The sequence below is a fragment of the Solimonas soli DSM 21787 genome (assembly GCF_000474945.1).
Lineage (GTDB): Bacteria > Pseudomonadota > Gammaproteobacteria > Nevskiales > Nevskiaceae > Solimonas > Solimonas soli.
The window spans coordinates 1-55,581 of record NZ_KI440836.1 but is presented as its reverse complement, the minus strand read 5'-3'; the positions used below and the strand labels follow the sequence as shown (position 1 = coordinate 55,581).

The following is a 55,581-nucleotide window of genomic DNA, read 5'->3' as shown; positions in this document are numbered from 1 at the left end:
GTTGCGCGTCTTGCGCGTCCGCCCGCGCCGGAGCTGCGCGGCTTGAAAGCCCCGCCGCGCGCCCCCACCATCGGGCCATTGCGCACCCCCTTTCCCCGGATCCCACATGCAACAGTTCGATGGCACCACCATCCTCAGCGTCCGTCGCAACGGGCAGGTCGCGCTCGGCGGCGACGGCCAGGTGTCGATGGGCAACACGCGCGTCAAGGGCAATGCCCGCAAGGTGCGCCGTCTCTACAACGGCGGCGTGCTCGCCGGTTTCGCCGGCGGCACCGCCGACGCGTTCACGCTGTTCGAGCGTTTCGAAGGCAAGCTCGAAAAGCACGGCGGCCAGCTGGTGCGCGCCGCCGTCGACATGGCCAAGGACTGGCGCACCGATCGCTATCTGCGCCGTCTCGAGGCGCTGCTGATCGTCGCTGACCGGGAGGCGACGCTGATGATCTCCGGCAACGGCGACGTCATGGAGCCCGAGCCGCACGGCGTGCTGGCGATCGGCTCCGGCGGCAGCTTCGCGACCGCCGCGGCGCGCGCGCTGGTCGAGAACACCGAGCTTCCGGCACGCGAGATCGTCGAGAAGGGTCTGCACATCGCCGCCGACATCTGCATCTACACCAATCACAATCTGACGATCGAAACGCTCGACGCCTGAGCGCGATCGTCGGCACGAGTACGACATGAACGACATTTCCGCTTCCCCGCAGGCGCCGGCCTCGATGCCGATGACGCCGCGCGAGATCGTCCAGGAGCTGGACCGCCACATCGTCGGCCAGGGCAAGGCCAAGCGCGCCGTCGCCATCGCCCTGCGCAACCGCTGGCGCCGCGGGCAGATCCAGGGCCCGATGCGCGCCGAGATCCATCCGAAGAACATCCTGATGATCGGCCCGACCGGCGTCGGCAAGACCGAGATCGCGCGCCGCCTCGCCAAGCTCGCCAACGCGCCGTTCGTCAAGGTCGAGGCGACCAAGTTCACCGAAGTCGGCTACGTCGGCAAGGACGTCGAGACCATCGTCCGCGATCTCGTCGACACCGCCGTCAAGATGACGCGCGAGCAGGCGATGAAGAAGCAGCGCGATCGCGCCGAAGCCGCCGCCGAGGAGCGCATCCTCGACGTGCTGCTGCCGCCGCCGAAGGATTTCGGCGAAGCGAGCAGCACGCGCCAGAGCGAGAACACGGCGGCGCGCCAGGTGTTCCGCAAGCAGCTGCGCGAGGGCAAGCTGGACGACAAGGAGATCGAGCTGAAGCTCGCGGCGCCGCTGCCGAACGTGCAGCTGATGGGCCCGCCGGGCATGGAAGAGATGACGCAGCAGCTGCAGGGCATGTTCGCCAATCTCGGCCAGAACCCGGGCAAGGCGCGCAAGCTGAAGATCAAGGAAGCATTCAAGCTGCTGATCGACGAGGAAGCGGCCAAGCTGGTCGACGAGGAAGCGATCAAGACCGAGGCGATCCGCAACGCCGAGGAGAACGGCATCGTCTTCATCGACGAGATCGACAAGATCTGCAAGCGCGGCGAGTACTCCGGCGGCAGCGATGTTTCGCGCGAAGGCGTGCAGCGCGACCTGCTGCCCCTGATCGAAGGCTGCACGGTCAACACCAAGTACGGCTCGGTGAAGACCGATCATGTGCTGTTCATCGCCTCGGGCGCCTTCCATCTCGCCAAGCCTTCCGATCTGGTGCCGGAGCTGCAGGGCCGCCTGCCGATCCGCGTCGAGCTCGATGCGCTGAAGTCGGACGATTTCCTGCGCATCCTCACCGAGCCGAACTACGCGCTCACCGAGCAGTACAAGGCGCTGATGAAGACCGAGGGTGTCAGCGTGCAGTTCGACGACGCCGGCCTGAAGCGCATCGCCGAGATCGCCTGGCAGGTCAACGAGAGTACCGAGAACATTGGCGCGCGTCGCCTGCACACGGTGATGGAGCGCCTGATGGAGGACATCGCCTATGACGCGCCGGACAAGGCCGGCACCGAGCTGACGATCGACGCGGCGTTCGTCGACGAGAAGCTCGGCAAGCTGGCCAGCAACGAAGACCTCAGCCGCTACATCCTCTGAAGCGCCGCTCGTGCAGACGCCGGCGCCGACGCTGATCAGGCTGCACCGCAAGACGCGCGTGCTCGAACTCGGCTGGGCGGACGGCCGCGCCGCCCGGCTGTCCTGCGAATATCTGCGCGTGTTCTCGCCGAGCGCGGAACTGCGCGGGCACGGCCTGCCGGAGCCGATGCTGGTCGGCGGCAAGCGCGAGGTGAACATCAGCCGCATCGAGCCGGTCGGTGCGTATGCCGTGCGCCTGGTCTTCGACGACGGGCACGACAGCGGGCTGTATTCCTGGGACGTGCTCGACGAGCTGGTGCGCGATCAGGAGAAGAACTGGGCGCGCTATCTGCAGCGGCTCGCCGAAGTCGGCATGTCGCGCGATCGCGACGTGATGAAGCTGGCGGCCCTGGTCGGGCAGTACACGCCGGCGAAGAAGGGCTGAGCCGCGGGTTTGCGGCCGGCTTTCCTGTGAAGCGGGCGCAGGCGGCGGAGTCAAGGAGGCGGACCGCCACGGCGCGCCGGGCGCCGCGCGGCCTCAGCGCAGCAGCTCGTCGAGCGCCGTGGTCGTGTGGTACAGGTGCCCCTGCGCGAAGTCGACGCCGAGCCGGCGCAGCGCGGCGAGCGTCGCTTCATCCTCGACGCCCTCGGCGACGACTTCCAGATCGAGCACGTCGCTGATGCGGCAGATCGACTCGACGATGGTCTGGTTGACGCGATCCTCGGTCAGGCGCTGCGTGTACATCTGATCGATCTTCAGGCCGTCGACCGTCATCTGCCGCAGGTAGTCGAACGACGTGAAGCCGCTGCCGAAGTCGTCGAGCATCACGCGGCAGCCGGCTTCACGCAGGCGCGCGACGAGTCGCCGGGCGGCCGCGAAGCCGCGCAGCGCGGTGCCTTCGGTGATCTCGAAGCGCAGGGCGCGCGGCGGCACCGCGTGGCGGTCCAGCGCGCCCAGGAGGAATTCGCCGAAGGCGGTGTCCGACACGCTGGAGCCGCTCAGATTGATCGACACCGTGTCGAACGGCAGGCGGCCATGCCTCTCGAGGCCGGCCGTCAGGCGGCGCAGCGTCTGCTCCACCACCCAGCGATCGACGCGGCCGGCCAGGCCGTAGCGTTCGGCGGCCTGCAGGAAGGCGCTCGGCCGCTGCAGCTCGCCGTCGTCGCCGCGCACGCGCAGGAGCACCTCGTAGTTCGTCAGCGCCGGATCGTGAAGCGAGACGATGCGCTGGCCGTGCAGCTCGACGCCGCCGTTCTCGAGCGCCTGCTCGATGCGCGACGCCCAGTCGATGTCGAGGAAGGCCTGACGCACCAGATCCTCGCCGTGGTTATAGAGCTGGATGCGGTGGCCGCCCTGGCGCTTGGCGATATAGCAGGCGGTGTCGGCTTCGGCGAGTGCGGTATTGGCGTCGCGCGTGCCGGCGTCGAGCGCGCAGATGCCGATGCTCGCGGCGATCTTGTAGGCGCGGCCTTCGTGCTCGAAGCGGAAGGCCTCGATCGCGTGCAGCAGGTCCTCGGCGATGCGTCGCGCGCCGGCCGGCGTCGAGCGCGGCAGCAGCACGGCGAATTCGTCGCCGCCGGTGCGCGCCAGCACCGCCTCGTGCGGCAGCACGCCGCGCAGGCGCGGCGCCAGCTCGCAGACCAGGCGGTCGCCGGCCGTATGGCCGGCGGTTTCGTTGATCAGCTTGAAGTGGTCGAGATCGAGATACAGCAGCGTGTGCGTGTCGCTGCCCAGCTTCGAGATGCTGATCCAGTGCGCCAGCTCGGCCTCGAACTCGCGGCGGTTCGGCAGATCGGTGAGCGCATCGTGGCTGGCCTGATAGATCAGCTGCTCGGACAGCCGCCGCGTGTGCGACACGTCGTGCAGCACGCAGATGCCGCTGAGCGCGGCGCCGTCGTGACCGCGCAGCGGCGCGAGCGAGACCTCGACCGGAAAGATCTCGCCGCGCCGGTTGTGCAACTGCACGAGCGGCGGCCAGCTGGCGCCTTCCTGCAGCGGCTTGCCGAGCGGCGCGCCACGGTCGCCGGTGAGCGTCACGACGTCGGCGAAGGCGGCGCCGATCAGCATGTCGCCCTGTTCGTAGCCGAGCAGCTGCGCGGCGGCGTCGTTGCAGAAGCGGATGCGTTCGTCGCAATCGATGCGCAGCACGCCGTCGGTGATGGCGCCGAGCATGCACCGCGCCAGTTCCTGCTCGTCGCGCAGGGCGTGCTCGTAGTGCAGTCGTTCGCGCGTGTCCTGCGCCTGCGCGATCAGGTATTGCGGCTCGCCGCCGGCGTCGCGGACCACCGAGACGTCAACCTGCGCCGGAATCACGCTGCCATCCTTGGCGATGTAGCGCTTGTGGCGGCGGACCTGGCGCACGCGGCCTTCGAGCAGCGCCTGCAGGATAAGGCGATCGTCGTCGACATCGTCAGGATGCGTCAGCTCGAGGAAGCGCCGCTGCAGCAGCTCCGCCTCGCTGTAGCCGAGCAGATCGCACAGCGCGCGATTGACGTCGAGCCAGCGGCCCTGCGGCGACTGCAGGGACATGCCGATCGGCGCGTCCTCGAAGATGCGGCGGAACACCGTGTCGCCGTCGCGCAGGGCGAGCTCGGCGGTTTTCTGATGATCGATGTCGATCTGCGTGCCGAGCATGCGCAGCGGCCGGCCGCTCTCGTCGCGCGCCACGACGCGGCCGCGCGTCGACACCCAGCGGTAGGGGCCTTCGGCGCCGCGCACGCGGTATTCGCTGTAGTAGTGATCGCGCTCGCCGCGCAGATGCGCATCGAGCTCGGCCTGCACGCGCGCGCGGTCGTCCGGATGCAGCCGGGCGGCCCAGTCGTCGAGCTCGATGACGTGCGGCTCGCGCTCGCCGTAGCCGAGCGCGGCGAGGAACCCGCGCGAGCGCCAGATGCGGTTGCGGCGCAGATCCCAGTCCCACAAGCCCTGCCCGTGGCTGTCGAGCGCTTCGCTCCAAGGGGAGGCTGGCGTGGGCGCGTCGGCGACCGATGTGGGGCTCGGATTCAAGGGATTGGCTCGATACCGGCGGAACTTAGCGTGAATTGGCAGCGCCTGTGTAGTGGGGGCGACGGGCGGCGCGACACCGGCGACCGGCGTTGCGGCAATGCAGCATGCGGCCCGCGCCGCGCGACAACGGTCGCTACAATGTCGCTCCGACTCCGCGCATCCGACATGGCCAGCGACGACAAACGCGATCCCGCCACCGGCGGCACGTCCCGTACGACAGATTTCGGTTACGAACAGGTGCCGCTCGGCGAGAAGCGCCGCCGCGTCGCCGGCGTGTTCACCTCCGTCGCACACAAGTACGACCTGATGAACGACCTGATGTCGATGGGTATCCATCGCGTCTGGAAACGCTTCACCATCGATCTGGCCGGCGTGCGTCCCGGCGAAAAAGTGCTCGACGTCGCCGGCGGCACCGGCGACCTGACGCGAGAATTCGCCAAGGCCGCCGGCCCCAGGGGCCTCGTCATCCTCTCCGACATCAACGCGGCGATGCTCGGCGAGGGCGTGAAGCGTCTCGTCGATCACGGCCTCGTCAACGTGCCGGCGGTGCAGGCCAATGCCGAGTGCCTGCCGTTCGAGGACGGCACGTTCGATTGCATCACGATCGGCTTTGGCCTGCGCAACGTCACCGACAAGGACGCCGCCCTGCGCTCGATGACGCGCTGTCTGAAGCCGGGCGGCCGCCTGCTGGTGATGGAATTCTCCAAGCCGCTGAACCCGCTGCTCGGCAAGGCCTACGACCAGTACTCGTTCAAGCTGCTGCCGCTGATGGGCCGCGTGGTCGCGCGCGACGCGGATTCCTACCGCTATCTCGCCGAATCGATCCGCATGCATCCCGACCAGCAGACGCTGAAGGGCATGATGGAGAACGCCGGCCTGGCGCGCGTGCAGGTCTACAACCTGTCCGGCGGCATCGTTGCCGTGCATCGCGGCTTCCGTCTCGAATGAGCGCAAGGCGAGGCGGCCTGCGGCTCGCAGGGATGCGCGCATGAGTGCGCCGGCGATGCTCAATGCGGCGCTCGAGGTCGCGCTGAACCGCTATCTCGCGCTCGAGCCCGAGGTCTTGCGCGAATGCGCGGCGCTGAGCGGTCGCTGCGTGGCGCTCGCCGTCGAGGCGCCGGCCTGGACCTTCGCGCTCGAATTCCACGCCGGCGGAGTGCGCGTGCTCGAGCCCGGCACGCTGCAGCCGGACGTGACGGTGCGCGGCGGACTGACCACGCTGATGCGCCTGGCCTGGACCGTCAGCCGCAAGGACGGCGCCGCGGCCGGCGCCATCCCGCAGGGCCTGAGCGTCGACGGCGACGTCGAGCTGCTGCGCCGCTTCAACGGCCTGCTCGCGCGTGTCGGCTTCGATCCCGAGGAATTCGCCGCGCGCTTCGTCGGCGACGCCGCCGCGCATCGCCTCAACCAGGGCCTGCAGACGCTGTTCGGCTGGGGCCGGCGCAGCGTCGACACGCTGGCCCTCGATACCGCCGAATTCCTGCGCGAGGAAACCAGGGACCTGGCGCGCGCCGACGACGTCGCCGCCTGGGGCGAGGCCGTCGAGACCCTGCGCGACGGCGTGGAGCGCCTCGAAGCGCGCCTGCGTCGCCTCGAAGCGCAGGCAGAGCCGGGCGCATGATCGAGCTGCTGTCGTTCAGCCGCGTGCGTCGCATCTGGCAGATCCGCCGCGTCGCCAGCCGCTACGGTCTGTACGAGTTCGCCGGGCGTAAACCGAACAAGGACCCGCGTCCGCGCGGCGAGCGCCTGCGTCTGGCGCTCGAGGAACTCGGTCCGGTCTTCATCAAGTTCGGCCAGGCCCTCTCGACGCGCCCCGACATCGTGCCGGCCGACATCGCCGCCGACCTCGCCCGGCTGCAGGACCGCGTGCCGCCGTTCCCCGGCCGCGAGGCGCGCGCGATCATCGAATCGGAACTGGGCAAGCCGCTCGATGCGGTGTTCGCCGAATTCGACGAGGTGCCGATGGCCTCGGCCTCGGTCGCGCAGGTGCACGCGGCGAAGCTGCGCGTCGAGGGCAGCGACGATACCTTCGACGTGGTCGTCAAGGTCCTGCGCCCCGGCATCGACGCCATCATGCGCAGCGACATCGAGCTGCTCCACACGCTGGCCGGGCTCGCCGAGAAATTCTCGCCGGAGCTGCGCCGGTTGCGGCCGCGCGAGGTCGTCGCCGAATACGAGAAGGTCCTGCTCGACGAGCTCGACCTGATGCGCGAAGGCGCCAACTGCGCGCAGCTGCGCCGCAACTGGCTCGGCTCGAATCTCATCTACCATCCGCTGGTGTTCTGGGATCACACGCGCACGCGCGTGCTGGTGATGGAGCGCATCTACGGCGTGTCGATCCGCGAGCTCGACCGGCTGCGCGAGATGAACGTCGATTTCCGCGTGCTGTCGGAGCGCGGCGTCGAGATCTTCTTCAAGCAGACCTTCGTCCACAACTTCTTCCACGCCGACATGCATCCGGGCAACATCTTCGTCGATGTGTCCGATCCGGCGCGGCCGAGCTATCTGGCCGTCGACTTCGGCATCGTCGGCACGCTGACGGCGTCCGACCAGCGCTATCTCGCCGAGAACTTCTACGCGTTCTTCAACCGCGACTATCGCCGGGTCGCCGAGCTGCACCTCGAATCCGAGTGGATTCCGAAAGGCACGCGGCTCGAGGATTTCGAAGGCGCGATCCGCACGATCTGCGAGCCGATCTTCCAGCGCCCGCTCAAGGACATTTCGTTCGGCTTCTTCCTGCTGCGCCTGTTCCAGGTCGCGCGGCGCTTCAACTACCAGGTGCAGCCGCAGCTGGTGCTGCTGCAGAAGACCTTGCTGCAGATCGAGGGCCTCGGCCGCCAGCTCAATCCCGAGCTCGATCTGTGGAAGACGGCGAAGCCGATCATGGAAGAGTGGATGCGCGCGCGCCTCGGCCCGGCGGCGACCTTCGAGAAGATGCGCGCGCAGGGCCCGTCGCTCGCCGAATCGCTGCCGGAACTCGCGCAGCACGCGCTGCGCCAGCTGCGCCGCGGCGAAAGCTTCGGCACCAGCCGCGCCGAGCTGGCGGCGCTGCGCGAGGAAATCCGCGCCGCCAACCGGCGCACCGTGCAGATGATCGCCGCGGTGGGCCTTGCCGCCGGCGCGGTCGCCGCGCATCAGTCCGGCACGGCGTCCTCCTCCGGCTGGCTGGCGGCGGCGCTCGCCGCGGCGGCGCTGTGGCTGGGCTGGCGGGCGCTGCGGCGCGCCTGAGGCGCCAACGCCGCGCGCCGCGCCGCTAGTGCTCGAGCGCCGTGTGCGGCGCGACGCTCAGTCGCGTCGACAGCTGCAGGCGCACCGGCATCAGGCCGGACCGCGGCTCGTAGCGCGCGATCAGCTGCGACGGCGGCAGCAGCACGATGCCGGCGGCAGCGAGCTGCGGCAGGCGTTCGTGCAGGACCTGCAGCGTCGACAGGTGGGGATGGCCGATCGCCAGCGCCGCGCCGTGCAGGCGGGCCTGGTGGAGCAGCTCGTCGAACGCCGCGTTGATCGCCGCCGGCGACGCGTCGTTGTCGAGGAACACGCGGCGCCGCGTCGACGGCACGCCATAGGCGCGCGCCAGCGGATAGGCCACGCTCTGCGCGGTCGTCATGCTGTCGACGAAATAGCCGATGCGCCGCAGCGCGAGCTCGCGCATCAGCCAGCGCATCGCGCCGCGATCGGCGGTCGCCAGGCTGCCCTGGTGATTGTTGACGCCGTCGACATAGGGCACCGCGTTGAGCAGGCGGTCGAGCGCGGCGTCACGGTCGCCGTCCGGCGCGCCGGTGGCCAGCGCCAGCGGATGCGCGCGGCCGGCGATCGGTTGCAGCGGCAGGTGCAGCAGCACTTCCTTGCCGGCGCGATGCGCCCGCGTGGCAAGGCTGCGCGTGTATGGCGAATCCGGCAGGAAGGCGCAGGCGACCGGCCCCGGCAGGGCCACCGCCGCCGCGCTTTCCGCGTAACGGTCGCCGAGATCGTCGATGACGATGCTGATCGCCGGTGGCGCTGCCTTCGCGGGCAGCGCCACCAGGATGACGAGGATGGCGAGCAGTCCCCCCCGACTGCGCATCGGCGATGCGCCCTAGCGCTTGACCAGGGTCAGGCTGCGCAGGATGTTGGTCGCTTCGTAGAGGCCGTAGTCGCTCTCGGCGAGGGCCTGGGCATCCTTGGCCTTCTGCGCGCGTTCGGCTTCGAGCTTGGCGCGCTCGTCCTTGCTGACCTTGTCGTCCTTGTTCTCGAGGCTGCCCTTGAGATCGGCTTCCTTGATCGGATCGAAGTCGGCGTCCTCGTCCTTCTCGTCCTTGGCGATCTTCAGCGGACGGATGGCGACGTCGGGCTCGATGCCCTCGGCCTGGATCGAGCGGCCGGACGGCGTGTAGTAGCGCGCCGTGGTGAGCTTGATCGCGCCTTCGTTCGACAGCGGCAGGATGGTCTGCACCGAGCCCTTGCCGAACGAGCGGCTACCGACCACGACCGCGCGGTGCGAGTCCTGCAGCGCGCCGGCGACGATCTCCGAGGCCGAGGCCGAGCCGCCATTGATCATGACGACGATCGGCGCGCCGTCGAGCAGGTCGCCCGGCGTGGCGTCGAACTCGCGCTGCGCGCCGGCCTCGCGACCCTTGATGGTGACGATCGGGCCCTGCGCCATGAAGGCATCGCTGATCTTCACCGCCGCGTCGAGCACGCCGCCGGGGTTGTTGCGCAGGTCGATGACCAGGCCCTTGATCGGACCCTTCGCGTCCTTCTTCAGCTTGGCGAATTCCTTGTCGAGCGAAGCCCCCGTGTCGGTCGTGAAGCTGGAGATGCGCAGATAGGCGAGGCCGTCGTCGAGCATCTTGCCGCGCACGCTGGCGACCGAGATCGTCTCGCGCTTGAGGTCGAAGACCTTCGGCGCCGCTTCGCCTTCACGGACGATGGTGAGCTTGACCTTGGTGCCCGGCTCGCCGCGCATCTTGTCGACGGCGTCGGACAGCGACAGGCCCTTCACCGGCGTCTCGTCGATCTTGACGATGAGGTCGCCCGGCTGGATGCCGGCCTTGGCGGCCGGCGTGTCGTCGATCGGCGAGACCACGCGCACGAAGCCGTTCTGCATCTGCACTTCGATGCCCAGGCCACCGAACTTGCCGGTGGTGATGACATTCATGTCCTTGTACTCGTCCTTGTCGAGATAGGCCGAGTGCGGATCGAGGCCGGCGAGCATGCCGCGCACGGCGTTCTCGATCAGCGTCTTGTCGTCGACCGGCTCGACGTAGTCCGACTTCACGCGGTTGAGGATCTCGACGAAGGTCTGCAGATCCTTGAAGCCGAGCGCGTCGGCGGCCGGCTTGCTCTTGTCGGCGAGCACGCCCTGCGTCAGCGTGACGGAGGCGCCAATGACGACACCGGCGGCCAGCGCCAGCGGAACACGGTAGAAACGGGGCATGGATTTACGTTGGACGCGGTCTGGAATGGGGTGCTGCGGGAGCCACGATAGCAACTGTCTGACTGCGCATCAAAGCGTCAGTTCCGCGTCAGACCGCCGGAAGCGGCCGCCGGGCGGGCCGTTCATCGCGCCAGCCAGCCTTGCGGATTGATCGCCTCGGCGCCCTTGCGGATCTCGAAATAGACGCCGGATTCGTCGTAGCCGCCGGTGCTGCCGGCGGTGGCGATGGTCTGCCCGGCGCGCACCGGCTCGCCGACCTGCACGGTTGCCGTCTGGCAGTGTCCGTACAGGGTGAAGTAGCCGTCGTCGTGCTCGACCAGCACGATCAGCCCGTAGCGGTGCATCCAGCCGACGTAGACGGCGCGGCCGCGCGCCACGGCACGCACGGCGCCGCCTTCCTCGGCGGCGATCCAGTGGCCGTTCCAGCTCAGGCGGCCGCCGGCCTTGTTCTCGCCATAGCGCGCGATCAGCGCGCCGCGCGCCGGCCAAGGCAGCTTGCCCTTCTGCGCGGCGAAGGGCTTGTCGCTCGGCGACACGTCCGGCGGCAGCTCGGCGAGCGTCTTCTTCAGCGACTCGATCAGCTTGCGGATGCTGCGCTCGTCCTCCTTGAGCTGCGCGAGATTGTCTTCCTCGCTTGACAGCCGCGTCTTCAGTTGCTCGAGCATCGCGGCGCGCTCGGCACGCGTGCCTTTCAGCTCTTCCAGCGTATCGGCCTGCTCCTTGCGCAACTGCTCGATCTGCGCGCGCTCCTGCTGCAGGCGGTCGGCCAGCTGCTCGAGCTCGTCGGCGCGCGCGCGGATCGTTGCGATGGCCTTGAGCTGGGCGCGCTGCAGGTAGTCGTAGTAGCTCAGCATGCGGCCGACTTTCTGCACGTCGTCGATGTTCAGCAGCAGCTGCGTCTGGCCGGAGCGGCCCATCACGTAGGCGGCGCGGATCTGCCGCGCCAGCTCGTCGCGCCGCGATTCCAGGGCGCGCGCGGCTTCCTGCTGCTCGGCCTGCGTCTCGCGGGCCTTGCGCTGCTGCTCGTCGAGGCGGCGGCGCAGCTCGCGCATGGCCTGGTTGGCCGCCGCGATCTTGCGCTCCACCTTCTGCATCTCGCGCGCCAGCGCGTCGCGTTCGCCCTGGTCGTCCTCGACCTTCTTCTGCAGCGCGGCGATGCGCTCGCGGACCTCGCCGAGCGCCTGCTGGTTCTGGCTGATGCGCTCGTCGGACCGCGCGCCGACGGGCACGGCGACGGCTGCCAGGAGCAGGGCGGGCAGGGCGAGGCGACGGAACATGCGATAATGCTAGCCGGTTTCGCGCTTCCGCTAGCTGCCCCGTCCCTTCCCTACACAAGCGCTTCGCGCAGGTTCGTCGCCCGATGGCCCAGTCTCTCGAATTCTTCCAGGCCCATGTTTGGCTGTTCGTGGCCCTGGGCGTGGTGCTCGCGGCGCTGGTCGCCAACGAAGTGCACGGCAACCTGACCGGCGGCAAGCGCCTGTCGGCCGCCGAGGCGGTGCGCCTGATCAACGACCGCGACCCGCTGATCGTCGATATCCGGCCGCTGTCCGACTACAAGCGCGGGCACCTGCTCAATGCCTTTCACGCGCCGGCGAGCAAGTTCGACGACTATCTCGGCCAGATCGCCAAGGACAAGGCACGGCCTGTGCTGGTCTATTGCGCGCTCGGCGCGAACAGCGGCACGGTCGTCGACAAGCTGCGCAAGAACGGCTTCGCCGAAGTCTATCCTTTGCGCGGCGGCATCAATGCCTGGTCGATGGCGAACCTGCCGCTGACCACGAAGTGAGGTGATGCGGTGAAGAAGGTGTTGATGTACAGCACGCGGTTCTGTCCGTACTGCGTGATGGCCAAGCGCCTGCTGCAGACCAAGGGCGTGGCCATCGAGGAAATCCGCGTCGACGAGGACGGCTCGCGGCGCGACGAGATGATGCGCATCACCGGCCGGCGCACCGTGCCGCAGATTTTCATCGGCGAGGTCCATGTGGGCGGAAGCGACGACTTGCACGCGCTCGACCGGGCCGGCAAGCTCGACGCCCTGTTGCACGACTAGAACCGGTTCCCCGATAAAATCCTCAAGCCATGACTGACATCGCCACCCCTGAAGCGCCGGCCGCCGGCACCGACAACGCCGCCGCGCAGCGCCAGGTCCTGCTGCAGAAGATCTACGTGAAGGATGCCTCGCTGGAGGTGCCGCTGGCGCCGCAGATCTTCACCCGGCAGTGGCAGCCGACGCTGGACGTGCAGGTCAACACCGACGCCAAGCCGCTCGAAGGCGACGCGCTGCAGGTGGTGCTCGCCGTGACCGTCACCGCCAAGCTCGGCGAAGACGTGGCTTTCCTGGTCGAGGCGCAGCAGGCCGGCATCTTCACGGTGCGGGGCTTCACGCTAGCCGAAGAGAAAGCCGCGGTCGCCGCCGCCTACTGCCCGAACCTGCTGTTCCCGTTCGCCCGCGAGACGATCGCCGATCTCGTGCAGCGCGCCGGCTTCCCGCAGCTGCTGCTGCAGCCGATCAACTTCGACGCGCTGTATCTCGAGCATCTGCAGCGCGCCCGTGCACAGGCCGCCGCCGGCGACCTGGCGCCGGCGAGCAATACGGTCAACTGATCCCGCGACGCCGGCGGCAGCGCGCCGCCATGCGCGCCTGCGCGGGGCCGGCGTGATCGGAACGGGGGCGAGCCGATGACGAACGCCGTCGCAGTCCTCGGTGCCGGCTCGTTCGGCACGGCGAAGGCGAGCCGAGGCCGCAGCCGCCGCGCAGCGGCAGCGCGTAGCCGAGTGCGAAGCGCCAGCGCGATCGGAAAGAGGGCGATCCGGTGACGAACGCCGTCGCCGTCCTCGGTGCCGGCTCGTTCGGCACGGCGAAGGCGAGCCGAGGCCGCAGCCGCCGCGTAGCGGCAGCGCGTAGCCGAGTGCGAAGCGCCAGCGCGATCGGAAAGAGGGCGATCCGGTGACGAACGCCGTCGCCGTCCTCGGTGCCGGCTCGTTCGGCACGGCGCTGGCCATCCAGCTGGCGCGGCGCGGCACGCGCACGCTGCTCTGGGGCCGCGACGCCGACAAGATGGCGGCGATGCAGGCGGCGCGCGAGAACGCGCAGTATCTGCCCGGCTGTCCGTTCCCGGCCAAGCTGCAGGCCGGTGCCGATCTCGAAGCGGCGGTGCGCGAGGCGCACGCCATCCTGCTCGCCACGCCTTCGCACGTGCTGCGCGGCATGCTCGAGCAGATCAAGCCCCTGCTGCGCGAAGGCCAGGGGCTGGTCGCCGCCTGCAAGGGCCTCGAGCCGCAGAGCGGCAAGCTCGTGCATGAAGTCATCGAGGACGTCTGCGCCCGCAGCCGGCCGTACGCCGTGCTGTCCGGCCCGACCTTCGCCAAGGAACTCGGCATCGGCCTGCCGACGGCGGTGACCATCGCCTCGCACGACGAGGCGTTCGCGGAGCATTTCGCGCGGCTCCTGCACGGCGACGGCTTCCGCGCCTACTGGAGCGCCGATCTGGTCGGCGTCGAAATCGGCGGCGCGGCGAAGAACGTGATGGCGATCGGCGTCGGCATCGCCGACGGCATGCATCTCGGCGCCAACACGCGCGCCGCGCTGATCACGCGCGGGCTCGCCGAGATCATGCGGCTGGCGATCGCCATGGGCGGCCGGGCCGAAACACTGATGGGCCTCGCCGGCATGGGCGATCTGGTGCTGACCTGCACCGACAACCAGTCGCGCAACCGGCGCATGGGCCTGCTGCTCGCGCAGGGCAAGAGCGTGAAGGAGGCGATCGCCGAAATCCGCCAGGTCGTCGAAGGCGTCAAGGCCGCGCCGGAGGTGCTGCGCCTTGCGCACCGGCACCACGTCGACATGCCGATCACCGACGCCGTCAGCGGTGTGCTCGAGGGCCGCCTTTCGGCCGTGGAAGCGGTGCGCATCCTGGCGACGCGCCCGGCGAAGGCGGAAACGCGGCCGCAGTCGCAGCCGCTGCCGTGAAACGGCGCGGAGCCGGATGAACCCGGCTCCGCGCCGCTGCCATCAGCACGGCTGATCGTCGAACGCCGCCTGCAGTTCGTCGGCGTTGAGGCTCGCGCTGCTGCCGTTGCCGAACTCGATCGAGGCCGAGCCGTCGGCTTCGAAGGTGATCGTCGCCGAGTCCTTGCCGGACGTCAGCTTCAGCTTGCCCTGCGTGACATTGTCCGAGGAGGTGAGCGGCGTGAGCGTTGCGTAGCTCAAGGTGCCGCCCGCGCATTCGGAGGTTTCGTAGCTCACGGTACCTGCGAGCGCCGTCCCGGATTCGTCGATGCCGATGCGGATCGGATCGCCGTCGCCGATGACCACATGCGCCGAATAGCCGCTGTGCTCGCTGTAGCGGAAGTCGAAGTCCTTGGCGCGGCTGTCGTAGCCGGCATTGGTCAGGCGGGCCTGGACGGTGCCCCGATACTCGGATTTGTAGGGAGAACCGCTGTCGTCGGTCCAGTTCTCCGTATAGACATACGCATGACTGTCGTCGCCGTAGCGAATGTACCGGTAGCCAGTCTCTTGCGCATCCTCGTCCGTGTATCCGTGCTCGTACTTGCCGTCGTAGGTATCGGCGTAACCATCATGCTCGCTCTTGCAGCCGGCGTAGCTGGCCCGATAGACGTGTGTCGCACGTGCCACGCTGTCAAAGTAGGAATACGTGTAGTTCTCGTCGACGTCTTCATGGCTGTAGCTGCCGCTGTCGCATTCCTCGACGGTCGCCGCCTTGGGCTGCGTGCCGCCTTTGGCGCGGGACAAGGACGTCATTTTCAATGCGGCGCCGCGTGTAGCGGCCGCTTCCGAAGGCCCGGTGATGCCATTGACGATGCCGAGGAAGACGTCGATGTTGCCGAGCTCGCGGCTAACGTCCGCCTTGGTCTTGAGCTCGACGCTGTCACTTCCCCCTCCGCCACCGCCGCCGCAGGCGCCGAGCGCGCCGCCCAGGACGATGATGGCAGCCACGTGCAAAGGCGCACGCACGAAGCGAGCGCGCTGCTTCTGATGTTGCATAGCGATTTCCCCTGAATGCGCGAATCGCGCCCATCGAATGTGTCGCGCCGTCGTGCGTAGTGGCAAGAGACGCCGGTCGTGCAACTGCGCCGTAGCGCACAGTTCAGCCGTAGTCGCGCTGCCGCCAGGCCTCGTAGACAGCGACGGCGACCGCGTTCGAGAGGTTCAGGCTGCGGTTGCCGGGGCGCATCGGCAGGCGCAGCCATTGCTCGGGCGGGATGCCGGCGAGCACGTTGGGCGGCAGGCCGCGCGACTCGGGGCCGAACAGGAGGATGTCGCCGTCCTGGTAAGACCAATGATCGTGACGGCGCTGGCCGCGCGTGGTGAAGGCCAGCCAGCGCGCCCGCGGGCGCGCCGCGCGCAGCGCCTCGAGCGAGGCGTGCTGCTCGACGGATGCGTACTCGTGATAGTCGAGCCCGGCGCGGCGCAGCGAGGCGTCGTCCATGCGAAAGCCGAGGGGGTGGATCAGATGCAGGCGCGCGCCGGTATTGGCGCAGAGGCGGATGACGTTGCCGGTGTTCGGCGGGATTTCCGGCTGGTACAGCGCGACGTCGATCATCGGGTTCGTTTCAGGCGGGGCGCTCGCGGCTGCACGACCAGCAGATCTCGAAATGCACCGGCGAGCGCTCGCCGCAGTCGCAGAGCCAGGAGGCCTGCGCATGGCGGCGATGCTCGTAACGGCGCAGCAGTTCGCGGGCCGTCTCGAGCTGGCGAGGATCGTCGAGCACGAGGCGCGGCCAGGCGTCGGCCGGCAACTCGCCGCGCGCGCTCCACAGACCGGCGCCGAAAATCTGCACGCGGATGCCATTGGCGGCGAGATAGCTGCGCAGGATCTCGGCTTCCAGCGGATCGGCGGCGGCGTAGAGCGTATTCATGTGTGGGCGATTGTATGGACTTCGCCGCTTTTGTTCGCAGCGGTATGCGTTTGACACGTTTGGTAGGCGCGCCTACGCTCGGCCCCCGGGTAGCTCATGCAGGGGAATTCCATGTCGCGCATCCATTCGTTCGTCGCCGCTGCCGTGCTCGCGCTGGGCGTTGGCGCGGCGCAGGCGCAAGTCACCGAAGACGTGGATACCGCGCCGTCGGCGGTGGCGATGGCTGCCGATCTGCTGGTCGTGCGCCCGGTGAGTCTCGTCGCCACGGTGCTGGGCGCCGGCCTGTTCGTGCTGCAGCTGCCGCTGTCGCTGATCCAGGGTGAGCCGCCGAGCGAGCCGGCGCGCAAGCTCGTCGTCGAGCCGGCGAAGTTCACCTTCAGCCGTCCGCTCGGCGACATGGAGTAGGTCCGTCGCGGCGGCGGCCGTCGCCATGGACGGCCGCGACGCGGAAACGAAAACGCCGGCGCATGCGCCGGCGTTTTGCGTTGCGCGCGATGTCAGCGCAGCGGCGTGCCGTCGCCGTCGAGCACGCGAATGTCGCTGATGCCGAGGCGCGCGGCCTGTTTGCGCACCGGCGCCTCGATCTTGCCGAGATCGCCGATGACGATCCAGGTCAGCGCGTCCGGCCGCACCAGGCGGCGCGCGGCGGCGTTGACGGCGTCCGGCTGCAATGCCGCCAGCTTGCCGACGGCTTCGTTCCAGTAGCTGTCGGGCAGGCCGTAGGTCAGCGTCATGGTGTAGGAGCCGGCGACTTCCGCGGCGGTCTCGTTGTCGCCGGGCAGCGCCAGCGCCACGCTGTCGCGCGCGAAGTCGAGTTCCTGCGCCGTCAATGGCGTCTTGCCGACCACGGCGCCGAGTTCCTTGTGCATCTCGGCGATCGACTCGGCGGTCTTGTCGGCCTGCACCGGCGCGTAGGCGAAGAAGGGTCGCTGCGCCTTGGCGCTGCTGAGGGTTGCGAAGGCGCCATAGCTCCAGTGCTTGTCCTCGCGCAGGTTCATGTTGAGGCGCGAGACGAAGTTGCCGCCGAGCGCGGTCGTTGCCATCTGCAGGGCGAGATCGTCCGGATCGGATTTCGGCGGCGCCAGCTCGGCGGCCATGATCAGCGTCTGGTCGGCGCCGGTCTTGTTGACCAGCACGAGACGCGGCGCGGCCGGCGCCGCCACCGTCGCCAGATTCTTCCGCGGCAGCGGCGCGGCCGGTGCCTTCCAGGCGCCGAACTGCGCGTCGAGCAGCGGCTTGATCTCGGCCAGCGTGGTGTCGCCGACGATCAGCAGCGTGGCGTTGTCGGGGCGCAGCCAGCGCCGGTAGAAGGCGCGCAGATCGTCGACCTGCATCGATGCGACGCTGGCCTCGGTGCCGGAGCCGGAAGCCGGATTGGCATAGGCATGGTCGGCGCCGTAGAGCAGCTTGGTGTAGAGGCGTCGCGCGATGCCGAAGGCCTGGGCCTTCTCCTGCTGGATGCCGGCGAGCTGCAGCTTCTTCAGGCGTTCGAGCTCCGGCGCCGGGAAGGTCGGCCGCAGCACTACATCGGCGTACAGCGCGAGGCTCGGCTGCAGCTTGGCCTTGAGGGCGTTGAGCTTGATGAACGAGGTGTCGAGCGTCGAGCCGGTACCGATCAGCGCGCCCAGCGCGTCGGCGGCGGCGGCCAGCGACAGCGCATCGTATCGGCCGGCGCCTTCGTCGAGCATGTCGAAGGTCAGCTTGGCGGTACCGGCCTTGGCACCGGCATCGGCGGCGTAGCCGGCGTCGGCGAGCAGGCTGAACTGCACGACCGGCACGTCGTGGCGTTCGGCGAGCGCGATCTGCAGGCCGTTCGCCAGGGTCGCGTGCTGCAGCGGCGGCAGCTTCAGCGCCGGCGGCTCGCCGAGTTCGGGCAGCTTGCTGCGATCGGCGCCGCTGGCGGCGGTGCTGTACTCGGGGAAGGGCTGCACGTCGAGCTTGAACACGCCGTCCGACAGCCAGCGCTGCGCGACGGCGCGCAGGGCGGCCGGCGTCGCCTTCTTCACTTCCTGCAGCTCGGCGGTGTAGCGATCCGGCGTGCCGCAGTAGACCTGGTACTGCGCGAGCTGCGCCGATTTGCCGCCGAAGCCGTCGATGCGCTCGACGTCGCGGATCGCCGCGGCGAACACCGATGTTTTGACCCGCGCCAGTTCCTCGGCCGTGGGACCGTCGCGCAGGAAGCGCTGCACTTCCTCGTCGATCGCGCGCTCGACCGCCGCCGTGTCGCCGCCCGGCCTGACCATCGCGTCGATGGTGAACTGCGAGCCGATCTCGAACGGGCCGATGCCGACGCTGACGCGCGTCGCGATCTGATCCTGGTAGACGAGCCGCTTGTAGAGGCGGCTGTTCTTGCCGTCGCCGAGCACCGAGCTGACCATCGAGAGCAGATTGGCGTCCGGATCGCAGAAGCCCGGGATGTTCCAGACTTCGTAGAGACGCGCCTGCGGCACGCGGTCCTGCATCGTCGCGCGCTTCTCGCCGCTCATCTTGGCGACCCAGGGGCCCTGGTGCTTCAGCGGCGGCCCGGGCGGGATGTCGCCGAAATAGTATTCGACCTTCTTCATCACCTCGGCGGGATTGACGTCGCCGGCGATCACCAGCGTGGCGTTGGCGGCGCCGTAGTGCTCCTGAAACCAGTTTTTCACGTCGTCGAGCTTGGCGGCGTTGAGGTCCGTCTCGGAGCCGATCGTCGTCCAGGAATACGGATGGCCGACCGGATAGGTCGCGGCGGCGAGGAAATCATCGACCTTGCCGTAGGGCTCGTTCTCGCCCTGGCGCTTCTCGTTGAGCACGACACCGCGCTGCTCGTCGAGGCGCGCCTGGTCGATCGCGCCGACCAGGTGGCCCATGCGGTCGGATTCGAGCCACAGCGTGCGGTCGAGCGCCGAGACCGGCACGTTCTCGAAGTAATTGGTACGGTCGTACCAGGTCGTGCCGTTCATCTTCGTCGCGCCGGCCGGTTCGAGCGCGCGGAAGAATTCGTCGTCGTAGTGCTCCGAACCGTTGAACATCAGGTGTTCGAACAGGTGCGCGAAGCCGGTGCGACCCGACCGCTCGTCCTTGCTGCCGACGTGGTACCAGACGTTGACCGCGACGATCGGCGCCTTGTGATCCTCGTGGATGATCAGCGTCAGGCCGTTCGGCAGAATATGGCGCTCGTAGGCGATGCGGATGTCGGGGAAGTCGTTCGTGGCGGCGGGCTTGGCGGCGCCGGCGGCGGCCAGCGACACGGCCGCGAGACACGCGGCGACGGCGAGACGTTTCATGTGGGGCCCGGAGAGGTTGGGGAAGGACGGATGATCGAACAGACGCGCAAGGCGCGCAAAGGTTCCCCGCGGCCGGAGGTGTCCGCCGACGGCTGGCTGGCCGGCGCCCGCGTCTGCCGCTCGCCGAACCGCGACGCGCGACCGGACGCCGACGACATCTCGCTGCTGGTGATCCACAACATCTCGCTGCCGCCGGGGCGCTTCGGCGGGCCGTACATCGACCAGCTGTTCAGCAACACGCTCGATCCGGCCGCGCACCCGTACTTCGCGACGATCCATGCGCTGCGCGTGTCCTCGCATCTGCTGATCGCGCGCGACGGCCGCGTCACGCAGTACGTGCCTTTCGGCGAGCGTGCCTGGCATGCCGGCGTGTCGGTCTACGAGGGCCGCGAGCGCTGCAACGATTTCTCGATCGGCATCGAACTCGAAGGCACCGACGACAAGCCCTTCACCGCCAAGCAGTACGCGCAGCTGGCCCGGGTGACGCGAAGCCTGCTGCGCGCCTATCCGCGACTCAGCGCCGCGCGCATCGCCGGCCATTCCGACATCGCGCCCGGCCGCAAGACCGATCCCGGCCCGCATTTCGACTGGCGGCGCTACCGGAGTTCTCTCTGAGTGTCCGCTCGTTTTGAGAGCCGGCGCCAGCGATGGCGCCGGCTTGTATAGGATGTACAGCTCATGACCCTTATCGGTATCCTCATCGCGCTCGGCCTGGAACGTGTGCTCGGCCGCATCCCCGGCTGGGGCCGGCCGGTGATTTTCCTGTGGCTGATGCGCGCGGCGCACGCCGTGCTGCCGGCGGCGCTGTGGGCCTCGCCCTTGCTGCCGGTCGCCGCCGTCGCCCTGCCGGTGACGCTGGTCTGGTGGGCCTACGGGCAGATCTGGAGTCCGGTGATCGCGCTGTGCGCATCGGCGGCCGTGCTGCTGCTGTGCCTAGGCCCGCGCGATCTGGCCGAGGACGTGCACGACCTGCTCGCCGCGCGCGACGCCGGCGACATCGCCCGCGTGCAGCAGATCGCGCGCAACCTGCAGCGCGGCCCGCAGCCGGACGAGAGCCATCGCTCGCTGATGGGCACGCTGTTCATCCAGTCGCACGAGAAGCTGTTCGGCGTGCTGCTGTGGTTCTTCGTGTTCGGCCCGGCCGGCGCGGTCGCCTATCGTCTCGCCTCGCGCCTGCCGCGACTGATGCACGAAACGGCGCCGGGTTCCTGGGCCGAGCGCACCGCCGACTGGCTGCACAACCTGCTCGCCTGGGTGCCGGTGCGCATCACGACCCTGCTGTTCGGCCTTGCCGGCAGTCTCGACGACGCCCTCTCCGCCTGGCGCGCGCTGATGCGTCAGCCGCTGCACGGCTGGCGCTCGCACACCTGGGCGCTGCTCGCGGAAATCGCCGTCGCGTCGCTGCGCACCGAGACGGCCGACGGCGCCGCCGAGCCGGTCAATCTCGGTTCCGCACTGCGCGAGGTGCTGCGCATGCAGTGGCGCGCGCTGCTGATCCTGCTCGCCTTCTTCGCGATCTTCGCGACCGGCAGCATCTTCTGATGCGGGCCCCGGTGCGTGGCGTGGCCGCGCTGCTGATCCTGCTGTCGAGCGCCGGCGCGGCGGCGGCCGAGCGCGTCGTCACACTGGCGCCGCATCTGGCCGAACTGGTGTGCGCGGTCGGCGCCTGCGACGAACTGGTCGGCGTCGCCGCGTACACCGATTTCCCGGCGCAGGCGGCGAAACGGCCACAGGTCGGCAGCGCCATGGCGGTGAGCCTCGAAACCGTGCTCGCGCTGCGGCCGACACGCGTGCTGGCCTGGCGCGGCGGCACGCCGGAGGCGACGATCGCGCAGCTGCAGGGCCTCGGCCTGCGCGTCGAGCCGCTGGCGATCGGCGATCTCGATGCGATCGCCAGCGCCCTCGAGCGGCTCGGCACCGAGCTCGGGCACGCCGCGCAGGGCCGCGCAAGCGCGGCGGCGTACCGCCAGCGACTCGCGGCCTTGCGCGCGCAATATCGCGGCCGGCCGCGGCTGCGTGCGTTCTACCAGCTCGAGAGCGGGCCGGTGTACACGGTGAATGGCCGCAGTCCGATCAGCGCCGCGCTCGATCTGTGCGGCGCCGACAACGTGTTCTCGGCGTTGCCGACCTTGTCGGCGGTGGTCAGCGACGAAGCGGTGCTCGCCGCCGATCCGCAGGTGGTGGTGTATGCCGCCGACGAGGATGCGCGCGGCATGGCGGCGTACTGGCGCCGGCTCGGCAGCGCGGCGGCGGCCGATCCGCGCCGGCGTGTGGCGATCGACGCCAATCTGCTGACACGGCAATCGCCGCGCGTGCTCGACGGCATCGCCGGCCTGTGCGCGGGGCTCGACCGTGTGCGTGCCTGCATGGCGACGCCGTCGCCCGCGGCATGCCGCGCGCCCTGAGCGCGATCCGCCGGCGCCGCGCTCAGGCGTGCTTCCAGATCACTTCGCTGCCGCCGTCGGCGCGTGCGAGCAGGCGGCCGATCACGAACATCAGATCGGACAGGCGGTTGAGATAGCGCAGCGCCGCCGGATTGAGCGGCGTTTCGCCGTGCACGGTCCACAGCCCGCGCTCGGCGCGCCGCGCGACGGCGCGCGCGAGGTGCGCCTGCGCGGCGCCGGGGTTGCCGCCCGGCAGCACGAAGTCCTTGAGCGGCGGCAGATCGGCGTTGAAGGCTTCGACCCAGTCCTCGAGCTGTGCGACGTGTTCCTCGCGGATCGCCGTGTGGCCGGGCAGCGCGAGCTCGCCGCCAATGTCGAACAGCCGATGCTGCACGAGCGACAGCGCGTCGTGGAAACGTTTCGGCAGCGCGGCCTGCGCGAGCAGCACGCCGAGCTGCGAGTTGAGCTCGTCGAGCTCGCCCATGGCGGCGATGCGCGGATGTGTCTTGGCCACGCGGTCGCCGGTGGCGAGGCCGGTGGTGCCGGCGTCGCCGGTGCGGGTGACGATCTTGCTCAGTCGGTTGCCCATCGTGTCGTGTCTCCTGCGGGGGCGAGGACTACAGCGGAGCGGCCGCACAAACGCAAGCGCGGTGCCGCGCCACGGCGCCGCCGCGCCGCTATCATGCGCACCCCGAACCAGAGCACCGTCATGGCCAGCCCGCATATCAGCGCCGCGCTCGAAGCCGCGCGCGCCGCCACCGACATCATCCGCAAGGCCTACCGCGGCAACTTCAGCGTCGAGTACAAGGCCGATGCGAGCCCGGTGACCGAGGTCGACGTCGCCGCCGAGCGCGCCATCAAGGCGGCGCTGCGCGCGCGCTTTCCCGATTATGGTTTTTATGGAGAGGAGACGGGCCGCGACATCGCCGCCGGCTCCGAGTATCTCTGGCTCGTCGATCCGATCGACGGCACCAAGGCCTTCGTGCGCGGCTATCCGATCTTCTCGGTGCAGATCGCGCTGATGCGCGGCAGCGAGCTGATCATGGGCGTGTCCTGCGCGCCGTGCTGGAACGAAGGTCTCGGCGAAGTCGCCTGGGCCGAACGCGGTGCCGGCGCCTGGCGCGGCCTGCTCGAAACGCCGCTCGCGGATTACGAGCGCCTGCGGGTATCGACGATCGATCAGCTCGGCAAGGCGACGCTGTCGACCGGCAATCTGGCGACGCTGGCGCGCGCGCCGCAGTGGCTCGAACTCGGCCGCCTGATTCCGCAGCTGCACCGCATCCGCGGCTACGGCGACTTCGTGCACTACCACTATCTGGCCGCCGGCAAGCTCGACGCGGTGGTGGAGTCCGATGTCAACATTCTCGACATCGCCGCGCTGGCGGTCATCGTCGAGGAGGCCGGCGGCCGCTTCACCGATCTCAATGGCCGTCCGCCGAGCCTCGAGACGCGCACGGTGCTCGCCACCAACGGCAAGCTGCACGAGGCCTTCGCCGGCCTCGCGCTCTGAGCTTCAGCGCAGGCTGATGATCGCCCAGCCGCGGCGTTCCGCCGTGGCGCGTAGCACATTGTCCGGATCGACCGCGACCGCGGACTGCGCCTCCTCGAGCAGCGGGATGTCGTTGCGCGAATCGCTGTAGGCGGTCAGATGCGCGTATGGCTCCGGTTGTGCGGCGAGCCAGCGGCGCAGACGCTCGACCTTGCCGCCCTGGAAGTTCGGAATGCCGGCGATGCGCCCGGTGTAGCGGCCGTCGACGATCTCCGCGTCGGTGGCGATCAGGTTCGACACGCCGAGCAGGGCGGCGATCGGCTCGGTGATGAAGCGGCTGGTCGCCGTGGTGATCAGCAGCTCGTCGCCCTGCGCGCGATGCTTCTCGAGCAGGCCCGGCGCGCCGGGCGCGACGATCGGCGCGACCCATTCGGCGACGAAGCGCTCGCGCAAGGCCAGCATCCGCTCCAGCGGCTGCTCGACGAGCGGACGCAGGCTGAACGCCGCGTACTCGTGGATGTCGAGCGTGCCGGCGGTGTACAGGGCGTAGAAGCGTTCGTTCTCGCGCGCGTAACGCTCGGCGTCGACGATGCCGTTCTCGATCATCCAGCGGCCCCAGAGATGGTCGCTGTCGCTGGCCAGCAGGGTATGGTCGAGATCGAAGACGGCGAGGCGGCGCATGGGATGGATGACGCTCCGGGCGGATGGCGACGGCGGGGCCGCGCAGGATAGCAGCCGCGCATTGCTGGGCGATCGGCGCTTGTGGAACAATCCTTTCAAACTTCGCCCGTTCTCGTGCCCAAGTGATTGATGCAGACGGATTTAGGCCGAATGTCGGCATTGTCCTGAGCAATGCCGAGGGCAAGCTGCTGTGGGCCAAGCGCATCGGCCAGGACGCCTGGCAGTTCCCGCAGGGCGGCATCCAGCGCGGCGAAAGGCCGGAACAGGCGCTGTTCCGCGAACTGGGCGAGGAGCTCGGCCTGTCGCGCGACGATGTGCAGATCCTCGGCGTCACGACCGGCTGGCTGCGCTACCGCCTGCCGAACCGCTACCTGCGCCGCTCCCGCGGCCGCGTCTGCATCGGCCAGAAACAGAAGTGGTTCGCGCTGCGTCTGGTCGCCGCCGACACCGCCGTGCGGCTCGATACCAGCGACAAGCCGGAATTCGACGGCTGGCGCTGGGTGGACTACTGGCTGCCGCTCGACGAGGTGGTCGATTTCAAGCGCGAGGTCTATCACTCCGCCTTGCGCGAGCTCGCCGGGGTACTGAGCGGACCGCCCCCGCAGGCCGTCGTCGTTCCCGTTCAGGGATTCTGAACCGCGCGCTGCACCGCATGCCTGCAAACGAGATTCCAAGTCTGTTGACATGGATTCTCATTTACGGGACGATGGCGCCATGTACGTTTGCGTCTGCAAAGCTGTCTCCGATCGCACGATCCGCCGCGCCGTCCACGAGGACGGCGTGTCGAGCCTGCGCGAGCTGGCGCGCGGGCACGGTCTCGGGACCTGTTGCGGCAAGTGCGTGCCGCAGGCGCGCGAGCTGCTCGGCGCCGCGTTGCGCGAGCGCAGCCAGGACGCGATGCCGCTGTCCGCGCTGACGGCGGCTTTCGCGCCGGCATAGCGCCTTGGGGCGCCTGCGCCGCGCGCCCTGCGCGCGACGCGCCTTGACGCAAATCGGAACGGTTCTTCAAGACGTTTCGTCACCGCTCCGTCGCGCTCCCTATACTGCCCGCCATCCCTCGACACGGAGCAATGGACATGCGCGGCGATCCCAAGGTACTCGAATATCTGAACCTCGGCCTGAAGAACGAGTTGACCGCGATCAACCAGTACTTCCTGCACGCACGCATGCTCGGCAACTGGGGGCTCAAGAAGCTCGAGAAGCACGAGTACCACGAGTCGATCGACGAGATGAAGCACGCGGACAAGCTGATCGCGCGCATCCTTTTCCTCGAAGGCCTGCCGAACCTGCAGGACCTCGGCAAGCTGTACATCGGCGAGGACATCAAGGAATTGCTCGAGTGCGATCTGCGGCTCGAGAAGGAAGCGCATCCGCTCTACAAGGATGCGATCGCGCATTGCGAGAAAGTCGGCGACTACGTGACGCGCGAGCTGTTCGTCGAGATCCAGAAGAGCGAAGAAGAACACATCGACTGGATCGAGGAGCAGCTCGGCCTGATCGAGAAGATCGGCGTGCAGAACTACATGCAGCTCGGCGTCGGCGAGATCGGCGGCTCCTGACTCGCGCAGCGCAGGAAAAAAGCCCCGCATGGCGGGGCTTTTTCGTTGGCGAGCGGCGCGCTTCAGAACGGTTTCACGACCACCAGGATCAGGATGATCAGCAGCAGTACCGTCGGCAGCTCGTTCATCAGCCGGTAGAACTTCGCGGTCCTGGTGTTGCGCCGCTCGGCGAAGGCGCGGATGCGTGTCTTCAGCCAGCCGTGATAGCCCGACAGCGCCAGAACCAGCGTCAGCTTGGCGTGCAGCCAGCCGGACTTGAGATAGATCTCCGGGCCGGCGAGCAAGAGGCCGATGCCGAGCAGCCAGGTGCCGACCATGCCGATCGTCGTCATCGCGTAGAGACGCCGCTCCATGGCGCAGAAGCGCGCGTGGCCGGCCTCGTCGCTGACCTCGGTGTGGTAGACGAACAGCCGCGGCAGATAGAACAGGCCGACGAACCAGGCGATGACGAAAAAGAGGTGAAAGGCTTTGAGCCAGAGCGGCAGCATGGCGAAGAGTCCGTGGCGGCGAGGCGGGATCGCCGGATGGCGATCGACTATTATGGCCGCCCCCAGCGTCCCCTGAGCAAATCCCGTGTCGCAAGTTGGCAAGATCAAGGTCGGTATCGTCGGCGGGACCGGATACACCGGCGCCGAACTGCTGCGCTTGTTCGCGCAGCATCCGCAGGTGCACGTCGCGATGCTGACGTCGCGCAAGGAGAGCGGGCTGCGCGCCGACGCGCTGTTCCCGCATCTGCGTGGCTACACCGATCTGGCCTTCCGTGCGCCGGACGTGGGCGAGCTGGCCCGGTGCGACGCCGTGTTCTTCGCCACGCCGCACGGCACGGCGATGCAGATGGCGCCGGAACTGGTGGCGCGCGGCGTCAAGGTGATCGACCTGTCGGCCGACTTCCGCCTGCGCGACACCGCGGTGTTCAAGGACTGGTACAAGCTCGATCACACGTGCCCGGATCTTCTGGCCGAAGCGGTCTACGGCCTGCCGGAAGTGAACCGCGAGGCAATCCGCAAGGCGCGTGTCGTCGGCAATCCGGGCTGCTATCCGACGGCGGTGCAGCTCGGCCTGCTGCCGCTGCTCGAGGCACACGCCATCGAGTTCGACGGGCTGATCGCCGACTGCAAGTCGGGCGTCAGCGGCGCCGGCCGCGAGGCGAAGACCGGCTCCTTGTTCTGCGAAGCCGCGGATTCGTTCAAGGCCTATGGCGTGCCCGGCCACCGCCACAGCCCGGAAATCCTGCAGGGCGTGGCGGACATCGCCGGGCAGCCGGTGGGCCTGACCTTCGTGCCGCATCTGCTGCCGCTGATCCGTGGCATTCACGCGACGATCTACGCGCGCCTGACGCGGCCGGAGCTGGACCTGCAGAAACTCTTCGAGCAGCGCTACGCCAGCGAGCCGTTCGTCGACGTCGCGCCGGCCGGCGACCATCCGGAAACGCGCGGCGTGCGCGGCGGCAATCTCTGCCGCATCGCCGTGCATCTCGCCGCCGATCGCAAGACCGTGATCGTGCTGTCGGTGATCGACAACCTGGTCAAGGGCGCCTCGGGCCAGGCGGTGCAGAACTTCAACCTGATGTTCGGCCTCGACGAGCGTCTGGGCCTGCAGGCTGCGCCGCTGGCGCCATGAACCGCTGACGGTCGGGCGTGCAGCACAAGATCGTCATCCATCGGCACCGGCCCTGGCGCAAGCCGGCGATCGTTGCCGGTTCGACGGTGCTGCTCGCGCTCGCCGCCTGGGCGCTGTACAGCTACACGCGCGCCACCACGGTCAGCGATTTCGAAAGGGCGCAGACGGAAGCCGAGCAGCTGCGCGCCGAGCGTCGCCGGCTGGCGCACGAGCTGCGCGCGGCGCGCTCGGAAGCCGAGGACCTGCGCCAGCAGCTCGCCTACGTGAAGCGCTCGACGCAAATCGATACGCAGGCCTGCGACAGCGTGCGCAAGTCGCTCACCGATCTGCAAGCCGAGACTTCGGAGCTGCGCGAGCAGGTCGCGTTCTACCGCGGCATCGCCGCGCCGGACCAGGCGCGCGCCGGCGTGCGCGTGCAGGAATTGCGGCTCGGGGCGATCAAGGGCCGCCGCAACGCCTATCGCTTCTTCCTGACCCTGATCCAGTCGGTTCGCCACGAAAAGCGCATCGGCGGCCATGTCGAGCTGACGATCGTGGGCCGCAGCGCAGGTGCCGAACGGCGCATTTCCCTACGCGAGCTGGCGCCTGCGGTGGCGCAGAATCTGCTATTTTCGCTGAAGTATTTCGAAGAGTTCAGTGGCGAGTTCCAGCTTCCGGACGGTTTCGCACCGGGCCGTGTCCTGGTCGCGCTGGTGCCATCGACCGACGGTGCGCCGCAGACTGAAGAGGGCTTCGACTGGCAACGCGTGCTCGACGACGAGGAAGGGCTCCATGAAATTCGGGAATAGCACTGTGAAGAGCGGCGGCAGCACGACGACCGGTGTCGATACGCTCATCGGCCGGCAGACCGAGATTCTCGGCGACATCCGCTTCGCCGGCGGCCTGCATATCGACGGCAAGGTCAAGGGCAAGGTGATCGCCAACGGCGACAAGGCCGCGCTGTCGGTCAGCGACAGCGGCGCCATTGAAGGCGACGTGCGCGTCCCCAATATCATGTTGAACGGCTCGGTGACGGGCGACGTCTACGCCTCGGACAAGATCACGCTGGCGGCCAAGGCGCGCGTCACTGGCAATGTGTATTACAAGATCATCGAGATGGAAGGCGGCGCGCAGGTCAACGGCCAGCTGGTCCACCAGACGGCCATGGCGCAGCAAGCGGCCGACGTCGAGATCACGGTGGACGGCATGTACGACGAGCTCGGCGAAGCGCGCCGCGCCAAAGGTCTCGTCTGAGGTGAGGTCATGAGCGAAACGGCAGAGGTCGCCGACGAGGCGACGGTGATTTTTACCGAGGCTGCGGCGAACAAGGTTCGCGAGCTGCTCGACGAGGAAGACGACCGTGAGCAGATGCTGCGCGTGTTCGTCACCGGCGGCGGCTGCTCCGGCTTCCAGTACGGCTTCAAGTTCGACAAGAGCCGCGAAGACGACGATACCGTGGTGGTCAGGAACGGCGTCACGCTACTGGTCGATCCGATGAGCGTGCAGTATCTCGCCGGCGCCGAGATCGACTACAAGGAAAGCGTCGAAGGCGCGCAGTTCGTCATCCGCAATCCGAACGCCTCGACGACCTGCGGCTGCGGCAACTCGTTCTCGGTGTAGCGTGCAGACTCGGGCGGATCCGGCGGCCCGGCCGGCGCGGAAAAGACGTCAGGGCGCGTAGATTCCGCCGAGCACCACTTCGCGCCCGGCGCCGGTGACCGACGGCAGATTGCCGGGCCGTCCGCGCGCCGTTCGCCACGCCAGCCAGGCGAAGCCGGCGGCTTCCACCCAATCCGGATCCAGTCCGCGTGCCGAGGTATCGGCCACGCGCAGGCGCGGCAGTCGCTGCGCCAGCCGCTCCATCAGAAAACCATTGCGCGCACCGCCGCCGCAGACGAATAGCTCGCGGGCTTTCGGGGCTTCGGCGTCGATGGCCCGCGACAGGCTCTCGACGGTCAATTCCAGCAGGGTTCTCTGAATGACCGCCGCGTCCGCCGGCAGGGCATCTGTGCGACGCGCCAGCCAGTCGAGATTGAAGTAGTCGCGGCCGGTGCTCTTGGGCGGCGGCAGGGCCAGATAGGGATCGCGCAGGCAGGCGGCCAGAAGTGCGCGATCCGCCTCGGCGCTGCGGGCCCATTCGCCGCCGCGATCGTACGCCAGACCTTTTTCGCGCTGGATCCAGTCGTCGAGCAGGGCGTTGCCCGGCCCGGTATCGAAACCGAACACCGGCGCGTCCGCCGCACCCAGTACCGTGATGTTGGAAATGCCGCCGATATTGGCGACCACGCAGGGACTGCCGCCGAAGACGGCTTGATGGAAGGCCGGCATCAGCGGCGCGCCCTGGCCGCCGTGCGTCATATCGGCGCGACGAAAGTCGGCGATGGTGCGGACGCCGGTCCGCGCGGCAATGCGGTTCGGATCGCCGAGCTGCAGGCTGCTGCGGATGGTGAGCGGATCGTGGAAGACCGTCTGACCATGCGAGCCGATGGCGTCGACGTCCGGCGGGCGCAGGCTCAGCTGTTCGAGCAAACGCGCCGCCGCCTGTGCGAAGCAGTCGCCGATCGCCGCGTCGAGCCGCGTGACGTCGCGCAGGGTGATCGCCGTATCCGGCCGGCGCTGCAGATCGAGCAGCTCCTGGCGCAAGGCGGACGGATAGGACTCGCTGTGCGTGCCCAGCAATCGCCGCCAGCGGCCTTCGGCATCGAACTCGCAGGCGGCCGCGTCGACGGCGTCGAGGCTGGTGCCGGAGATCAGCCCGACGCAGATCCCGCCGGACACCGGCTCAGTCGTGCAGGGCCGGCGGCGGCGCGGCTAGCGTCGCCAGCGCGGTCTGCTGCGAGTGCGACATCGCGTCGAGCTGCGCCAGTGCCGTGGCGTTGTCCATGCGCCACTGGGCGACGACGCTGCGCGGCAGGGGATTGGCGCGTGGCAGGGCGACGGTCAGCGGATTCTGGTGTACGCCGTTGACGCGGAATTCGTAGTGCAGGTGCGGGCCGGTGGCGAGGCCGGTCATGCCGACATAGGCGATCAGCTGGCCCTGGCGGACGCGCTGGCCGGCCTTGAGTCCGGCCCGGAAGCGCGAGAGGTGCCCGTACAGCGTCGAATACTTCGCGCCGTGGCGGATCGTCACCACGTTGCCGTAGCCGCTCTTCACGCCGACGAAGTCGACGATGCCATCACCCGTCGCGCGGACCGGCGTGCCGATCGCCGCCGCATAGTCAACGCCCTTGTGGGCGCGGATGGTATTGAGAATCGGATGTCGGCGGCCGAGGCTGAAACCGGAGCTGATGCGGATGAAGTCGACCGGCGTACGGATGAAGGCCTTGCGGAACGACTCGCCTTCGGGCGTGTAGTAGGTGGCGTTGCCGTCGGCATCGACGTAGCGCATCGCGCGGTAGGTCTTGCCCTGGTTCACGAACTCGGCGGCGACGATGTCGCCGTCGCGCAGTTTCTGGCCGTCCTTGTAGAGCTGATCGTAGACGACCGAGAAGCGGTCGCCGCTGCGCAGGTCGAGGGCGAAGTCGATGTCGTAGCCGAAGATGTCGGCGAGCTCCATCACCAGGCGATTCGACAGGCCGGCTTTCTGCGCGGCGGCGAACAGCGAGCTGGTGATGACGCCAGTCAGCTGCGCCGGATGGCGCTCGATCTCGGCCTCGATGGTCAGCGACTCGAAGCCGTTGTCCGAGCGACGGACCTGCAGCGTGTGCGTTTCATCGAACTCGTAGTTCAGCTCGTCGAGCTGGTCGTCCTCGGTCTTGCGCAGGCTGAGCTTGTCGCCGGCCTTCAGATTGCGCAGTCGCGCGGCATCGCCGCCGAGACCGACGATCGCCACGGCTTCGGACAGGCCGAGGTCCTGCTTGGCGAAGATATCCGACAAGGTTTCGCCACGACGGACCACGACCGTGGTCCATTCGCTGGCGGCGGGAGCCTGCAGGCTGTCGGCGGTCGCGGCCTGCGTGGCGGCATCGAACGCGCTGTCGGCGCGCGACGAAAACGCGGCTGCGGCTTCGTCACCGGCCGCATCGCGCAGCGCATCCTGGCGCGTCGCAATGCCTTCGCGCATCGCGACAATCGACAGGACCGAAATGCACGCCGTCGCCATCCAAACAGAGCGCCGCGCCGCGCGGCGAGGGGCCAGCCCGGCTGGGCTATAATCAATTTTCATCTTCTCAACCTGAAAAACGATATCGAGGCCGCGCTGTACCGCGCGATCCGAGCCACGTGTGCTTCTATATCGTTGTATTTATGCTGTGATGCTGCTTAGGGCCGTAAGGAAACACAGTTTCCGGGGCATTGCAAGCAGAATCTACGCTTCGATTCTTCCATCATCGCTTAGTTCCCTGTCGTACATCCACATGGACTTCACCGAGCTCGAACGCGGCACCGACGAAATCATTCCCGCCGAGGAATTCCGCGCGCGGCTCACCGCAGCCCAGATCGAAGGGCGGCGCCTGCGCATCAAGGCCGGATTCGATCCGACGGCCAAGGATCTGCACCTTGGCCATACGCTGTTGCTTAACAAATTGCGTGCCTTCCAGGAGGCGGGCCACGAAGCCGTGTTTCTGATCGGTGATTTCACGGGAATGATCGGCGATCCGACGGGAAAAAATGAAACACGCAAGCCCTTGACGCGCGAACAGGTCGAAGAGAACGCCCAGACCTATAAGGAGCAGGTTTTCAAGATTCTTGACCCGGACCGCACCACGATCGAATTCAACTCGCGCTGGCTCGACAAGCTCGGCGCCGAAGGAATGATCCGCCTGGCGGCCCAGCACACCGTCGCCCGCATGCTCGAGCGCGACGATTTCGCCAAGCGCTACGCGGCGAATCAATCGATTGCCGTGCACGAATTCCTGTATCCGCTGCTGCAGGGGTACGATTCGGTCGCGCTCAAGGCGGACGTCGAACTCGGTGGCACGGATCAGAAGTTCAATCTGCTCATGGGCCGGCATCTGCAGGCAAACGCAGGACAGAAGCCGCAGTGCATCATGACCGTGCCGATCCTCGAGGGCCTGGACGGCGTGCAGAAGATGTCCAAGAGCCTCGGCAACTACATCGGCGTCAACGACGCGCCGAACGAGATGTTCGGCAAGATCATGTCGGTGTCCGACACGCTCATGTGGCGCTATTACGAGCTGCTGTCGTTCCGTCCTCTCGCCGAGATCGAGGCGCTGCGGCGCAGTGTCAGCGGCGGCGTCAATCCTCGCGACGTCAAGATGGCGCTGGGCGTCGAACTGGTTTCGCGCTTTCACGGCGCCGGTGCCGGGGATGAGGCAAAGGCTGCGTTCATCGCGCAGTTTTCGCAGGGCTCGCTGCCCGAACACATCCCTGAAATCCGCGTCGCCGCGCCGCCGGGCGGCTTGGCGATCGCCCGCCTGCTCAAGGAGGCCGGTCTCGTGGCGAGCAACGCCGAAGGCAGCCGCCTGGTCGATCAGCGCGCTGTGCGCGTCGACCAGGAGCGCGTCGAAGACCGCGGCTTGCTTCTCTCGCCAGGCAAGCAATACCTGCTGCAAGTGGGTTCGCGGCGCTACGCGCGGGTCGATCTGGTGCTGCAGGCCTGAAAACGGCTGGGCGTAATGTTTCGAGAAGGCGGGCCTCGCGCCCGCCTTTTCCGTTATGGAGTCCGGAGTCGCCGAGGGCGCATCACTCGCGCTTGTCCGGCAGGCCGATGAAGTGAGCGGACTGGTGACAGGGCGGCCAAGGAGCGCTCAGCCACCGCGATCGGCGGTCCTCGCAGCGGGCGCCCGCGGCGCGTGGTCACGATTTGCCCTCGTTTTGGCGAAATTTTGCACAAAAACAGCGCGTTCCAAAGGCCGCCAAGAACTTTTTTAAAACAAAAAGCACTTCAACTTCATGTACTTGTCATGCTGACCGGAAAAAGTCGTTGCACCGTCCTCAAAAACCCCTATTATTCGCCTCCCCGCTGCACGGCAACGACGAAAAACGAAGCCGAAACAGCCTGATCTTTAAGAACAAGCAAGTGATTTGTGTGGGTGCTCCCGTGTGCGTGGCGAAGCCACGTTACATGAGAGTATCAACGTAGCCAAAGTTAATTGAGTTACGAAGATCACTCTTCGATGCCGAAGACGTTTAGCCGCGTCGAGGCATATTTGGATCTAAGCTTTACACCTTTAAAGTGGAGAGTTTGATCCTGGCTCAGATTGAACGCTGGCGGCATGCCTAACACATGCAAGTCGCGCGGACGGTAGCAATACCGTTAGCGGCGGACGGGTGAGGAATACATAGGAATTTGCCTTAGAGCGGGGGATAGCCCAGGGAAACTTGGAGTAATACCGCATGATGTCGCAAGACCAAAGCTGGGGACCGCAAGGCCTAGCACTCTAAGAGAAGCCTATGTCTGATTAGCTAGTTGGTAGGGTAATGGCCTACCAAGGCGACGATCAGTAACTGGTCTGAGAGGACGATCAGTCACACTGGAACTGAGACACGGTCCAGACTCCTACGGGAGGCAGCAGTGGGGAATATTGGACAATGGGCGCAAGCCTGATCCAGCAATGCCGCGTGTGTGAAGAAGGCCTTCGGGTTGTAAAGCACTTTAAGCAGGGAAGAAAAAACGTGCTCTAACATAGCGCGTCTTGACGGTACCTGAAGAATAAGCACCGGCTAACTCTGTGCCAGCAGCCGCGGTAATACAGAGGGTGCGAGCGTTAATCGGATTTACTGGGCGTAAAGCGTGTGTAGGTGGTTATTCAAGTCGGTTGTGAAATCCCTGGGCTTAACCTGGGAACTGCTTCCGAGACTGAATGACTAGAGTACGGTAGAGGGTGGTGGAATTTCCGGTGTAGCGGTGAAATGCGTAGATATCGGAAGGAACATCAATGGCGAAGGCAGCCACCTGGGCCTGTACTGACACTGAGACACGAAAGCGTGGGGATCAAACAGGATTAGATACCCTGGTAGTCCACGCCGTAAACGATGAGAACTTGACGTCGGTTTGCTCTGCAAGTCGGTGTCGTAGCTAACGCGATAAGTTCTCCGCCTGGGGAGTACGGCCGCAAGGTTGAAACTCAAAGGAATTGACGGGGGCCCGCACAAGCGGTGGAGTATGTGGTTTAATTCGATGCAACGCGAAGAACCTTACCTGGGCTTGACATGCTAGGAACCCTGTAGAGATATGGGGGTGCCCGCAAGGGAACCTAGACACAGGTGCTGCATGGCTGTCGTCAGCTCGTGTCGTGAGATGTTGGGTTAAGTCCCGCAACGAGCGCAACCCTTGCCCTTAGTTGCCACCATTTAGTTGAGCACTCTAAGGGGACCGCCAGTGACAAACTGGAGGAAGGTGGGGATGACGTCAAGTCATCATGGCCCTTATGCCCAGGGCTACACACGTACTACAATGGACAGTACAGAGGGTCGCCAAGCCGCAAGGTGGAGCTAATCCCATAAAGCTGTTCGTAGTCCGGATCGAGGTCTGCAACTCGACCTCGTGAAGTCGGAATCGCTAGTAATCGCCGATCAGCATTTGCGGCGGTGAATACGTTCCCGGGCCTTGTACACACCGCCCGTCACACCATGGAAGTCTGTTGCACCAGAAGTAGGTAGTCTAACCGCAAGGAGGGCGCTTACCACGGTGTGGCCGATGACTGGGGTGAAGTCGTAACAAGGTAGCCGTAGGGGAACCTGCGGCTGGATCACCTCCTTTCAAGTACGCTTCCAAGCGCCACGGGAGCGCCCACACAAGTCACTTGCACTAAAGAAATCGAGAGCTGCGCGGGTGCGCGCACGTTCTGCCCGAGGTTTTCGGCCCAGGGGTCTGTAGCTCAGCTGGTCAGAGCACACGCTTGATAAGCGTGGGGTCGCTGGTTCAAATCCAGCCAGACCCACCATCTTCAGACACTGGCGTACTGATTCTTCGTTCGGGTAATCGGGGCCATAGCTCAGCTGGGAGAGCATCTGCTTTGCAAGCAGAGGGTCGTCGGTTCGATCCCGACTGGCTCCACCAGACGATTCGGGACTCGTTGTCGATTCAGGCAAGCATTCGCGTGAATGTTTCCCCGAATCCACGATGTGGATTCTTGTTCTTTAACAATACGGTTTAGTAGTTGAACACTGTTGTCATTAGTTGATTAGCGAAAGCTAGTTGAACTCAATGCCATAGGTGCTTAACGGCGAAGATTGTCGAGAGTGAGATCCAAATCTCCGACGTTCGAAAGAATGTTTGAGGTTATATGATCAAGTGAACAAGCGCATCTGGTGGATGCCTTGGCGACAACAGGCGATGAAGGACGTAGTAGTCTGCGATAAGCCGCGGCGAGCTGACAAACGAGCTTTGACCCGCGGATTTCCGAATGGGGCAACCCAGGGCTTCGGCCCTATCTGTCACTGAATCCATAGGTGGCGGAAGCTAACGCAGGGAACTGAAACATCTAAGTACCTGCAGGAAAAGAAATCAACCGAGATTCCGCAAGTAGTGGCGAGCGAACGCGGAGCAGCCCTTAAGTTCTATATGTTTTAGCAAAACGGTCTGGAAAGGCCGGCCATAGTGGGTGATAGCCCCGTATGCGAAAGGACGTATGGAATGAAATCGAGTAAGGCGAGGCACGTGAAACCTTGTCTGAACATGGGGGGACCATCCTCCAAGGCTAAATACTCGTTGTCGACCGATAGCGAACCAGTACCGTGAGGGAAAGGCGAAAAGAACCCCGGAGAGGGGAGTGAAATAGAACCTGAAACCGGATGCGTACAAGTAGTCGGAGCCCGCAAGGGTGACGGCGTACCTTTTGTATAATGGGTCAGCGACTTACTTCTCAGTAGCAAGGCTAACCGTATAGGGGAGCCGTAGGGAAACCGAGTCTTAATAGGGCGATTAGTTGCTGGGAGTAGACCCGAAACCCGTCGATCTATCCATGGCCAGGGTGAAGAGTGGGTAACACCACTTGGAGGCCCGAACTCACGTCTGTTGAAAAAGACGGAGATGAGCTGTGGATAGGAGTGAAAGGCTAATCAAGGCGGGTGATAGCTGGTTCTCCTCGAAAGCTATTTAGGTAGCGCCTCGTGTATCACTGTAGGGGGTAGAGCACTGTTACGGTCTGGGGGGAGCACAAGTTCCTACCCAACTGTTGCAAACTCCGAATACCTGCAAGTGCAATCACGGGAGACACACGGTGGGAGCTAAATTTCATCGTGAAAAGGGAAACAGCCCTGACCGCCAGCTAAGGTCCCCAAATTACCGCTAAGTGGTGAACGATGTGGGAAGGCTAAGACAGCCAGGATGTTGGCTTAGAAGCAGCCATCATTTAAAGAAAGCGTAATAGCTCACTGGTCGAGTCGGCCCGCGCGGAAGATGTAACGGGGCTCAAGCGGTGTACCGAAGCTGCGGATGCATAGCAATATGCGTGGTAGAGGAGCGTTCTGTAAGCCTGTGAAGGTGACTCGTAAGGGTTGCTGGAGGTATCAGAAGTGCGAATGCTGACATGAGTAACGACAATACGGGTGAAAAACCCGTTCGCCGTAAGCCCAAGGGTTCCAGCGCAACGGTAATCGGCGCTGGGTGAGTCGGATCCTAAGGCGAGGCTGAGAAGCGTAGTCGATGGAAAGCTGGTTAATATTCCAGCACTTGTTGATGCTGCGATGGGGTGACGGAGAAGGTTAGGGTAGCTGCCTGTTGGATGGTAGTTTAAGCCCGTAGGGAGATCTCTTAGGCAAATCCGGGAGGTCAATTCTGAAAGGTGATGACGAGCTGGTTCGCCAGCGAAGTACCTGATACCCCGCTTCCAAGAAAAACCTCTAAGCTTCAGGCATCAAGAATCCGTACCCGAAACCGACACAGGTGGGCGAGGAGAGTATCCTAAGGCGTTTGAGACAACTCGGATGAAGGAACTCGGCAAATTAGTGCCGTAACTTCGGGAGAAGGCACGCCTACGCAAGTAGGCCGCAGTGAAGAGGGGGTTGCGACTGTTTATCAAAAACACAGGACTCTGCAAACACGAAAGTGGACGTATAGGGTCTGACACCTGCCCGGTGCTGGAAGGTTAATTGATGGGGTCAGCCGCAAGGCGAAGCTCTTGATCGAAGCCCCAGTAAACGGCGGCCGTAACTATAACGGTCCTAAGGTAGCGAAATTCCTTGTCGGGTAAGTTCCGACCTGCACGAATGGTGTAACGATAGCCCCACTGTCTCCATCCGAGGCTCAGTGAAATTAAAATCGCTGTGACGATGCAGTGTTCCCGCGGCAAGACGGAAAGACCCCGTGAACCTTTACTATAACTTTACACTGGATTTTGAGTTTGCTTGTGTAGCATAGGTGGGAGCCTTTGAAGTCAGGGCGCTAGCTCTGATGGAGGCGTCGTTGAAATACCACCCTGGTAAACTCGAAGTTCTAACCTCGTCCCGTTATCCGGGACAGGGACATTGTATGGTGGGTAGTTTGACTGGGGCGGTCTCCTCCCAAAGAGTAACGGAGGAGTGCGAAGGTTAGCTCAGCGCGGTCGGAAATCGCGCTCTTGAGTGCATAGGCATAAGCTAGCTTGACTGCGAGACAAACAAGTCGAGCAGGTACGAAAGTAGGTCTAAGTGATCCGGTGGTTCTGTATGGAAGGGCCATCGCTCAACGGATAAAAGGTACTCCGGGGATAACAGGCTGATACTGCCCAAGAGTCCATATCGACGGCAGTGTTTGGCACCTCGATGTCGGCTCATCTCATCCTGGGGCTGTAGTCGGTCCCAAGGGTCCGGCTGTTCGCCGGTTAAAGAGGTACGCGAGCTGGGTTCAGAACGTCGTGAGACAGTTCGGTCCCTATCTGCCGTGGGCGTTCGAGATTTGAGAGGAGTTCACCTTAGTACGAGAGGACCGGGTGGAACGTATCTCTGGTGTTCCAGTTGTCACGCCAGTGGCATCGCTGGGTAGCTATATACGGACGGGATAACCGCTGAAAGCATCTAAGCGGGAAGCCCACCTCAAGATGAGATCTCGCGGGACTTGAGTCCCCTGAAGGGCCCTTGTAGACGACAAGGTTGATAGGCACGATGTGGAAGCGCAGCAATGCGTGCAGCTAACGTGTACTAATTGCCCGTGCGGCTTGATCATATAACGCTCAAGCATTTTTGCCGTTAAGTATCTACTGAGGCATTGAGTTGCTTCAGTGTTCAACTACCAAAACCAAATTCGAGAGATTGGCCACAAGCCGGTTTCTCAGCCAGTTTCCCTGGCGGCCATAGCGAGTTGGAACCACCCGTTCCCATCCCGAACACGGAAGTGAAACGACTCAGCGCCGATGATAGTGTGGCAGCTGCCATGTGAGAGTAGGACACTGCCAGGGTCTTAAACACAGAACACCCCGATGCGGAAGCATCGGGGTTTTTTGTTGTTCGCCGCGAAACGGGCGACAGTCGTGCAGCGGCCACCGTCAGGTGCCGCGCGGCTTCGCCCGGCGCGTCGGTTCGGCTCGGCGGGGATCGTCCGGCCACGGGTGACGGGGATAGCGGCCGCGCATGTCCTTGCGCACATCGAGATAGCTGCGCTCCCAGAAGCCGGCGAGGTCCTGCGTCACGGCGATCGGCCGCTGCGCCGGCGACAGAAGATGAAGAACGATCTTCGTGCGACCGCCATTCACGGTCGGCGTATCCAGGCTGCCGAACATCTCCTGCAGCTTCACTTCGAGGGCGGGTGCTCCGGGTGGGCGATAGTCGAGGCGCAAGCGCGAACCGCTGGGAACTTCGACGTGCGTCGGCGCCAGTTTCTGCAGCGCCTGCTGCCGCTCGTGGCTCAATTGCGCGCGCAGCAGTTCGCTCAGGTCCAGACGGCTCAAATGATCGCGCCGCGTCATGCCGACGAGCTGCGGCTTCAGCCAGGACTCCATGCGGGCAGTGAGGCCCTCGTCACTGACGTCGGGCCAGCCCTCTTCCGGACGCCACGCGCGCAGGGACTCGATGCGGGCCTGCAGTTGCCGGGCGTTGTCATCCCAAGGCAGGGCCTGTATGCCCAGCATGCGGACACCCGCGAGCATCTCGGCCGCGATCTCGGCTTCAGCTTCCTGAGGCCGCAGCGACCTGCGTTCGAGCACGATCGCCCCTAGCCGCAGCTGCGATTCCGCGACCACGGCCTCCGTCTGCGCGTTCCACGCAACGACGGTCTGCCAGGCGATGCGATCGCCCTGGTCACTGCGGACATCGGCGGCGGCGATGCCGACCGCAGAGCGGATGCGCCGCGGAGGTCCCGGATCCCAGTGCGCGATCGCCAGCCACTCGGCGCCAGCCAGCGCATCGTGGTTCCGGATCCGCGCCTCGCTGCCGTCCGCACACAGAAAGGCGAGCTCATGCGCACCACGACTTTCGGCGCGACGCTGCGCGATTCGCTCCGGATATGCCCAGGCCAGACAGCGCGCGATCGCACGATCTTCCAGTCGCAGCGGCTCGCTGTCGTCGATGTGCGCGACGCGCTGGAATTGCCGTACCGACTCGAGCACACGCCGGCGCAGGGCGGGGTCGCCACTGCCATGCGCGAGCTCCTGCACGGCGTGCGCGAAATCGCTGCGCGCGCTGGCGTCCCTCGTTTCCAGCGCGGCCGCCAGCCAGGCCGCGGTGCGCCCAAAGCCGTGTGCCTTGGCCATCAGCAACATGTGCGCGATGCGCGGTGTGCTCGGCAGCCGCAGGAGTGCGCGGCCGTGCGTCGTGATGCGGCCTGCGGCATCGATGGCGCCGACGTCGAGCAGACGATCGCGCGCGTACTGCCAGGCCGCCGGATTCGGCTGGTCGAGGAACGAAAGCTCGCTGGTGCGGGCGGCGCCCCAGGCGGCGAGTTCCAGTGCAAAGCGTGTCAGGTCGACCGACAGGATTTCGGGCGTGTCGTGCGGCATCAGGCTGGCATGCTGATCGCGGCTCCACAGCCGGTAGCAGACGCCCGGCCCCAGGCGACCGGCGCGGCCTGCGCGCTGATCCGCCGAGGCGCGCGACACGCGCTCTGTTTCCAGCCGGTTCGCGCCGGCTGCGAGATCGAAGCGCGCCACGCGCACGAGGCCGCCGTCGACGACCGTGGCGACGCCTTCGACCGTCAGGCTGGTCTGCGCGATATTGGTGGCGAGGATGATCTTGCGTCGCCCGTCCGCGTCCGGTCGCAGCGCCAGGTCCTGCTCGTCCGATGAAAGCTCGCCGTAGAGCGGACGCACGGCGACGCGCTCGCCGAGCCGTGCCGACAACAAGCCTTGCGCCGCGCGAATTTCGCGCGCGCCCGGGAGGAAGGCGAGCACATCGCCCGATGTTTCGTCGAGCGCGCGCAGCACGGTGCGCGCCACGGTTTCGCCGTGCTCGCGAAGATCGGCGCTCGAGGCCACATAGCGAACGTCGACAGGATACTGGCGTCCGCCGCTCTCGATCACCGGCGCGCCGTCGAGCAGCGCCGCGACGCGCTGCGTATCGAGCGTCGCGGACATCACCATCAGGCGCAGGTCCGGGTTGAGGTTGGCGCGCGCATCGAGCGTCAGTGCCAGCGCCAGATCGGCGTCGAGGCTGCGCTCGTGGAATTCATCGAAAATGACGAGACCGACGCCGGGCAGTTCCGGATCGGCCTGCAGACGTCGTGCGAGCAAGCCCTCTGTCAGTACTTCGATGCGCGTTCGCGACGAGAGCCGTTTTTCGAAGCGAATCTGATAGCCGACGGTTTCGCCCACCTTCTCCCCGAGCAGGCTCGCCATGCGTGCCGCCGCCGCGCGCGCCGCGACGCGGCGTGGTTCGAGCATGACGATGCGCCGGTCGCCGAGCCAGGCCTCGTCCAGCAGGGCGAGCGGCACCACGGTCGTCTTGCCCGACCCCGGCGGCGCCGCGAGCACGGCGCAGGTCTGCACTCCCAGGGCAGCGCGCAAATCGGGCAGACTTTGGAGGACGGGAAGATCGGGGAGCTGGCTGCGCATGGGCGCGATCTTTGGAAAAAGGCGCGCTTTTGTAGAGAAAATCCTACAAAACCCGCAGTTCCTGCAAATCATAGCGTGAGTCGGCTGCTGTCCGTCAGCCAAACCACTCCGCTTGACGGCGCATCGGCAGCGCGAGCATCCGCGCCGTTCATGCTCCTTACACCGTACTTCCACGGAATGCGGGTAAGGGTTCGCCTGAGATGGCGCGCCAACTTGGGAATCGGGGATGAACAGGATGTGTACCGGCGGCGCGATGAAACATCAGCGGGGAGCGACCGCCGTCGAACTGGCCCTCGTGTTTCCGGTTTTCTTCATCTTCTTCTACGGCTGCTTGATGTACGGCCTCATCTTTCTCATGCGCATGGGCATCCAGCATGCTGCCGAGGATGGTGCGCGTGCCGCGCTGAGCAATCAGGTCATCACCTATACGGCCGGGCAGACCGCGGTTCAACACCGGCAGGCGCAGATGCTGCAGCGCATCCAGGCCGCAATCCAGACGGCGAGCGCGCGGGCAAGCTGGATGAGCCACTGGCATGCGCTGAACATCAATGCCTATATCTGTCCGGTAAATGTCGCCTGCCCCGGCTCGCCCATGCCGGACTGCAACAGCACCACACCGTGCCAGGTAGTAGTCACGGTGAGCTATCCCTACGCCACGAGCCCGGTCCTTCCGACTTTGCCTGGCTTCGGGCTCCTCGCGCCGAGCTCGCTGTCCGGGCAGGCGCGGGTCCTTCTGGACGGACGGGCGCTGCCGATCACATGAGAACGCCAAGTCCTCGCGTCAGGCAGCAGCGCGGCGCCGCCGTGGTGGAATTCGCGTTGCTGCTGCCGGTTCTGATGCTGCTGCTCTACGGCCTGGCGACCTTCGGCGCCGCGCTGTACGCGCAAATGGCCATCTCGCGCGCCGCGGAAGACGGCGCGCGCGCGGCCGGCTTCACGCAGGCGAAGACCGTCGCAACCATTCCATCAAGCCTCAATGATCCCACCGCGCAGACGCTGGGCTCGATTCAAGCGCAGGTGATCGAATCGCTGGCCAACTCTGCGGTGGTTCCGGGCGCCAGTTACGCAGCCAGGCGGACCTGGTTGCTCGCCAATGTGCTTCCGCAGATCAAGGTCGACGGCGGCAGCTGTGGAGGGGTTTCTTCGACGACCATGCTGCGGGTCAGCGTCAGTGTGCCGTTCAGCGGCATCCGCATCATTCCCAATCCGACGGGCTACAGCAGCTGGACGCCGACCGCGTTGACGGGCTGCGCGATCCTGCAGCTGAGTTGAGGACTTTCCCATGAGGCGAATTCGCGGATCGCGACTTCTTCGCGCCAAGCGCCAAGACGGTTCCATCGTCCTGTTTGCGGCGATCGGCATCAGCATGCTGATCGCGCTGCTGGCGCTGATGGACATCGGATTCCTCTACTACTACAAGCGCGACTATCAGAAAGCCGCCGACATGGCGGCGCTCGCGGGTGCCGCGAAGCTGGTCAACAGCGATGGCACGCGCTCCTGCAACAACAATGCGAAGCCCGCCGCTTCGACCGCCGCCACCAACAACCTGGGCACGCGCCCGTACACCCTGGCCGTCAGCTGCGGTACCTGGAATCCGTCGGTGGCGCCGAGCTTCGTCGCGCTGGCAAGCGACACCGATCTGAACCAGGTCGCGGTCCGCGCCATCATCACCGGTACGCCGCCGCACTTTCTGCTCGCCGGAACGTCTTTGAGGGCGACTGCGACGGCGACCGTCAATTCCGCGCAGGCACAGTTGAAAATCCGCAGCACGCTGGCGACGCTCAATGACGGTGTCGTCAATGCCCTGCTCTCGAATCTGCTGGGCGGCAGTGCCGCGCTGAGTGTCGTGGGTTGGCAAGGCGTCGCCAATGCCAACGTCAATCTTCTGCAATTCCTCAACAACATTCTGGGAATCAACGCGGCCGTCGACATCGGCACCTACCAGAATCTGCTCAACGCATCGAACGTCTCGCTCGGCCAGGTTCTCGATGCGACGATCGCGGCGGTCGGTACCGGCAGCACCGCTGGTGTCACCCTGCAGGCGTTCAAGAGCCAGCTGACCACGGTCGGCGTCAACGTCAACACGCTGACGGTGCCGCTTGGCAGCCTGCTGACCCTGCAGACCGGCGCCGAGACGGCGGGGCTCAACGCGGTCGTCAACGCCATGGATCTCGTGCGTGCCGTGGTCGAAATCGCCAACAAGCAGAACGCGATCGCCGCCACGGTGCCGATCAGCGTGCCGGGCGTACTCGGCGTATCGATCCGCGCCAGTGTGATCGAAAAGCCGCAGCCCTCGGCCATCGGTAATCCGGCATTGATCGGCTCGGATCCGAGGAACGGCGCGAACCGTATCTACGTTCGTACCGGGCAAATCCGCGTGCTTGTCGGAGTGGATCTCTCCGTCATTGGCCTCGTCAATCAATTAATGAACATTCTTGGCCCGCTGTTGGGTGTGCAGTTGCTGGACAACAAGCTGGATATCGCACTTCAGATCGGTGGAGCGGAAGGGTGGGTGACGGGCTATACCTGCGGGGCCGATGGCAGCAAGAGCCTGACGGCGCAGACGCAAACTGCCATTGCCAATGCGAGCGTGGGGAAGTTGACGACAACGCAGGAAGCGGATGTCTTCAGTTCCACGGCGGGATTTCCATCCGCGAGCACGATCAATGTACTCAGCCTGACACTGCTCGGAACAACCGTCGCGCAAGTGCAACTAGCGGCCAAGAATCTGCCCGTCGGCGCAAGTTCGGTTAAGACGTTCACCTACAGTGCGACGACGAGCGCGCCCGACGGCCTTCCCGAGATCGGCACAAGTCCGGAGCCGACGCAGATGTACCAGTCACTGTCGACACAGAACATTGTCTCGAGTCTGACCAGTACGATCGACTCGCTTCAGCTGAGCATACAGATCCTGCCCGGGCTCGGGTTGCTCACGTCGACCGTGAATGCACTGTTGAGCGGCGTGACCAGTTTGGTGAGCGCCTTGGTCGGCAGCGTGCTGGCGCCGGTTCTTGATCCCCTCTTGAACAATCTCCTGGCGGCTCTCGGGCTGAACTTGGCGAACGCCGATCTCGGTGCGGAATTGAGCTGCAACGGCACCGGCTCGGTATTGGTGGATTGACGCTACGCCGACGCCGGTTTACGGCGTGCCGGCGTTTTCGGCGTACACCAGCAGTCCGTCGAGCACCAGCTGCGGTTCGTGGCGCCACTTGCGGTGAAGTCCGGCGGCGAGTACATGAGCATCGCCGCCGGTCAACCAGCGGATGGCATCGTCGGGCGCCAGCGCTTCGACATATTCGACGGCGCCGCGACACGCGAGCAGCGCGCCCTGTCGCACGCAACTCTGGCTGTCGGTTCCGAGCGCCGCGTCTTCGTCCGCGCCGAACGCGCCGACGTCGAATCGGGTGGAGCCGAGCACCGCGCGCTGCTGCGCCGCCAGTCCCGCGGCGATGATGCCGCCGCTATGCTGTCCATCGGCTGCGATCACGTCGACCGTCAAGGCGGTGCCCGCATTGGCGATGACGGCGGCGCCGCGATGCGCCTGCCACGCGGCGATCATCGCCAGCCAGCGATCGACGCCGAGGCGCTCGGGTTCGCGGTAAGCATTGCGCAGGCCATGCCATTCGGCCGTGCTGCGCGCGAAACGCGGGGCCTGTCCGTAGCGGCTGCGTGTGGCGTCGATCAGTGCGGTTTCGTGTGCGGCGCCGGTGACGTGAGACACCCACACCGCATCGAATGCGGCGGCGGGCAGCTGGGCGATGACCCGCGCCGGCTCGCCGCCGTGAACGACGGCACCGTGGTCGACGAATCGGCCGTCGCGCGCCAGCGCCCACTTGAGGCGCGTGTTGCCGATGTCGATCAGCAGCTTCATGCGAGGCGCAGGCTGACTTCGCCAGCGTGGATGGCCTGCATGCCGCGCGCGGTCTCGATCAGCAGCGCGCCGCTGGCGTCGACGCCGCGCGCGATGCCGTCCGTGATTTCCGTGCCGCCCTGGATGCGCACCGCCGCGTCGCGCGTTGCATCGAAGCGCGTCCAGTCCTCGGCGACGGCGGCAAAGCCGGTCGCTTCGTAGGCGCTCAGGCGCGCGTGCAGGCGGCGCAGCAAGGCAGCGGCGAGCGCGTTGCGGCCCGGCGCGGCGTGCTCGAGCCGGGCGAGTGCCTCGTCGAGATTGATCCAGGGCTGCGTGACCTGTTCGCCCTGTGCCGCCGCCATGCGCAGGTTGATGCCGACGCCGATGACGACACGGCAGCTGCCGCCGGCTTCGCCGCGATGTTCGATCAGGATGCCGCCGAGCTTGCGCCCGTCGACCAGCAGATCGTTCGGCCACTTGAGGCGGATGTCGGCAAGGCCGAAGTCCTGCAGCGCCAGCGCACACTCGGCGCCGACGGCGAGCGACAGCGCCGTCAGCTCGCGCGGCCAGCCGGGCCAGGACCAGGCGATCGAGAAATACAGATTCGCGCCGAAGGGCGAAATCCATTGCCGCCCGCGCCGGCCGCGACCGGCGGTTTGCAGTTCGGCGAACAGCGCCTGCGGATCGTGCGCCGACTCGCTCTCGAGCAGGCGGGTGTTGGTCGAATCGACGACCGGGCGGACCGCGACCCGCAAGCCCGGGACTTCCGCCTGCAGCGTCGCCGCATCGAGTCTCTCGATCGCTGCGCGGAGGCGGTAGCCGAGCCCCTGCCGCGATTCGACCTCGAGCTGCCAGTCGCGCAGCTTGTCGATGCGCTTCGACAGCGCCGCGCGCGTCACGCCGGAGCGCGCCGCCAGATCCTCGCCGGAGTGCCAGGCGCCGTCGGCGAGCGCGTCGACGAGCGCGAGCAGTTCGGCTTCGTTCAGCGCGACAGCCATCGGCCCAGCACCCGTGCTTTCTCGAAACGGTTTTCGCCGCCATTGAGCAGGCGGCCGATGTTCTCGCGATGCTTCCAGACGATGAGCAGGGCCATGGCCAGCGTGAACATGCCGGCCGGCGAGGCGAGACCGCCGGGCAGGGTCAGCGCGACCCAGGCGATCGCGGTCGCGGCGGCGCCGAGCGTGGCCAGGCTGACGTAGCCGGTCAGCGCGACGAGCAGCACGAAGGCCGCGAGAATCCAGGCCAGCGCCGGCGTGAGCAGCGCGCCGAACACGCCGGCCAGCGTGGCGACGCCCTTGCCGCCGTGAAAGCCGTACAGCGCCGGATAGCAATGGCCGAGCGCGACCGCGACGCCGCACACGTAAGCCTGTTCATGGGCAGCGAACAGCGGCGCGCCGAACGCCGGCAGATGCGGGATCGCCAGCGCGGCGATGACGCCCTTGGCGACATCGATGGCGAGCACGCCGAGCGCGAAGGCGGCGCCTTGCGTGCGCAAGGCATTGGTGGCGCCGACATTGCCGCTGCCGACCTTGCGCAAATCGATGCCGCCGCGCAGCAGGCCGATCAGCTGGCCGCCCATGACGTTGCCGAGCAGATAGGCGAGGAGCGCCTTGATGATCAGATCGCTCATCTCAGACGCCGATCCAGGCCTTGCGCCGCGCCGCAACCGCCTCGCTCGCATCGGTGAGCGTCAGCGTCCAGGTGTCCTGCGGCGGCGCGGCCGGCACGAAGTCGAGTTCGAGCAGCTCGTCGTTGCGGAAGACGTGCAGCGCGTAGCGACGGCCCGGCTCCAGCGCCGCGACATGGGCCTGCCAGTTGGCGGCGCTGACGCGCAGGCCGTCGAGCGCGACGATCTGGTCGTTTGCCGAGACTCCGGCCTGTCGCGCGGGACTGTCGCTGAGCACGTGCATGACGCGCGTCTCGCCCGGCCGCAGCTTGAGGCCGGCCCAGCTGCGCGGCGGATCGCCGGCGACCCAGCCGCCGATGTCGCTGTCGGAGACGGCGGCGCGGCGCGCGGCGCGCACGCCGAAATCCGCGAGCAGCTCGGCGAGCGGGAGCTCCTCGGTCGAACGCAGGGCGTGGTCGAAGAAGGCGGCGAGATCGAGACCCGACAACTCCTGCGCCAGCTGTTCGAGGCCGCCTTCCGGCACGCCGGCGCCCGTTGCGCCCCAGCGCCGCCACGCCTCGCGCTGCACGGTATCGAGCGTCGTCGCGGAATCGCGGCGCAGGCGCAGATCGAGGCATAGCGCGACGAGCGCGCCCTTCACGTAGTAATTGACCGCCGCGTTCGGCGTGTTGTCGTCGGGCTGGTAGTACTTGATCCAGGCTTCGAAGCTGGCGTCGGCGAGCGTCTGCTGCTTGCGGCCCGGCATGCGCTCCAGGCGCGTGGCGTTTTCGGCGACCACGTCGAGATAGGTCGCGGCGTCGATCAGCCCCGCGCGCAGCAGGAACAGATCGTCGTAGTACGAGGTCACGCCCTCGTAGTGCCAGAGATCCTGCGAATAGGCCTCGCTGCCGAGATCGGAGGCGAGGAAGCGCGCGGCCGCGATGCGCTTGACGTTCCACAAGTGGAAATACTCGTGGCTGCAGAGGCCGAGGAAGGTGCGGTAGTCCTTGCTCAGCTTGCTGTCGCCGCGGCGCGGGAAGTCGCCGCGCGAGCAGATCAGCGCGGTCGAATCGCGATGTTCGAGACCGCCGTAGCCGTTGGCGACGACGTGGGTCAGGAACAGGTACTGGTCGAGCTTCGGCTCCTGGCCGAACAGCTCGCGCTCGACGTGGCAGATGCGCGCCAGATCGGCGGCGACGCGCGGCAGATCGGCGTCGACGCGGCCGGACAGCACCAGCGCATGCGGAATGCCGTCGACATCGAAGTCGATGCGCTGGAAGTCCGCCATCTCGACCGGATGGTCGATGAGCTCTTCGTAGTCGGCGGCGCGGTAGCGGCCGTAGCCGCGCGCGTCGATCTCGACCGCGCGCAGCGTGGTCGCCACGCGCCAGCCGGCGGCGAGCGGATCGGCCGGGGCCTCGAGTTCCACCGTGAACTCGCCGCGCTCGCAACCCCGCGGGCAGTAGAAGAGCGAGCTGCCGTTGAAGAAGCCGCGCCGCGTGTCGAGCCAGGCCTTGCGCACCGACTCGTCGAAGGCGTGCACGCGGTAGACGATTTCCAGCGGCGCCGCGCTTGCCGCGCAGCGGAACGAGCGCTTGTCGAGGCGTTCGATGGCGAGCGGCCGGCCGCCGCTTTCGGCGCGCAGGCCGACAACGTGCTTGGCGAAGTCGCGGATCAGGTAGCTGCCGCGCAGCCAGCTGGGCAGGCTGAACACCTGTCCCTGCGGGTCAGGCGCGGCGAGACGGCAACGGACTTCGAACAGGTGCGCGCGCAGATCGGCGGCGCGGACGTGGTAAACGACGAGGCTCACGAACCCAGAATCCGACACGATGAATGCCGCCTATTATGCCGGTGCGCCGGCACGGCGGCGGTTTGGCTATGCTCGGCGCATGAGTGAGCGAGGTCCTTCCCTGCGTGCGATCGCCTGGCGCCGTCCCGTGCGCTGGCTGCTCGCGCCGATCTTCCGCGCCGGCCGTTCGGTGGCGCTGCGCCGGCGCGCCTTGTTGCGCGTGGCGATGGTGGCGCGCCTGCCGATCGCGCCGTTCACGCGCACGGCGGCCGACACGCTGCGCGGCGTGCCGGTGGAGTGGATCAGTTCGACGCACCAGCCGGCCCGTCGCGTCGTGCTCTATCTGCACGGCGGCGCCTACCTGTTCGGCGCCGCGCGCATCTATCGCGCGGTCAACGCCCGGCTCGCCGAGTGGGCGCAGGCGCGCGTCGTCGCGGTCGACTATCGGCTGGCGCCGGAACATCCGTTTCCGGCCGCGCCCGCCGATGCGCTGGCCGCCTACCGCGGCCTGCTCGAACGCGGCATCGCGGCGGCCGACATCGTGCTGGCCGGCGATTCCGCGGGCGGCGGCCTGGCGCTGGCCTGCGCCCTGCAGGTTCGCGAGGCGGGCCTGCCGATGCCGGCCGGCATCGTGCTGTTCTCGCCCTGGGTCGATCTGAGCCTCGGCGGCGAGACGATCGTCAGCCGTGCGGCCAGCGAGCTGATCCTCGATCCGCAGATGCTGCGCGAGGCGGCCGCCGCCTATCTCGCTGGCCGGCCGGCGCAAACCGCGCTGGCCTCGCCGCTGTTCGCCGATCTACGCGGCCTGCCGCCGCTGCTGGTGCAGGTCACCGATACCGAGCTGCTGTACGACGATGCGCGGCGGCTCGCCGAACGCGCCGGTGCCGCCGGCGTCGAGGTCGAATACAAGGTCTGGCGCGGCCTGTGGCACGTCTGGCAGGTGTTCGCCGGCAAGGTTCCGGAGGCCGACGCGGCACTGCGCGAGGCGGCGGACTTCATCGTCCGGCAGACACGCTCGCCATGAGCCTGAGCCGCTGGCGCGATACCGGCAGTACCTTCGATTTCGACGGCCGCTCGATCTTCGTGCATGCGCAGGGCGGCGGCGACGAAGCGCTGCTGCTGCTGCACGGCCTGCCGACCGCGTCCTGGGATTTCGAAGCCATGTGGCCCGGCCTGCTGCGGCGCTTCGCACACGTCATCGCGTTCGACTTCCTCGGCTTCGGCTTTTCCGACAAGCCGTATCCGCATGCCTACTCGATCGCCGAACAGGCCCATCTCGCCGAGCGCCTGCTGGCCGCGCGCGGCGTGACGCGCGTGCATCTGCTCGCGCACAGCTACGGCGTCTGCGTCGCGCAGGAACTGCTGGCGCGTGCGCGCGAGGGCAAGGCGGCGGCGCGGCCGTGCAGCGTGGTACTCCTGAACGGCTCGCCGTTCGTCGAGGCACATCGCGCGTCCTGGCTCGAGCGCTTTCTGCTGAGCCCGTTCGGCGCCGTGTTTGTACGGGTGGCCGGACTGCGCCGCTTCAGCGCGGATCTTTGCGCGCTGTTTGGTCCGCAGACGCAGCCGGGGCTGATCGAGCTGCACGATTACTGGACGCTGCTGTGCCTGCGCGACGGCCGCCGTGTCGTGCGCAGCCTGCTGCACTACACGCGGGAACGGCGCGCCCTGCGCAGTCGCTGGGGCGAGGCCTTGCGCGCGTCCGGCGTGCCGGCGCGCCTCATTTACGGCGCTGCCGACCCGGTATTCGGCACCGCCATGGTCGAGCGCTACCGCGCGCAGATGCCGAATGCCGACGTCGTGCTGCTCGACGGCATCGGCCATTTCCCGCACGTCGAGGCGCCGGACCGCACGCTGCGCGCCGTGCTCGCCTTCCACGACTCCATCACAGAGCCGCGCTGACGGCGGCTGGTTGCTCCGCCACGCCCCGGCTATGCTCGCTGCGGGTCGAGGGCGGGGCGCATGGTCGAGCAAGAACAGTCTGCGGCGGGCGGTGGTGGCGCGATCGCGCGGGCACCGACGCAGATCGGCAAGTATCAGCTGCTCGCCGAACTCGGCCGCGGCGCCTGCGGCGTGGTCTTCAAGGGCTTCGATCCCTTCGTGCAGCGCGACGTCGCGGTGAAGGTGGCCCTGCACGATCCCGATGCCGACGATGCCGCCCACGAGCGCGGCTTCTTCGCCGAGGCGCGCGCCGCCGGCATGCTGCAGCATCCGCACATCGTCGCCCTGTACGACGCCGGCGTCGAAGCCGAGCTCAGCTATCTGGTCATGGAATACGTCGACGGCGAGACATTGCAGCCGCTGTGCCGCCCCGGCGCGCGTCGCGCGCCGCTCGCGCAGGTGCTCGACATCGTCTTCAAGTGCGCCAAGGCGCTCGACTACGCGCACGGCAAGGGTGTCCTGCATCGCGACATCAAGCCCGGCAACATCATGCTGACGCGCGAGGGCGTGCCGAAGCTGATGGATTTCTCGATCGCCGAGATCACCGGGCGCACCTCCGCCGGCGGCCAGGGCGTGCTCGGCTCGCCCCTGTACATGTCGCCGGAGCAGATCACGCGCGCCAGGCTGGGCCCGGCCAGCGATCTCTACGCGCTCGGCGCCGTGATGTTCCAGCTCCTGGTCGGCACGCCGCCATTCACCGATGCCGAGCTGCCGCTGCTGTTCCGCGCCATCCGCCATACGCCGGCGCCGCGGGTGCGCGATCTGCGGCCCGAAGTGCCGGAAGCGGTGTCCGACGTCGTCGAGCGCCTGCTGCTCAAGGACCCGGCGCAGCGTTTCCAGTCCGGGCACGAGCTGGCGGCGACGCTGAGCCGGCTGTTCGACCAGTTGCGGCTTTCCGATCACCAGGTCACGCGCCGCGAATCGCGCGATTCCCTGCGTCGCCTGCGCTTCTTCAGCACCTTCAGCGATGACGAGATCGACGAGATCCTCGCCGTCAGCCAGATGGCGACGTACAACCCCGGCGACGCGCTGATCCGCGAGGGCGAGATCGACAACGCCTTCTTCATCCTCGCGCTTGGCAGCGCCGAGGTGCGCAAGCGCGGCAAGCTGCTGCACCAGCTCGAGAAGGGCGACTGCGTCGGCGAGATCGGCTTTCTCAGCACGACCAAGCGCACCGCCACCGTCGTGGCGACGACACGGGTGCTGGCCCTGAAGGTCAACGCGACCCTGCTCGACGACATGTCGCGCGACTGCCAGCTGCGCTTCTACAAGGTGTTCGCCGAGACGCTGATCTACCGGCTGTCGGTGACGAGCGCCAGACTCTCGGCGCTTTCGTAGGAGAACAGCGCTTGCATGCAGCGGCCGCGCCGCGCAATGCTTGCGCCTCGCGCCGCCGGCAATTCAGTTTCGGCTCAGCGATGCGCTCTACAGTCCGCGCCCATCAGCAACTACTTCTTCATTCGAGGGGGGTATTCATGAACATCTCGTCCCTGCGCCCATCGCTTGCCGCGCTGGCGCTCGCGCTGACCGTCGCGGCCTGCAGCAAACCGCAGGAGCCGCCGCCGGTCACCGACCCGGCCCAGCAGCCCGTGCCCGCCGAAACCGCGCCGGCGCCCGCCGAGGAACCGGCCCCGGCACCGGCCGAGCCGGCGCCCGCGCCGGTCCCCAAGCCGAGACCGAAGCCGCGCCCGGTCGCGCCGGCACCGGCACCGGCACCGGCTCCGGCACCCGAACCGCAGGTTTGCTACGACTGCGGCACGATCAGCAACATCGCCGAGGTTCGCCAGAAGGGTCAGGGCTCGGGCGCCGGCGCGGTCGCCGGCGGTGTCGCCGGCGGCGTGATCGGCCACCAGTTCGGCAAGGGCAAGGGCAAGGACGCGGCGACCGTGCTCGGCGCGATCGCCGGCGCCGTCGGCGGTCACATGGCCGAGCAGCAGATCCGCGCCACCACGACCTACGATGTCACGGTGACGATGGAAACCGGCAGCTCGCGCGTCATCAACGTGCCCGAACTCGGCGGCCTGTCGGTCGGCGAAAAGGTGCGCGTCGACGGCAACACCATCCTGCCGCGCTGATCCGGCGGCGGCAGATGGTCCCGACCCGCGGTGGCTTCGGCCACCGCGGGTTTTTCTTTCCGGTACCCTAGCGCCCCCCAAAATCCCTATTCCGCAAAGCGGGTGAGTCATGGCTGAGGCGCTCAAGGTACTGGTGATCGGCAGCGGCGGGCGCGAGCACGCGCTGGCCTGGAAACTCGCGCAGTCGCCGCGCGTCGCCGAAGTCATCGTCGCGCCGGGCAATGCCGGCACCGCGCGCGAGGCGAAGTGCCGTAATGCCGCGGTCGCCGTCGAGGACGTCGCCGGCCTGCTGGCGCTGGCGCGGCGCGAGGGCGTCGGGTTCACGGTCGTGGGCCCGGAAGCGCCGCTGGCGCTCGGCGTCGTCGACGCCTTCCAGGCCGCCGGACTCGCCATCTTCGGACCGACGCGCGCCGCCGCCCAGCTCGAGGCCTCGAAGGCCTTCACCAAGGATTTCCTCGAGCGTCACCGCATCCCGACCGCGCAATACCGCGTGTTCACCGAGATCGCGCCCGCCGTCGCCTACATCGCCGAGCGCGGCGCGCCGATCGTGGTCAAGGCCGACGGCCTCGCCGCCGGCAAGGGCGTGGTCGTCGCCACGACGGTCGAGGAGGCGCAGGCCGCGGTGCGCGACATGCTCGGCGGCAGCCTGCTCGGCCAGGCCGGCGCGCGCGTGGTGGTCGAGGATTTCCTCGAGGGCGAGGAGGCCAGCTTCATCGTCGTCGCCAGCGGCCAGCAGTACGTGGTCATGGCGACGTCGCAGGATCACAAGCGCATCGGCGACGGCGACAGCGGTCCGAACACCGGCGGCATGGGCGCCTATTCGCCGGCGCCGGTGGTGACGCCGGCGGTGCACGCGCGCGCCTGCCGCGAGGTGATCGAGCCGACCCTGCGCGGCATGGCCGCCGAGGGCGCGCCGTTCACCGGCTTTCTCTACGCCGGCCTGATGATCAACGGCCGCGGCGAGCCGCGCGTGCTCGAGTTCAATGTGCGCATGGGCGATCCGGAGACGCAGCCCATCCTGTTCCGCCTCGATTCCGGGCTGCTCGAACTGCTGGAGGCCGCCGTCGCCGGGCGGCTCGACGCCGTCACGCCGGTGTGGAATCCGCAGCCGACGCTCGGCGTCGTCATGGCGGCGCACGGTTATCCGGGCACGATCCGCAAGGGCGACGTGATCCGCGGCCTCGACGCCGAGCTCGGCGCCGCGAAGGTCTTTCATGCCGGCACGGCGTTGCGTGACGACGGCGCCGTCGTCACCAGCGGCGGCCGCGTGCTCTGCGTGGTCGCGCGCGGCGCGACGGTGCGCGACGCGCAGCGGGCTGCCTATGCCGCCGTCGACAAGATCGCCTGGGACGGCGAGCAGCACCGGCGCGATATCGGCTACCGCGCGATCGCCCGCGAAGTCTGAGCGGCGATCGTTGAAAGCCGCTGAATCTCCTTGACGCAAGGCACCTCGGCGACGAGAATACGCGGCCCTTTCCGGGCTTGACGTCCGGCGAGGCCGTGGCGGAGGGATACTCAAGCGGCCAACGAGGGCAGACTGTAAATCTGCTGGCTTAACGCCTACGGTGGTTCGAATCCACCTCCCTCCACCAGTTTTGACGATATTGACGGCGGTTGTCGGGTGAGGCGGGTGTAGCTCAATGGTAGAGCAGAAGCCTTCCAAGCTTCCTATGAGGGTTCGATTCCCTTCACCCGCTCCAGTCGACGCCAGTTGATGAGTGCTTGCAAGCCCACGTAGCTCAGTCGGTAGAGCACACCCTTGGTAAGGGTGAGGTCGAAGGTTCGATTCCTTTCGTGGGCACCAGATTCAAGCGGTTCGCGGCATTGCGGTAGCGGCGAATCCGACGGCGGTTGCGGCGACGCGGAAGACGCGGGCGCGGCGGCCGTCTTTGTGCTTTTTATGAATGGCGCCGATCGGCGCCCTGTTCCGGCGAAAGAGAAGTAACGGAGACTGCGCGATGGCAAAGGGTAAGTTTGAACGCACGAAGCCGCACGTGAACGTGGGCACGATTGGCCACGTTGACCACGGCAAGACGACGACGACGGCGGCGCTGACGAAGGTATCGTCGGACAAGTTCGGTTCGACGTACGTGCCTTACGACCAGGTGGCGAAGGCGTCGGAATCGCAGGGCCGCCGCGACGCGACGAAGATTCTGACGATCGCGACGTCGCACGTGGAGTACGAGACCGCGAACCGCCACTACGCGCACGTGGACTGCCCTGGGCACGCGGACTTCGTGAAGAACATGATCACGGGCGCGGCGCAGATGGACGGCGCGATTCTGGTGGTGTCGGCGGTGGACGGCCCGATGCCGCAGACGCGCGAGCACGTTCTGCTGGCCAAGCAGGTGAACGTTCCGAAGATCGTGGTGTGGCTGAACAAGTGCGATCTGGTGGAAGACGCCGAGCTTCTGGACCTGGTCGAGATGGAAGTGCGCGATCTTCTGAGCAAGTACAACTTCGACGGCGACAACACGCCGGTGATCCGCGGCTCGGCGACCAAGGCGATTGCCGGCGAGCCGGAGTGGGTGGCCAAGCTCGAGGAGCTGTACAACGCGATCGACACCTGGATTCCGGAACCGGAGCGCGAGACTGACAAGCCGTTCCTGCTGCCGATCGAAGACGTGTTCTCGATCTCGGGCCGCGGCACGGTGGTGACGGGCCGTATCGAGCGCGGCATCGTCAAGGTGGGCGAGGAAGTCGAGATTGTCGGCATCCGCGACACGGCCAAGACGATCGTCACGGGCGTGGAGATGTTCCGCAAGCTGCTGGACCAGGGGCAGGCGGGCGACAACGTGGGCATTCTGCTGCGCGGCACGAAGAAGGAAGACGTCGAGCGCGGGCAGGTGCTGTGCAAGCCGGGCTCGATCAAGCCGCACTCGAAGTTTGAGGGCGAGGTGTACGTTCTGACGAAGGAAGAGGGCGGTCGTCACACGCCGTTCTTCAAGGGCTACCGTCCGCAGTTTTACTTCCGCACGACGGACGTGACGGGGTCGATCCAGTTCAACCAGGAAATGGTGATGCCGGGCGACAACGTGCAGATGACGGTCGAGCTGATCAGCCCGATCGCGATGGAAGACGGCGTTCGCTTCGCGATTCGCGAGGGCGGCCGTACCGTCGGCGCCGGCGTCGTCACGAAGATTCTGGCCT

Annotated in this window: 50 protein-coding genes, 5 tRNA genes and 3 rRNA genes; 40 read left to right on the top strand and 18 right to left on the bottom strand. The window is 66.8% G+C overall.

Annotated elements, in window-relative coordinates; genetic code table 11:
• Positions 1–106 precede the first annotated feature (106 nt).
• The 3 genes from hslV to K344_RS0112330 all read left to right on the top strand — a co-directional run bounded on the left by hslV (position 107) and on the right by K344_RS0112330 (position 2,472).
• On the top strand, positions 107–649 hold the full coding sequence (gene hslV, locus K344_RS0112340; RefSeq protein WP_028080921.1) for an ATP-dependent protease subunit HslV: 543 nt from the start codon (positions 107–109) through the stop codon (positions 647–649).
• 64 nt (positions 650–713) lie between these two features.
• Positions 714–2,048 carry an ATP-dependent protease ATPase subunit HslU gene (gene hslU / locus K344_RS0112335; protein WP_043114530.1) on the top strand — a complete coding sequence of 445 codons (1,335 nt, stop codon included), beginning with the start codon at positions 714–716 and terminating at the stop codon, positions 2,046–2,048.
• Between the two features lie 10 nt (positions 2,049–2,058).
• Positions 2,059–2,472, top strand: coding sequence for a gamma-butyrobetaine hydroxylase family protein (locus tag K344_RS0112330; protein ID WP_028080919.1), 414 nt, complete (start codon positions 2,059–2,061; stop codon positions 2,470–2,472).
• Between the two features lie 93 nt (positions 2,473–2,565).
• On the opposite strand, the gene K344_RS0112325 is transcribed toward K344_RS0112330, so the two are convergent.
• Positions 2,566–5,034: a PAS domain-containing protein gene (locus tag K344_RS0112325; RefSeq protein ID WP_169729297.1), complete on the bottom strand. Its 2,469-nt coding sequence runs from the start codon at positions 5,032–5,034 to the stop codon at positions 2,566–2,568.
• A 165-nt stretch (positions 5,035–5,199) separates the two neighbouring features.
• On the opposite strand from K344_RS0112325, the gene ubiE reads away from it, so the two are divergent.
• Genes ubiE through ubiB form a run of 3 tightly spaced genes read left to right on the top strand, consistent with a single transcriptional unit; the run spans position 5,200 to position 8,262 of the window.
• The gene (gene ubiE / locus K344_RS0112320) at positions 5,200–5,982 is read left to right on the top strand and encodes a bifunctional demethylmenaquinone methyltransferase/2-methoxy-6-polyprenyl-1,4-benzoquinol methylase UbiE (protein WP_028080917.1); all 783 of its coding nucleotides are present in this window, start codon (positions 5,200–5,202) and stop codon (positions 5,980–5,982) included.
• A 40-nt stretch (positions 5,983–6,022) separates the two neighbouring features.
• Entirely contained in the window at positions 6,023–6,655 is a 633-nt protein-coding gene (locus K344_RS0112315) for a ubiquinone biosynthesis accessory factor UbiJ (protein WP_028080916.1), read from the top strand.
• The gene (gene ubiB / locus K344_RS0112310) at positions 6,652–8,262 is read left to right on the top strand and encodes a ubiquinone biosynthesis regulatory protein kinase UbiB (RefSeq protein ID WP_043114445.1); all 1,611 of its coding nucleotides are present in this window, start codon (positions 6,652–6,654) and stop codon (positions 8,260–8,262) included. The genes K344_RS0112315 and ubiB overlap by 4 nt, the downstream gene beginning before the upstream one ends.
• A gap of 25 nt (positions 8,263–8,287) precedes the next feature.
• Here ubiB and K344_RS21505 read toward each other — a convergent pair whose 3' ends face one another.
• The 3 genes from K344_RS21505 to K344_RS0112295 all read right to left on the bottom strand — a co-directional run bounded on the left by K344_RS21505 (position 8,288) and on the right by K344_RS0112295 (position 11,727).
• Positions 8,288–9,097 (bottom strand): divergent polysaccharide deacetylase family protein, encoded by an 810-nt coding sequence (locus tag K344_RS21505; protein WP_084197378.1) that lies wholly within the window; start codon positions 9,095–9,097, stop codon positions 8,288–8,290.
• 12 nt (positions 9,098–9,109) lie between these two features.
• A complete protein-coding gene (locus K344_RS0112300; protein WP_028080914.1) occupies positions 9,110–10,450 on the bottom strand; it encodes a S41 family peptidase in 1,341 nt (446 codons plus the stop codon).
• 122 nt (positions 10,451–10,572) lie between these two features.
• Positions 10,573–11,727, bottom strand: coding sequence for a murein hydrolase activator EnvC family protein (locus tag K344_RS0112295; RefSeq protein WP_028080913.1), 1,155 nt, complete (start codon positions 11,725–11,727; stop codon positions 10,573–10,575).
• 83 nt (positions 11,728–11,810) lie between these two features.
• Here K344_RS0112295 and K344_RS0112290 point away from each other — a divergent pair, with 83 nt between their 5' ends.
• From K344_RS0112290 to K344_RS0112275, 4 genes are all read left to right on the top strand, one after another.
• Complete coding sequence (locus K344_RS0112290; protein WP_028080912.1) at positions 11,811–12,236, top strand: rhodanese-like domain-containing protein; 426 nt, start codon at positions 11,811–11,813, stop codon at positions 12,234–12,236.
• 9 nt (positions 12,237–12,245) lie between these two features.
• Positions 12,246–12,500 carry a glutaredoxin 3 gene (grxC, locus tag K344_RS0112285; protein WP_028080911.1) on the top strand — a complete coding sequence of 85 codons (255 nt, stop codon included), beginning with the start codon at positions 12,246–12,248 and terminating at the stop codon, positions 12,498–12,500.
• Positions 12,501–12,529: 29 nt separating this feature from the next.
• The gene (secB, locus tag K344_RS0112280; RefSeq protein WP_028080910.1) at positions 12,530–13,054 is read left to right on the top strand and encodes a protein-export chaperone SecB; all 525 of its coding nucleotides are present in this window, start codon (positions 12,530–12,532) and stop codon (positions 13,052–13,054) included.
• Positions 13,055–13,397: 343 nt separating this feature from the next.
• Positions 13,398–14,420, top strand: coding sequence for an NAD(P)H-dependent glycerol-3-phosphate dehydrogenase (locus K344_RS0112275; RefSeq protein ID WP_028080909.1), 1,023 nt, complete (start codon positions 13,398–13,400; stop codon positions 14,418–14,420).
• Positions 14,421–14,462: 42 nt separating this feature from the next.
• Here K344_RS0112275 and K344_RS0112270 read toward each other — a convergent pair whose 3' ends face one another.
• The 3 genes from K344_RS0112270 to K344_RS0112260 form a co-directional block, all read right to left on the bottom strand.
• Positions 14,463–15,407 carry a hypothetical protein gene (locus tag K344_RS0112270; protein WP_157622902.1) on the bottom strand — a complete coding sequence of 315 codons (945 nt, stop codon included), beginning with the start codon at positions 15,405–15,407 and terminating at the stop codon, positions 14,463–14,465.
• Between the two features lie 151 nt (positions 15,408–15,558).
• The gene (locus K344_RS0112265) at positions 15,559–16,014 is read right to left on the bottom strand and encodes a tRNA (cytidine(34)-2'-O)-methyltransferase (RefSeq protein WP_028080907.1); all 456 of its coding nucleotides are present in this window, start codon (positions 16,012–16,014) and stop codon (positions 15,559–15,561) included.
• 10 nt (positions 16,015–16,024) lie between these two features.
• Positions 16,025–16,330, bottom strand: coding sequence for a putative signal transducing protein (locus K344_RS0112260; RefSeq protein WP_028080906.1), 306 nt, complete (start codon positions 16,328–16,330; stop codon positions 16,025–16,027).
• Positions 16,331–16,441: 111 nt separating this feature from the next.
• On the opposite strand from K344_RS0112260, the gene K344_RS0112255 reads away from it, so the two are divergent.
• Positions 16,442–16,735: a hypothetical protein gene (locus K344_RS0112255; protein ID WP_028080905.1), complete on the top strand. Its 294-nt coding sequence runs from the start codon at positions 16,442–16,444 to the stop codon at positions 16,733–16,735.
• 92 nt (positions 16,736–16,827) lie between these two features.
• Here K344_RS0112255 and K344_RS0112250 read toward each other — a convergent pair whose 3' ends face one another.
• A complete protein-coding gene (locus K344_RS0112250; RefSeq protein ID WP_028080904.1) occupies positions 16,828–19,596 on the bottom strand; it encodes a M16 family metallopeptidase in 2,769 nt (922 codons plus the stop codon).
• 30 nt (positions 19,597–19,626) lie between these two features.
• On the opposite strand from K344_RS0112250, the gene ampD reads away from it, so the two are divergent.
• The 3 genes from ampD (at position 19,627) to K344_RS21500 (ending at position 22,001) form a co-directional block, all read left to right on the top strand.
• A complete protein-coding gene (gene ampD, locus K344_RS0112245) occupies positions 19,627–20,211 on the top strand; it encodes a 1,6-anhydro-N-acetylmuramyl-L-alanine amidase AmpD (protein WP_051362187.1) in 585 nt (194 codons plus the stop codon).
• Between the two features lie 63 nt (positions 20,212–20,274).
• Positions 20,275–21,138 (top strand): regulatory signaling modulator protein AmpE, encoded by an 864-nt coding sequence (gene ampE, locus K344_RS0112240; protein ID WP_028080902.1) that lies wholly within the window; start codon positions 20,275–20,277, stop codon positions 21,136–21,138.
• A gap of 20 nt (positions 21,139–21,158) precedes the next feature.
• Positions 21,159–22,001: an ABC transporter substrate-binding protein gene (locus K344_RS21500; protein WP_245586207.1), complete on the top strand. Its 843-nt coding sequence runs from the start codon at positions 21,159–21,161 to the stop codon at positions 21,999–22,001.
• A 22-nt stretch (positions 22,002–22,023) separates the two neighbouring features.
• On the opposite strand, the gene K344_RS0112230 is transcribed toward K344_RS21500, so the two are convergent.
• Positions 22,024–22,569, bottom strand: a complete 546-nt coding sequence (locus tag K344_RS0112230) for a cob(I)yrinic acid a,c-diamide adenosyltransferase (RefSeq protein WP_028080901.1) — start codon at positions 22,567–22,569, stop codon at positions 22,024–22,026.
• A 120-nt stretch (positions 22,570–22,689) separates the two neighbouring features.
• Between K344_RS0112230 and K344_RS0112225 the strand changes: the two genes are divergently transcribed.
• The gene (locus K344_RS0112225; RefSeq protein WP_028080900.1) at positions 22,690–23,490 is read left to right on the top strand and encodes an inositol monophosphatase family protein; all 801 of its coding nucleotides are present in this window, start codon (positions 22,690–22,692) and stop codon (positions 23,488–23,490) included.
• 3 nt (positions 23,491–23,493) lie between these two features.
• Here K344_RS0112225 and K344_RS0112220 read toward each other — a convergent pair whose 3' ends face one another.
• The gene (locus K344_RS0112220; protein ID WP_028080899.1) at positions 23,494–24,150 is read right to left on the bottom strand and encodes a histidinol-phosphatase; all 657 of its coding nucleotides are present in this window, start codon (positions 24,148–24,150) and stop codon (positions 23,494–23,496) included.
• A gap of 122 nt (positions 24,151–24,272) precedes the next feature.
• Here K344_RS0112220 and K344_RS21495 point away from each other — a divergent pair, with 122 nt between their 5' ends.
• From K344_RS21495 to bfr, 3 genes are all read left to right on the top strand, one after another.
• Complete coding sequence (locus K344_RS21495; RefSeq protein ID WP_051362185.1) at positions 24,273–24,785, top strand: RNA pyrophosphohydrolase; 513 nt, start codon at positions 24,273–24,275, stop codon at positions 24,783–24,785.
• 79 nt (positions 24,786–24,864) lie between these two features.
• Entirely contained in the window at positions 24,865–25,089 is a 225-nt protein-coding gene (locus K344_RS0112210; RefSeq protein WP_028080898.1) for a (2Fe-2S)-binding protein, read from the top strand.
• 137 nt (positions 25,090–25,226) lie between these two features.
• A complete protein-coding gene (gene bfr, locus K344_RS0112205) occupies positions 25,227–25,709 on the top strand; it encodes a bacterioferritin (protein ID WP_028080897.1) in 483 nt (160 codons plus the stop codon).
• A gap of 62 nt (positions 25,710–25,771) precedes the next feature.
• On the opposite strand, the gene hemJ is transcribed toward bfr, so the two are convergent.
• The gene (gene hemJ / locus K344_RS0112200) at positions 25,772–26,197 is read right to left on the bottom strand and encodes a protoporphyrinogen oxidase HemJ (RefSeq protein WP_028080896.1); all 426 of its coding nucleotides are present in this window, start codon (positions 26,195–26,197) and stop codon (positions 25,772–25,774) included.
• A gap of 85 nt (positions 26,198–26,282) precedes the next feature.
• Here hemJ and argC point away from each other — a divergent pair, with 85 nt between their 5' ends.
• The 4 genes from argC to erpA are packed head-to-tail and all read left to right on the top strand — an operon-like array spanning position 26,283 to position 28,928.
• Positions 26,283–27,329 carry an N-acetyl-gamma-glutamyl-phosphate reductase gene (gene argC / locus K344_RS0112195; protein ID WP_028080895.1) on the top strand — a complete coding sequence of 349 codons (1,047 nt, stop codon included), beginning with the start codon at positions 26,283–26,285 and terminating at the stop codon, positions 27,327–27,329.
• 17 nt (positions 27,330–27,346) lie between these two features.
• Positions 27,347–28,117: a DUF6776 family protein gene (locus tag K344_RS0112190; protein ID WP_028080894.1), complete on the top strand. Its 771-nt coding sequence runs from the start codon at positions 27,347–27,349 to the stop codon at positions 28,115–28,117.
• Positions 28,101–28,562 carry a bactofilin family protein gene (locus K344_RS0112185; protein WP_051362184.1) on the top strand — a complete coding sequence of 154 codons (462 nt, stop codon included), beginning with the start codon at positions 28,101–28,103 and terminating at the stop codon, positions 28,560–28,562. Before K344_RS0112190 ends, K344_RS0112185 begins: the two co-directional genes overlap by 17 nt.
• Before the next feature lie 9 nt (positions 28,563–28,571).
• Positions 28,572–28,928 carry an iron-sulfur cluster insertion protein ErpA gene (erpA, locus tag K344_RS0112180; protein WP_028080892.1) on the top strand — a complete coding sequence of 119 codons (357 nt, stop codon included), beginning with the start codon at positions 28,572–28,574 and terminating at the stop codon, positions 28,926–28,928.
• A 48-nt stretch (positions 28,929–28,976) separates the two neighbouring features.
• Here the strand turns inward: erpA and K344_RS0112175 are convergent, their stop codons facing one another.
• Both K344_RS0112175 and K344_RS21490 read right to left on the bottom strand, forming a co-directional pair.
• Positions 28,977–30,086 carry an anhydro-N-acetylmuramic acid kinase gene (locus tag K344_RS0112175; protein WP_028080891.1) on the bottom strand — a complete coding sequence of 370 codons (1,110 nt, stop codon included), beginning with the start codon at positions 30,084–30,086 and terminating at the stop codon, positions 28,977–28,979.
• Between the two features lie 4 nt (positions 30,087–30,090).
• Positions 30,091–31,371 carry an OapA family protein gene (locus K344_RS21490; RefSeq protein WP_043114522.1) on the bottom strand — a complete coding sequence of 427 codons (1,281 nt, stop codon included), beginning with the start codon at positions 31,369–31,371 and terminating at the stop codon, positions 30,091–30,093.
• Between the two features lie 292 nt (positions 31,372–31,663).
• Between K344_RS21490 and tyrS the strand changes: the two genes are divergently transcribed.
• From tyrS to rrf, 6 genes are all read left to right on the top strand, one after another.
• Positions 31,664–32,869 (top strand): tyrosine--tRNA ligase, encoded by a 1,206-nt coding sequence (tyrS, locus tag K344_RS0112165; RefSeq protein ID WP_028080890.1) that lies wholly within the window; start codon positions 31,664–31,666, stop codon positions 32,867–32,869.
• A gap of 572 nt (positions 32,870–33,441) precedes the next feature.
• Positions 33,442–34,971: ribosomal RNA gene (locus K344_RS0112160) — 16S ribosomal RNA — on the top strand.
• Between the two features lie 107 nt (positions 34,972–35,078).
• Positions 35,079–35,155: transfer RNA gene (locus K344_RS0112155), tRNA-Ile, on the top strand.
• Positions 35,156–35,195: 40 nt separating this feature from the next.
• Positions 35,196–35,271 (top strand) — tRNA-Ala (locus K344_RS0112150).
• A gap of 228 nt (positions 35,272–35,499) precedes the next feature.
• Positions 35,500–38,355 (top strand): 23S ribosomal RNA (locus tag K344_RS0112145).
• 117 nt (positions 38,356–38,472) lie between these two features.
• Positions 38,473–38,587, top strand: a 5S ribosomal RNA gene (gene rrf, locus K344_RS0112140).
• Together the 16S, 23S and 5S rRNA genes with 2 tRNA genes alongside form the textbook arrangement of a ribosomal RNA operon.
• 87 nt (positions 38,588–38,674) lie before the next feature.
• Here rrf and hrpB read toward each other — a convergent pair.
• A complete protein-coding gene (hrpB, locus tag K344_RS0112135; RefSeq protein WP_028080889.1) occupies positions 38,675–41,173 on the bottom strand; it encodes an ATP-dependent helicase HrpB in 2,499 nt (832 codons plus the stop codon).
• A 226-nt stretch (positions 41,174–41,399) separates the two neighbouring features.
• On the opposite strand from hrpB, the gene K344_RS0112130 reads away from it, so the two are divergent.
• Genes K344_RS0112130 through K344_RS0112120 form a run of 3 tightly spaced genes read left to right on the top strand, consistent with a single transcriptional unit; the run spans position 41,400 to position 44,294 of the window.
• Positions 41,400–41,936: a TadE/TadG family type IV pilus assembly protein gene (locus K344_RS0112130; RefSeq protein ID WP_051362183.1), complete on the top strand. Its 537-nt coding sequence runs from the start codon at positions 41,400–41,402 to the stop codon at positions 41,934–41,936.
• Positions 41,933–42,445 (top strand): TadE/TadG family type IV pilus assembly protein, encoded by a 513-nt coding sequence (locus K344_RS21485; protein ID WP_043114444.1) that lies wholly within the window; start codon positions 41,933–41,935, stop codon positions 42,443–42,445. Before K344_RS0112130 ends, K344_RS21485 begins: the two co-directional genes overlap by 4 nt.
• Positions 42,446–42,455: 10 nt before the next feature.
• Positions 42,456–44,294: a TadG family pilus assembly protein gene (locus K344_RS0112120; RefSeq protein WP_084197376.1), complete on the top strand. Its 1,839-nt coding sequence runs from the start codon at positions 42,456–42,458 to the stop codon at positions 44,292–44,294.
• Positions 44,295–44,312: 18 nt separating this feature from the next.
• On the opposite strand, the gene K344_RS0112115 is transcribed toward K344_RS0112120, so the two are convergent.
• The 4 genes from K344_RS0112115 to K344_RS0112100 are packed head-to-tail and all read right to left on the bottom strand — an operon-like array spanning position 44,313 to position 48,439.
• The gene (locus K344_RS0112115; RefSeq protein ID WP_028080886.1) at positions 44,313–45,044 is read right to left on the bottom strand and encodes a type III pantothenate kinase; all 732 of its coding nucleotides are present in this window, start codon (positions 45,042–45,044) and stop codon (positions 44,313–44,315) included.
• Entirely contained in the window at positions 45,041–46,021 is a 981-nt protein-coding gene (gene birA / locus K344_RS0112110; RefSeq protein ID WP_043114442.1) for a bifunctional biotin--[acetyl-CoA-carboxylase] ligase/biotin operon repressor BirA, read from the bottom strand. Before birA ends, K344_RS0112115 begins: the two co-directional genes overlap by 4 nt.
• On the bottom strand, positions 46,006–46,653 hold the full coding sequence (gene plsY / locus K344_RS0112105) for a glycerol-3-phosphate 1-O-acyltransferase PlsY (RefSeq protein ID WP_028080884.1): 648 nt from the start codon (positions 46,651–46,653) through the stop codon (positions 46,006–46,008). Before plsY ends, birA begins: the two co-directional genes overlap by 16 nt.
• 1 nt (position 46,654) lies before the next feature.
• Positions 46,655–48,439, bottom strand: coding sequence for a M61 family metallopeptidase (locus K344_RS0112100; protein WP_028080883.1), 1,785 nt, complete (start codon positions 48,437–48,439; stop codon positions 46,655–46,657).
• Between the two features lie 79 nt (positions 48,440–48,518).
• Between K344_RS0112100 and K344_RS21480 the strand changes: the two genes are divergently transcribed.
• The 9 genes from K344_RS21480 to tuf all read left to right on the top strand — a co-directional run.
• A complete protein-coding gene (locus K344_RS21480) occupies positions 48,519–49,442 on the top strand; it encodes an alpha/beta hydrolase (RefSeq protein ID WP_169729296.1) in 924 nt (307 codons plus the stop codon).
• Positions 49,439–50,317 (top strand): alpha/beta fold hydrolase, encoded by an 879-nt coding sequence (locus tag K344_RS0112090; RefSeq protein WP_043114440.1) that lies wholly within the window; start codon positions 49,439–49,441, stop codon positions 50,315–50,317. Before K344_RS21480 ends, K344_RS0112090 begins: the two co-directional genes overlap by 4 nt.
• 60 nt (positions 50,318–50,377) lie before the next feature.
• Positions 50,378–51,694, top strand: coding sequence for a serine/threonine-protein kinase (locus tag K344_RS0112085; RefSeq protein ID WP_051362180.1), 1,317 nt, complete (start codon positions 50,378–50,380; stop codon positions 51,692–51,694).
• Positions 51,695–51,831: 137 nt separating this feature from the next.
• Positions 51,832–52,431, top strand: a complete 600-nt coding sequence (locus tag K344_RS21475) for a glycine zipper 2TM domain-containing protein (RefSeq protein WP_051362179.1) — start codon at positions 51,832–51,834, stop codon at positions 52,429–52,431.
• A 109-nt stretch (positions 52,432–52,540) separates the two neighbouring features.
• Positions 52,541–53,836 carry a phosphoribosylamine--glycine ligase gene (gene purD / locus K344_RS0112075; protein WP_028080880.1) on the top strand — a complete coding sequence of 432 codons (1,296 nt, stop codon included), beginning with the start codon at positions 52,541–52,543 and terminating at the stop codon, positions 53,834–53,836.
• A gap of 100 nt (positions 53,837–53,936) precedes the next feature.
• Positions 53,937–54,023: transfer RNA gene (locus K344_RS0112070), tRNA-Tyr, on the top strand.
• 34 nt (positions 54,024–54,057) lie between these two features.
• Positions 54,058–54,131 (top strand) — tRNA-Gly (locus K344_RS0112065).
• Between the two features lie 28 nt (positions 54,132–54,159).
• A tRNA-Thr gene (locus tag K344_RS0112060) sits at positions 54,160–54,235 on the top strand.
• Positions 54,236–54,389: 154 nt separating this feature from the next.
• On the top strand, positions 54,390–55,581 hold a 1,192-nt coding region (gene tuf / locus K344_RS0112055; RefSeq protein ID WP_028079879.1), incomplete at its 3' end, for an elongation factor Tu.

Coding starts and splice junctions, on each gene's coding strand:
- ubiB (WP_043114445.1), top strand. CDS start 6,652: ATGATCGAGCTGCTGTCGTTCAGCCGCGTGCGTCGCATCTGGCAGATC.
- K344_RS0112260 (WP_028080906.1), bottom strand. CDS start 16,330: ATGAATACGCTCTACGCCGCCGCCGATCCGCTGGAAGCCGAGATCCTG.
- ampD (WP_051362187.1), top strand. CDS start 19,627: ATGATCGAACAGACGCGCAAGGCGCGCAAAGGTTCCCCGCGGCCGGAG.
- purD (WP_028080880.1), top strand. CDS start 52,541: ATGGCTGAGGCGCTCAAGGTACTGGTGATCGGCAGCGGCGGGCGCGAG.
- K344_RS21475 (WP_051362179.1), top strand. CDS start 51,832: ATGAACATCTCGTCCCTGCGCCCATCGCTTGCCGCGCTGGCGCTCGCG.
- K344_RS21480 (WP_169729296.1), top strand. CDS start 48,519: ATGAGTGAGCGAGGTCCTTCCCTGCGTGCGATCGCCTGGCGCCGTCCC.
- K344_RS0112220 (WP_028080899.1), bottom strand. CDS start 24,150: ATGCGCCGCCTCGCCGTCTTCGATCTCGACCATACCCTGCTGGCCAGC.
- hrpB (WP_028080889.1), bottom strand. CDS start 41,173: ATGCGCAGCCAGCTCCCCGATCTTCCCGTCCTCCAAAGTCTGCCCGAT.
- K344_RS0112290 (WP_028080912.1), top strand. CDS start 11,811: ATGGCCCAGTCTCTCGAATTCTTCCAGGCCCATGTTTGGCTGTTCGTG.
- erpA (WP_028080892.1), top strand. CDS start 28,572: ATGAGCGAAACGGCAGAGGTCGCCGACGAGGCGACGGTGATTTTTACC.
- K344_RS0112210 (WP_028080898.1), top strand. CDS start 24,865: ATGTACGTTTGCGTCTGCAAAGCTGTCTCCGATCGCACGATCCGCCGC.
- K344_RS0112250 (WP_028080904.1), bottom strand. CDS start 19,596: ATGAAACGTCTCGCCGTCGCCGCGTGTCTCGCGGCCGTGTCGCTGGCC.
- K344_RS0112315 (WP_028080916.1), top strand. CDS start 6,023: ATGAGTGCGCCGGCGATGCTCAATGCGGCGCTCGAGGTCGCGCTGAAC.
- K344_RS0112090 (WP_043114440.1), top strand. CDS start 49,439: ATGAGCCTGAGCCGCTGGCGCGATACCGGCAGTACCTTCGATTTCGAC.
- K344_RS0112120 (WP_084197376.1), top strand. CDS start 42,456: ATGAGGCGAATTCGCGGATCGCGACTTCTTCGCGCCAAGCGCCAAGAC.
- hemJ (WP_028080896.1), bottom strand. CDS start 26,197: ATGCTGCCGCTCTGGCTCAAAGCCTTTCACCTCTTTTTCGTCATCGCC.
- hslV (WP_028080921.1), top strand. CDS start 107: ATGCAACAGTTCGATGGCACCACCATCCTCAGCGTCCGTCGCAACGGG.
- hslU (WP_043114530.1), top strand. CDS start 714: ATGCCGATGACGCCGCGCGAGATCGTCCAGGAGCTGGACCGCCACATC.
- tyrS (WP_028080890.1), top strand. CDS start 31,664: ATGGACTTCACCGAGCTCGAACGCGGCACCGACGAAATCATTCCCGCC.
- K344_RS0112130 (WP_051362183.1), top strand. CDS start 41,400: ATGAACAGGATGTGTACCGGCGGCGCGATGAAACATCAGCGGGGAGCG.
- ubiE (WP_028080917.1), top strand. CDS start 5,200: ATGGCCAGCGACGACAAACGCGATCCCGCCACCGGCGGCACGTCCCGT.
- K344_RS0112115 (WP_028080886.1), bottom strand. CDS start 45,044: ATGAAGCTGCTGATCGACATCGGCAACACGCGCCTCAAGTGGGCGCTG.
- K344_RS0112225 (WP_028080900.1), top strand. CDS start 22,690: ATGGCCAGCCCGCATATCAGCGCCGCGCTCGAAGCCGCGCGCGCCGCC.
- K344_RS21485 (WP_043114444.1), top strand. CDS start 41,933: ATGAGAACGCCAAGTCCTCGCGTCAGGCAGCAGCGCGGCGCCGCCGTG.
- K344_RS21505 (WP_084197378.1), bottom strand. CDS start 9,097: ATGCGCAGTCGGGGGGGACTGCTCGCCATCCTCGTCATCCTGGTGGCG.
- K344_RS0112265 (WP_028080907.1), bottom strand. CDS start 16,014: ATGATCGACGTCGCGCTGTACCAGCCGGAAATCCCGCCGAACACCGGC.
- plsY (WP_028080884.1), bottom strand. CDS start 46,653: ATGAGCGATCTGATCATCAAGGCGCTCCTCGCCTATCTGCTCGGCAAC.
- K344_RS0112230 (WP_028080901.1), bottom strand. CDS start 22,569: ATGGGCAACCGACTGAGCAAGATCGTCACCCGCACCGGCGACGCCGGC.
- secB (WP_028080910.1), top strand. CDS start 12,530: ATGACTGACATCGCCACCCCTGAAGCGCCGGCCGCCGGCACCGACAAC.
- birA (WP_043114442.1), bottom strand. CDS start 46,021: ATGGCTGTCGCGCTGAACGAAGCCGAACTGCTCGCGCTCGTCGACGCG.
- K344_RS0112085 (WP_051362180.1), top strand. CDS start 50,378: ATGGTCGAGCAAGAACAGTCTGCGGCGGGCGGTGGTGGCGCGATCGCG.
- K344_RS0112255 (WP_028080905.1), top strand. CDS start 16,442: ATGTCGCGCATCCATTCGTTCGTCGCCGCTGCCGTGCTCGCGCTGGGC.
- bfr (WP_028080897.1), top strand. CDS start 25,227: ATGCGCGGCGATCCCAAGGTACTCGAATATCTGAACCTCGGCCTGAAG.
- K344_RS21490 (WP_043114522.1), bottom strand. CDS start 31,371: ATGCGCGAAGGCATTGCGACGCGCCAGGATGCGCTGCGCGATGCGGCC.
- K344_RS0112295 (WP_028080913.1), bottom strand. CDS start 11,727: ATGTTCCGTCGCCTCGCCCTGCCCGCCCTGCTCCTGGCAGCCGTCGCC.
- K344_RS0112300 (WP_028080914.1), bottom strand. CDS start 10,450: ATGCCCCGTTTCTACCGTGTTCCGCTGGCGCTGGCCGCCGGTGTCGTC.
- K344_RS0112185 (WP_051362184.1), top strand. CDS start 28,101: ATGAAATTCGGGAATAGCACTGTGAAGAGCGGCGGCAGCACGACGACC.
- ampE (WP_028080902.1), top strand. CDS start 20,275: ATGACCCTTATCGGTATCCTCATCGCGCTCGGCCTGGAACGTGTGCTC.